The organism is Pseudoalteromonas sp. SR41-4, assembly GCF_014163985.1.
Taxonomy (GTDB): domain Bacteria; phylum Pseudomonadota; class Gammaproteobacteria; order Enterobacterales; family Alteromonadaceae; genus Pseudoalteromonas; species Pseudoalteromonas rhizosphaerae.
Map to the genome: position 1 here is coordinate 1 of NZ_JACJEI010000001.1, position 57,671 is coordinate 57,671.

At 41.3% G+C, this 57,671-nt stretch carries 39 protein-coding genes and 1 pseudogene; 18 read left to right on the plus strand and 22 right to left on the minus strand.

Annotated features, from left to right (window positions below):
• Nucleotides 1–699 precede the first annotated feature (699 nt).
• From H5180_RS00005 to H5180_RS00020, 4 genes are all read right to left on the minus strand, one after another.
• Nucleotides 700–1,575, minus strand: a complete 876-nt coding sequence (locus tag H5180_RS00005; protein WP_182757384.1) for an SMP-30/gluconolactonase/LRE family protein — start codon at nucleotides 1,573–1,575, stop codon at nucleotides 700–702.
• A 39-nt stretch (nucleotides 1,576–1,614) separates the two neighbouring features.
• Complete coding sequence (locus H5180_RS00010; protein ID WP_145234128.1) at nucleotides 1,615–2,322, minus strand: sulfite exporter TauE/SafE family protein; 708 nt, start codon at nucleotides 2,320–2,322, stop codon at nucleotides 1,615–1,617.
• 99 nt (nucleotides 2,323–2,421) lie between these two features.
• Nucleotides 2,422–3,201 (minus strand): SDR family NAD(P)-dependent oxidoreductase, encoded by a 780-nt coding sequence (locus H5180_RS00015; protein WP_145234130.1) that lies wholly within the window; start codon nucleotides 3,199–3,201, stop codon nucleotides 2,422–2,424.
• 41 nt (nucleotides 3,202–3,242) lie between these two features.
• On the minus strand, nucleotides 3,243–3,974 hold the full coding sequence (locus H5180_RS00020; RefSeq protein WP_145234132.1) for a FadR/GntR family transcriptional regulator: 732 nt from the start codon (nucleotides 3,972–3,974) through the stop codon (nucleotides 3,243–3,245).
• A 247-nt stretch (nucleotides 3,975–4,221) separates the two neighbouring features.
• Here H5180_RS00020 and H5180_RS00025 point away from each other — a divergent pair, with 247 nt between their 5' ends.
• Together H5180_RS00025 and H5180_RS00030 are read left to right on the plus strand one after the other, a co-directional pair.
• Nucleotides 4,222–5,850, plus strand: coding sequence for a sodium:solute symporter (locus H5180_RS00025; protein WP_145234135.1), 1,629 nt, complete (start codon nucleotides 4,222–4,224; stop codon nucleotides 5,848–5,850).
• Nucleotides 5,851–5,974: 124 nt separating this feature from the next.
• Nucleotides 5,975–9,229, plus strand: a complete 3,255-nt coding sequence (locus H5180_RS00030; RefSeq protein ID WP_259399502.1) for a glycoside hydrolase family 88 protein — start codon at nucleotides 5,975–5,977, stop codon at nucleotides 9,227–9,229.
• Nucleotides 9,230–9,287: 58 nt separating this feature from the next.
• On the opposite strand, the gene H5180_RS00035 is transcribed toward H5180_RS00030, so the two are convergent.
• Nucleotides 9,288–10,316, minus strand: a complete 1,029-nt coding sequence (locus H5180_RS00035) for a family 43 glycosylhydrolase (protein WP_145234137.1) — start codon at nucleotides 10,314–10,316, stop codon at nucleotides 9,288–9,290.
• Between the two features lie 102 nt (nucleotides 10,317–10,418).
• On the opposite strand from H5180_RS00035, the gene H5180_RS00040 reads away from it, so the two are divergent.
• A complete protein-coding gene (locus H5180_RS00040; RefSeq protein ID WP_149980056.1) occupies nucleotides 10,419–11,429 on the plus strand; it encodes an arabinan endo-1,5-alpha-L-arabinosidase in 1,011 nt (336 codons plus the stop codon).
• 96 nt (nucleotides 11,430–11,525) lie between these two features.
• On the opposite strand, the gene H5180_RS00045 is transcribed toward H5180_RS00040, so the two are convergent.
• The 6 genes from H5180_RS00045 to H5180_RS00070 all read right to left on the minus strand — a co-directional run bounded on the left by H5180_RS00045 (nucleotide 11,526) and on the right by H5180_RS00070 (nucleotide 23,163).
• Complete coding sequence (locus H5180_RS00045) at nucleotides 11,526–11,960, minus strand: FKBP-type peptidyl-prolyl cis-trans isomerase (protein WP_182757385.1); 435 nt, start codon at nucleotides 11,958–11,960, stop codon at nucleotides 11,526–11,528.
• Nucleotides 11,961–11,970: 10 nt separating this feature from the next.
• Nucleotides 11,971–14,421 (minus strand): glycoside hydrolase family 127 protein, encoded by a 2,451-nt coding sequence (locus H5180_RS00050; protein ID WP_182757386.1) that lies wholly within the window; start codon nucleotides 14,419–14,421, stop codon nucleotides 11,971–11,973.
• Between the two features lie 22 nt (nucleotides 14,422–14,443).
• Nucleotides 14,444–15,388 carry a glycoside hydrolase family 43 protein gene (locus tag H5180_RS00055; RefSeq protein ID WP_033103079.1) on the minus strand — a complete coding sequence of 315 codons (945 nt, stop codon included), beginning with the start codon at nucleotides 15,386–15,388 and terminating at the stop codon, nucleotides 14,444–14,446.
• A 14-nt stretch (nucleotides 15,389–15,402) separates the two neighbouring features.
• Nucleotides 15,403–16,740: an MFS transporter gene (locus H5180_RS00060; RefSeq protein ID WP_145234145.1), complete on the minus strand. Its 1,338-nt coding sequence runs from the start codon at nucleotides 16,738–16,740 to the stop codon at nucleotides 15,403–15,405.
• A 248-nt stretch (nucleotides 16,741–16,988) separates the two neighbouring features.
• Nucleotides 16,989–19,796 (minus strand): TonB-dependent receptor, encoded by a 2,808-nt coding sequence (locus H5180_RS00065; protein WP_182757387.1) that lies wholly within the window; start codon nucleotides 19,794–19,796, stop codon nucleotides 16,989–16,991.
• 529 nt (nucleotides 19,797–20,325) lie between these two features.
• A complete protein-coding gene (locus H5180_RS00070; protein WP_145234150.1) occupies nucleotides 20,326–23,163 on the minus strand; it encodes a TonB-dependent receptor in 2,838 nt (945 codons plus the stop codon).
• A gap of 565 nt (nucleotides 23,164–23,728) precedes the next feature.
• Between H5180_RS00070 and H5180_RS00075 the strand changes: the two genes are divergently transcribed.
• From H5180_RS00075 to H5180_RS00095, 6 genes are all read left to right on the plus strand, one after another.
• Nucleotides 23,729–24,691 (plus strand): glycoside hydrolase family 43 protein, encoded by a 963-nt coding sequence (locus H5180_RS00075; RefSeq protein ID WP_145234152.1) that lies wholly within the window; start codon nucleotides 23,729–23,731, stop codon nucleotides 24,689–24,691.
• A 325-nt stretch (nucleotides 24,692–25,016) separates the two neighbouring features.
• A complete protein-coding gene (locus tag H5180_RS00080) occupies nucleotides 25,017–28,442 on the plus strand; it encodes a LamG-like jellyroll fold domain-containing protein (RefSeq protein ID WP_182757388.1) in 3,426 nt (1,141 codons plus the stop codon).
• A 147-nt stretch (nucleotides 28,443–28,589) separates the two neighbouring features.
• Nucleotides 28,590–29,117: a chlorophyllase/cutinase-like alpha/beta fold protein gene (locus tag H5180_RS23465; RefSeq protein ID WP_259399503.1), complete on the plus strand. Its 528-nt coding sequence runs from the start codon at nucleotides 28,590–28,592 to the stop codon at nucleotides 29,115–29,117.
• The gene (locus H5180_RS23470; protein ID WP_259399504.1) at nucleotides 29,110–29,457 is read left to right on the plus strand and encodes a hypothetical protein; all 348 of its coding nucleotides are present in this window, start codon (nucleotides 29,110–29,112) and stop codon (nucleotides 29,455–29,457) included. Before H5180_RS23465 ends, H5180_RS23470 begins: the two co-directional genes overlap by 8 nt.
• Nucleotides 29,458–29,468: 11 nt before the next feature.
• Complete coding sequence (locus tag H5180_RS00090) at nucleotides 29,469–31,061, plus strand: carboxylesterase/lipase family protein (protein WP_182757389.1); 1,593 nt, start codon at nucleotides 29,469–29,471, stop codon at nucleotides 31,059–31,061.
• A 114-nt stretch (nucleotides 31,062–31,175) separates the two neighbouring features.
• Nucleotides 31,176–31,595, plus strand: coding sequence for a hypothetical protein (locus H5180_RS00095; RefSeq protein ID WP_246175461.1), 420 nt, complete (start codon nucleotides 31,176–31,178; stop codon nucleotides 31,593–31,595).
• Nucleotides 31,596–31,884: 289 nt separating this feature from the next.
• Here H5180_RS00095 and H5180_RS00100 read toward each other — a convergent pair whose 3' ends face one another.
• The 8 genes from H5180_RS00100 to H5180_RS00135 all read right to left on the minus strand — a co-directional run bounded on the left by H5180_RS00100 (nucleotide 31,885) and on the right by H5180_RS00135 (nucleotide 42,817).
• The gene (locus H5180_RS00100) at nucleotides 31,885–32,652 is read right to left on the minus strand and encodes an ABC transporter substrate-binding protein (protein ID WP_182717785.1); all 768 of its coding nucleotides are present in this window, start codon (nucleotides 32,650–32,652) and stop codon (nucleotides 31,885–31,887) included.
• Nucleotides 32,653–33,067: 415 nt separating this feature from the next.
• A complete protein-coding gene (locus H5180_RS00105) occupies nucleotides 33,068–35,038 on the minus strand; it encodes an RICIN domain-containing protein (protein WP_182757390.1) in 1,971 nt (656 codons plus the stop codon).
• Nucleotides 35,010–36,977: a glycoside hydrolase family 97 protein gene (locus H5180_RS00110; RefSeq protein WP_182757391.1), complete on the minus strand. Its 1,968-nt coding sequence runs from the start codon at nucleotides 36,975–36,977 to the stop codon at nucleotides 35,010–35,012. Before H5180_RS00110 ends, H5180_RS00105 begins: the two co-directional genes overlap by 29 nt.
• On the minus strand, nucleotides 36,977–38,044 hold the full coding sequence (locus H5180_RS00115) for an aldose epimerase family protein (RefSeq protein ID WP_259399505.1): 1,068 nt from the start codon (nucleotides 38,042–38,044) through the stop codon (nucleotides 36,977–36,979). Before H5180_RS00115 ends, H5180_RS00110 begins: the two co-directional genes overlap by 1 nt.
• 216 nt (nucleotides 38,045–38,260) lie before the next feature.
• Nucleotides 38,261–38,851, minus strand: a complete 591-nt coding sequence (locus H5180_RS00120) for an HAD family phosphatase (protein ID WP_182757393.1) — start codon at nucleotides 38,849–38,851, stop codon at nucleotides 38,261–38,263.
• A gap of 93 nt (nucleotides 38,852–38,944) precedes the next feature.
• Nucleotides 38,945–40,444, minus strand: coding sequence for an L-arabinose isomerase (gene araA, locus H5180_RS00125; protein WP_182757394.1), 1,500 nt, complete (start codon nucleotides 40,442–40,444; stop codon nucleotides 38,945–38,947).
• Between the two features lie 22 nt (nucleotides 40,445–40,466).
• Nucleotides 40,467–41,168, minus strand: a complete 702-nt coding sequence (locus H5180_RS00130; RefSeq protein ID WP_182757395.1) for an L-ribulose-5-phosphate 4-epimerase — start codon at nucleotides 41,166–41,168, stop codon at nucleotides 40,467–40,469.
• Complete coding sequence (locus H5180_RS00135) at nucleotides 41,165–42,817, minus strand: ribulokinase (RefSeq protein ID WP_145234171.1); 1,653 nt, start codon at nucleotides 42,815–42,817, stop codon at nucleotides 41,165–41,167. Before H5180_RS00135 ends, H5180_RS00130 begins: the two co-directional genes overlap by 4 nt.
• Nucleotides 42,818–43,055: 238 nt before the next feature.
• On the opposite strand from H5180_RS00135, the gene tal reads away from it, so the two are divergent.
• A complete protein-coding gene (tal, locus tag H5180_RS00140) occupies nucleotides 43,056–44,009 on the plus strand; it encodes a transaldolase (protein ID WP_182757396.1) in 954 nt (317 codons plus the stop codon).
• Between the two features lie 107 nt (nucleotides 44,010–44,116).
• Here tal and tkt read toward each other — a convergent pair whose 3' ends face one another.
• Both tkt and cas6f read right to left on the minus strand, forming a co-directional pair.
• Entirely contained in the window at nucleotides 44,117–46,117 is a 2,001-nt protein-coding gene (gene tkt, locus H5180_RS00145) for a transketolase (RefSeq protein WP_182757397.1), read from the minus strand.
• Nucleotides 46,118–47,503: 1,386 nt separating this feature from the next.
• Nucleotides 47,504–47,650: pseudogene (gene cas6f, locus H5180_RS00150) on the minus strand (type I-F CRISPR-associated endoribonuclease Cas6/Csy4); the annotation flags it as partial.
• A gap of 397 nt (nucleotides 47,651–48,047) precedes the next feature.
• Between cas6f and H5180_RS00155 the strand changes: the two are divergent.
• From H5180_RS00155 to H5180_RS00190, 8 genes are all read left to right on the plus strand, one after another.
• Entirely contained in the window at nucleotides 48,048–49,001 is a 954-nt protein-coding gene (locus H5180_RS00155; protein ID WP_145234179.1) for a slipin family protein, read from the plus strand.
• An 18-nt stretch (nucleotides 49,002–49,019) separates the two neighbouring features.
• Nucleotides 49,020–49,472: an NfeD family protein gene (locus tag H5180_RS00160; protein ID WP_182757398.1), complete on the plus strand. Its 453-nt coding sequence runs from the start codon at nucleotides 49,020–49,022 to the stop codon at nucleotides 49,470–49,472.
• Between the two features lie 317 nt (nucleotides 49,473–49,789).
• Entirely contained in the window at nucleotides 49,790–50,464 is a 675-nt protein-coding gene (locus tag H5180_RS00165) for an ABC transporter ATP-binding protein (protein WP_145234184.1), read from the plus strand.
• Nucleotides 50,458–51,429: an efflux RND transporter periplasmic adaptor subunit gene (locus tag H5180_RS00170; protein WP_182757399.1), complete on the plus strand. Its 972-nt coding sequence runs from the start codon at nucleotides 50,458–50,460 to the stop codon at nucleotides 51,427–51,429. Before H5180_RS00165 ends, H5180_RS00170 begins: the two co-directional genes overlap by 7 nt.
• Nucleotides 51,419–52,579 (plus strand): efflux RND transporter periplasmic adaptor subunit, encoded by a 1,161-nt coding sequence (locus tag H5180_RS00175; protein ID WP_182757400.1) that lies wholly within the window; start codon nucleotides 51,419–51,421, stop codon nucleotides 52,577–52,579. Before H5180_RS00170 ends, H5180_RS00175 begins: the two co-directional genes overlap by 11 nt.
• Nucleotides 52,576–53,772, plus strand: coding sequence for an efflux RND transporter periplasmic adaptor subunit (locus H5180_RS00180; protein WP_182757401.1), 1,197 nt, complete (start codon nucleotides 52,576–52,578; stop codon nucleotides 53,770–53,772). The genes H5180_RS00175 and H5180_RS00180 overlap by 4 nt, the downstream gene beginning before the upstream one ends.
• On the plus strand, nucleotides 53,772–55,007 hold the full coding sequence (locus H5180_RS00185) for an ABC transporter permease (RefSeq protein ID WP_145234192.1): 1,236 nt from the start codon (nucleotides 53,772–53,774) through the stop codon (nucleotides 55,005–55,007). Before H5180_RS00180 ends, H5180_RS00185 begins: the two co-directional genes overlap by 1 nt.
• 29 nt (nucleotides 55,008–55,036) lie before the next feature.
• Complete coding sequence (locus tag H5180_RS00190; RefSeq protein ID WP_259399506.1) at nucleotides 55,037–55,882, plus strand: patatin family protein; 846 nt, start codon at nucleotides 55,037–55,039, stop codon at nucleotides 55,880–55,882.
• A gap of 156 nt (nucleotides 55,883–56,038) precedes the next feature.
• On the opposite strand, the gene H5180_RS00195 is transcribed toward H5180_RS00190, so the two are convergent.
• Nucleotides 56,039–57,664 (minus strand): methyl-accepting chemotaxis protein, encoded by a 1,626-nt coding sequence (locus H5180_RS00195; protein ID WP_182757403.1) that lies wholly within the window; start codon nucleotides 57,662–57,664, stop codon nucleotides 56,039–56,041.
• Nucleotides 57,665–57,671 lie beyond the last annotated feature (7 nt).

The window sequence follows — 57,671 nt, forward strand, 5'->3', positions numbered from 1 at the left end:
GGCACAAGGGCGCGAAAACATCAAAGTGGCCGAGGTAGCGCCTCATTAGAGCCCGTATATAAGCACGCAATCACATCATTTTAATGTAAAAAGGCTTGTGCAATAGGAGGAGTCCATATAAGCGAGTTTACCTCGCGACAAATCAAAGTGAACTTAATTTCAGATAAACCGCGCTGTTAACAATCCGTCCATGGAGCTTGGTTACATCGGTCATTGCCTAAATGGATTTAGGTACTTAGATTTTGTCGGGAACAAAAATCGGCCATGACCTTACTTCCTCAGGCTGCACTCTTTACTAGATATGTCGTTTACTTTAGGCTTCCTGCCCTTCGCCATAAAGGTCTGCTTCGCAGTTCAAAAATATTCCCGATATTTTTGTCGGTCCATCGTCACCTAAGCTGTAAGCTGCCTGCGTTGCAGTGAACAATAGAATATCAGCAAAAAAATTTTAAACGGACAGTTAGATTAAATAAGGTAACTTATCTTATAAAACATGACATATTGTACCCACTGTTTGTATACCATATTTTTAAAGTTCAAAATAAAGGCTTAAGCAAGGTATCGTGTCTGGTTCATTCAAAGCTAAATCGTTGTAGTTATACTCCTCTGAACGGCTTGTTGTAGGTCAAAAATTAAACATTCTTTCGAGTGCGGCCTCTAATGACAAGTGCACACATCGTTTATTTGCGATCTACTTAATTACAGTTGTGCTGGGCTTTCTGCGATCCCTTTGACGTTTGCCGTTAAAATAAATACGGCGCCGCTGTAGGGGTATTGTTTTAGTATCTCAGGTTCTAGGCCAGTACGGGCGGAGGTAACGGCGACGGTTGTTAGATCATCGCCAAAAAAAGTGAGGCTGGTGATCCTAGGTGCGGGAAGTCGATAAAAATGCACGATAGTGCCATTTTCACAAAAACGATAAAGGCCGTGGCCATTCCAAGACGCGACCCACAAGTGATTGTCGTTATCGACTGTCATGCCATCGGGAAAGCCCATTGTCTCGTCAAATTTTACAAATACTCGCTTATTGCTAAGCTCACCTTGCTCATTTAAATCAAATTGATAAATAGTGCGGGTGGATGATTCTGTTGAATATAAAATACGGCCGTTTTTACTTATTGCAGGGCCATTACTGATCACATAATTGCTATCAACAATGATTGGCGTTTGTTGCTGACCAAAGCGATACAACGCCCCAGTATTGTGTTGTTCATGTTTATCCATAGTGCCGAAAAACACATGCCCGTTGCGGTCGGTTTTGGCATCATTTAAACGGTTATTTACTGCAAGAGTAGCCAGTGGATACAACTCACTAGGTTGGAACGTGTTGTTATCAAGGTAATAAATGCCGCGCTCAAAACCTGCGATTAAACGCTGTTCGGTGGTTTCCATTATCCAACAAATAGCCTGCTCCATCGGGTAACGGCACACTGTTTGTTGCTGGCAATCAAAACGGTAAAGTAGTTTGTCTAAAATATCGACCCAAAATAAACACTTTAGCGATGCGCTGTAATATGGCCCTTCGCCAAGTAAACATTGGCAAGGAATGATCATTTTAATCGAGTTAATCGCCATTATTTACCTTAAAACAGCATGTGAGTTTATTGCGCTATTTTAACGTTGAAAGAAAATCAGTGCCAGCCCTGAAAAAGTCGCCACAATAATAATTAAAATACGCGTGGCTTGTTCATTAATTGTATTATTTAACAAGTATGAAAGCCCCCAACCAATTAAAATGGCGGGTAAGCATTCAATAAATAACAGTAAGTCATTAGAGTCTGCGGTGCCCGTAAGCAGCAGCGCAGTGATCCCAAATAAATTAATAAACACGAAGAAAATACTTAAGTTAGCTTTGATTTTATCTTTATTTTGCGCTTGATAAAGTAGTCCCATCGGAGCGCCGCCTGCGGATGTGGTAGTACCAATAAAACCGGATGCTAGTGATGCCAGTACATTAGAGATAAAGGTAAGCTTAGGCGACCAACCTGTAAGTGATAACGCAACTGCAATTAGTAAACAACAACCGAGTAAAATACGATACTGATGGGGATCAACATGCAACATTACCGCTGCAGCAATTAACACTCCTACGGCGCCACCAAAAATTGAATAGCCGGTTTGCTTTAGATCTATTGCGCCACGGTGCTTTATGGCAAGAATTGAGGTGAGTAATAAAGCATTTAAAATCATTGGCCCTGGCACTAACTCTGGCATAAGCCAGTATAAAATAGGTGCGCACAATAAGCCAAGACCAAACCCAATCACGCATTGTAAGCATGCGCCTATTATTAATATAAAATAAACTAATACGATATCGGGCAACGCGTTTCTACCTTATTTAACTAGGTTTGACTAATTTACAGACAAGAATATCCTAATATTATAATATCATTGGCGTTAGGTAAATTTTTTTATTGAGTTTTAAGTCCAACCTGCATCAACAACAAGTGATTGTGCGGTCATCATTTTACTGTCGTCTGCGGCTAAAAATAATGCGGCATTGACAATATCATCCGCCTGTAATGTTTCATTTATACATTGATTATGTCTAACATTTTCAATCATATCTGGAGTTAACCAATGCGTTATTTGCCGTTCGGTCATCACCCAGCCAGGCACTAAGGTGTTAATACGAATATTATCTTTACCATAAGTCGCAGCTAATGAGCGGGTTAGTCCTTCAATTCCTGCTTTGGCGGTCGTATAAGCTGGCATGCCCGTTTGCTTAATACGCCAACTCACTGAGCCCATATTGATAATGCTACCACCACCAATTCGCTGCATTTGCGGAGCTACGGCTTGCGCCGAAAAAAAGCATGGCCGTAGATTAACGGCTAACTTATCATCCCAATATTCAACACTCATGGTATCGGCAACGTGGCGAGTATCGTCAGCCGCATTATTGATCAATACGCTGATCTCACCTTGTGTTTTGCCCGTTGTTTCAATAGCGGCTTTTAATTGTTCAATGTCACGAAGATCACAGTAAATATACTGCGGATCAAAGCGATACTGGCCAGCTAACTGGCTACACAATTGCTCACCTTGCTGTTTGGCAATATCAATAAAAGTTACTTTTGCATGCTGCTGACAAAAGCGCTTTACCATGACTTCACCGATCCCTGTTGCACCGCCGGTAATAAAAACACTTTTACCAGCGAGACTTGGATAACTTGTTGTGTGTGATGTTGAGACTGGCATGATTTCCTTAAGTATTAAGATAATTCATTAACAAAACATGGTTATTTCGATTCGTTTTGTGACTCTTTTTCAGCTATTTCTTTTTCAATAAATGACATAGCTTCGTCAATCATATACGTCATCATGTTTTTAGCGCGCTCAGGCTCACCATTTAAAATTGCTTGATACACTTTAAAGTGTTCATCCGCAATGGCTTTTTTATTACCTTTCGCGGGTGTTGTATGCTGAATACTAACGTTAAGAGCAGTACAAATAAAATCACGCAATTGAAAGAAAAAACGATTACCGCTGGCAAACAAAATTGCGGTATGAAAAGCTAAATCACTTTCATGGATTTCGCCATCGGAGGCATCAGCCGCCGCTTGCATTTTTTCAACTGCAATCGCAATCTCTGCAATTGCGCCTTTATCAGCACGTCTTGCTGCAAGTGCCGCTGCTTGCGGTTCAATAGCTAAGCGTACTTGTAAAAATTCTTTTAACACATATAAGGTCGGGCTACTATCGAGCAACCATTTTAATACGCTGGTGTCGTATAAATTCCATGTGTTTGCTGGTTCAACGCGGATGCCTTGGCGTGGGCGCGATGAAATAAGCCCTTTGGCAGCAAGCATTTTTACTGCTTCACGAATAGCAGTACGACTAATGCCATACTCTTCACATAATTTTGCTTCAGTAGGTAAACCCGTTTCAGCAGTGTAATGACCATTAATAATGGCTTTACCTAACTCATTGGTTACCTGTTGCGACAAATTTAAATTTTCAATACGTGCCATAAACAGTTCCTTTAAAAATACTTATTCTATGATACTACTATAACCTTACCGCGTCATCAGGCAAATCTTTGACAATGCTACTGTAAATACTTTTTTCCGCTGTTTGAACTGTGTAATTTCTGAAAACATAAAAATTTAAAGCATTACTAATTTTTAACAAATCTCTTTCATTCACCTCATTTATATTATAATATTTTTATACACACAAATAATCCGGATTGATCTCCGGGCTTAGATGGAATTAAAGATGATCGAATTAAGTACACTCGACTGGCTAGTGTTAGCGGGATTTTTTGTTTTGTTATTAGCCGTTGTCGTCGTCTCGATGAGACAAAAAGAAGAAGATACTACAGATTATTTTTTAGCTGGGCGTAATGCGAGTTGGTTAGTTATTGGTGCGTCAATTTTTGCCTCGAATATTGGCTCAGAACACCTCGTTGGTTTATCTGGTGCAGGTGCACAATCAGGCATGGCATTAGCCCACTGGGAAATGCAATCTTGGATTATTTTATTACTTGGTTGGGTGTTTGTGCCTTTTTACTGGAGCAGTAAAGTATATACCATGCCGGAGTTTTTAGAGCGTCGCTATAATTCAAAATCACGCACTTTTTTATCGGTTATTTCCTTGATCAGTTATGTACTGACTAAAGTAGCAGTGACTGTTTATGCTGGCGGCATCGCTTTTAAGACTATTTTAGGAATTGAAAGCATTTGGGGCATTGATTTCTTCTGGATCTCAGCCATTGCTTTAGTGGTGATCACCGGTATCTATACTGTACTCGGGGGTATGAAAGCCATCATGTGGACCTCTGTTTTACAAACGCCAGTACTTATTATTGGCTCTGTGGTGATCTTAGTTGTCGGTTTGGATAAAGTCGGCGGGTGGTCTGAAGTTGAACGCATAAACGATATGAACATGCATTTAATTCGCAGTGCCTCAGATACCGAGTTTCCGTGGCCGGGGATCGTATTTGGTTCATTTATCATTGGTTTTTGGTACTGGTGTACAGACCAATATATTGTACAACGGGTACTGTCGGCGAAAGGCATTAAAGAAGCTCGTCGCGGTACTATGTTTGCAGGTTACTTAAAGCTATTGCCTATTTTTATCTTTTTAGTACCGGGCATGATTGCCTATGCACTAAAAGTTAAAGGCATTATTAGTTATGACAGTGCGGACCAAGCGTTTCCTACATTGGTTGCCGAGTTACTCCCATCCGGCGTCAAAGGCATCGTAATTGGTGGCCTCGTTGCAGCATTAATGAGCTCGTTAGCGTCGTTATTTAACTCATCAGCGACGTTATTTACTATCGATTTCTATAAAAAATTCAAACCCGAATCGAGCGAAAAGCATCTGCTAAAAGTTGGCCGCTTAGCAACCGTTGCAATTGTTATTTTAGGCTTACTGTGGATCCCTATTATGAGCTTAATTGCTGATGTACTTTATGAGTATTTACAAAGCGTTCAATCGTTAATAGCTCCAGGTATTGCCGCCGTGTTCTTGCTAGGTATATGCAGTAAACGTTTTACTCCTGATGCTGGTTTTATCGGTTTAGTGTCTGGGTTTGTGTTAGGTATGATCAGATTAGTACTATTGCCTTTCAAAGATGCTATCAGCGGTACACCGCTTGCGTGGATCACCGACATGAATTGGCTTTACTACTGTATTTTACTGTTTGTAGTGGTGGTAGTGATAATGATTGTGGTGAGTTTTTTCACTAAACCCGCCAGTGAAGAGCAGCTTAAAGGCTTAACCTTCTCAAGTATCGGCAAAGATACTTTAAAAGAAGTGGCTGCCGGATTAGATAAGTGGGATTACATTCATACTGCGGGGATCATCGGTATCACTGCGTTTATTTACTACCGCTTCTGGTAAAACTTAATTAGTTGTTCCCACGTTTATAGGGAGTGTTATCACTCCCTTTTTTGCACACAGATAAAGACACTCATTAATCAGGCTATCTAGCTTCCTCTCGTGTTGTTAGCCTCAGTGCCAATTAATGAACAATCATAAAGAGGTGATGATGAACACTCTGCTTAAAATTGCATCTATAAGTTCTCTAGTATTACTCAGTAGCTGCTCCTCAATAATTCCCCAAAAAAGTGTAGAAGCACGCTTTGTTCCTGAGCGTATGGACGACTTTGCGTTTGAAAATGATAAGGTTGCCTTTCGCGTTTATGGGCCTGCTTTAACAGACTCTGCTGAAAACAACGGTACTGACTGCTGGCTTAAACGGGTTGATTACCCAATTATTAATAAATGGTATAAAGGAGAACGAGAAGGTATCTCTTATCATGAAGATCATGGTGAAGGTTACGACCCTTATCATGTTGGTAATTCATTAGGCTGTGGCTCAATGGCCCTATGGGATGAAAATGCCGATAAAAGCGACAGACTGATACAGCCCAATGTGTATACTGATTATTCAATAATAGAAAAAACCGCTGATAAAGTCGTTTTTGAGCTCACTTACCAGTATAACGATAAAGACATCACCGAGAAAAAACGCTACACACTTGAAAAAGGTAGCCAATTTTATAAAGTACACAGCCAATTTACGCACAATGGTCAACCCATTCAACTTAAAGTTGCTGTGGGTGTCACTACCCATGATGGTAAAGCACAAGCACATGTCAACTCTGAAGGTGATGCAATAACAACGTGGGAAACCATTGACGGTAGCCAAGTGGGTACATCTGTACTATTACCTAAATTTACCCACACTCATTATATTTTACAACAAAGTGATAAGAAAGATCGTTCGCATGCACTGCTTGTTGCGCAAACGAATAAAGCGGGTGAAATTACCTATTATGCTGGTTTTGCTTGGTCAAAAGCGGGTGACATAACAACCTTCAAACAATGGCAAGATTATGCGAGTAACTATTTAGCCAAAGATAAAAACAAACAAGTAACCGCAGAATCTGTAAAGTCATTAACGAAAAAAGTAGCAGACTGGCAAATTGCACATTTTGACGAAGAAGGTAAATACCGCGCGCTGCCACGCAAACCACCACAGTGGATGAATCGCGAGCAATATCATGATTTAGAGTGGCATCATGGTGCCCTTTACGCGGGTATGAACGAATGGCGTAAAATTGCTGATGATGATAAATATACAAACTTTTTAATGGAAATTGGTCAGCGAAATGGCTGGAAACTTCACCAGCGCCCTTATCACGCCGATGATCAAACGGTAGGTCAATTTTATCTGTCTTTATACGAAGACTTCCACCAACCAGAAATGCTTGAACCAACACGTAAGCAATTTGATTGGATTTTGGCTCACCCAAAAACCGGCACACTTGATTGGCTTGCCGAAAATACTCATGCCCATGATCGTTGGGGCTGGTGTGATGCATTATTTATGGCACCGCCTGTATGGGCACGTTTAGCTAAAATTACCGGCGAAGAAAAATACTTAGACTTTATGGATCAAGAGTACCACGCCACGTATGACCTATTGTGGAGTGAGAAAGATCAGCTATTTTGGCGTGATTCTAGTTTCTTTGATAAACACGAAAAAAATGGCGAAGACGTTTTTTGGGCTCGTGGCAATGGCTGGGTATTTGGTGGATTAGCTTTGATGATACCTGACTTACCAGTTACTTGGGAAAAGCGCGATTTTTACATTAATTTGTATAAAAAAATGGCGGCACGTTTAATTGAAATCCAACGTGAAGATGGCACATGGTCAATGGGATTATTAGGTGGAACCGAAGGTTACCCAATAAAAGAAACCAGCGGTACGTCGTTTTATGCATATGGTATTGCATGGGGTATCAACCAAGGTTACTTAGATAAAGTCACTTACCGTCCAGCGTTAATGAAAGCATGGCAAGCGCTGCAAAATTCAGTCACCGCTGAAGGCATGCTCGCCTTCGTACAGCCTGTAGGCGCAGCTCCTGGAGATTCATTTCCAGATTACACTGAAGTGTATGGTGTTGGAGCATTTTTAGCAGCCGGTAGTGAAGTGTATAAACTACTTGAAGATGAAAAACCAAAAAAACACGTCGCTCACAATACAATTCAAACGTTAATGCATAATGCAGGGTGGTGTTGGTTTCAAGATCCCCGCGCCATTATCCAAAACGGTAAATTAATTATCGGTAGCGTTGCTGGCAATGGTGTGGGTGACGCTGCGGTAGGTGTCTACGACCTTGATAAAAAGCAACTACTCGGTCGTACCACATTAAAAACTGAATTTGACCATGATGATCATAACTCACCGGTTTTTTATGCGCGTCCTGATGGCAGTGTATTAACCGTTTACGCACGTCATAATAGTGAAAAAGCACATTACTACCGTATTTCAAATTCTGACAATTTTTTAAATTGGGGCGAAGAGAAAACGATACAAAGTCCTGCCAACGTAACCTACATGAACTTATATGACTTATCCGATGAAGGAACACTTTATAACCTTTATCGCGGTATTGATTGGAATCCAACGTATGTTACATCAAAAGACGATGGTGCTACCTGGAGCGATGAACATGTTCATCTCATTCAAAATGAAGTCCCAGGCGTACAAAGACCGTATGCACGCTATGCAGGGAATGGCAAAGACACCATAGGTTTGTCATTTACTGACGCTCATCCGCGTGATTTTGGTAACAGCATTTATTATTCTGAGTTTCGAGATGGTAATTTCTATAACGTGGATGGCACATTGATTAAAAACCTGAAAAAGGAAGGTCCGCTAAAACCCTCCGAAGCAGAGAAATTATTTCAAGGTGGCGGCGGAACCTTCCGCGGTGTTGATTTAAGTGTTGAAAAAAGCGCTTGGACCAGCTCAGTAGCATTTGATGATAAAGGCTATCCACACGTTGCTTATACTTATTATTTAAATAATCAAGATCAGCGCTATCGTATTGCATCTTGGGATGGCAAAAAATGGCATGACCGTGAAGTTGCGTTTGCAGGAAGCCGTTTATATGACCGTGAAGCCAGCTATACAGGCTTAATCACTGTGGATCCTAGCGACCCTTCTCACGTGGTTATTTCAAGTAATGTAAATCCTACGACAGGTGAGTCTTTATCAATGCCGCATCAAATATTTAGCGCACACATTGGGCTTGATGATGATACTAAAAGTATTCAGTGGCAGCAGTTAACACATGATAAGCACAATGAAAATTTACGCCCTATGATAGTCAACTCTGATCAACATAAAGTGATTATGTGGTTACAAGGGCAATATAATAGTTGGACAGACTATTATTTAGATGCTGTAGGGATTATTGTTGAGTAATCAGCCCTAATTCATTAAAAAGGAGCCACAGGCTCCTTTTTTATTATCAGCTCTATAATTAGTCCGGAAACTCTGGCGAAAGAATAGGAAATCCTTGGTCATCCCACTTTATTATACGCGCTCGCGCATGGCGATTTGGATCTGTTAACGGTGTTCCTTTAAGCTCTTTATAATCACGGCTGTGGTAAATTAATAAGTCTGTAACACCGTCCTCTGCTTTTACAAAACTATTGTGACCTGGACCAAAGCGCCCTACTTTTTCGTTACTTGCAAAAATTGGCTGTGGCTTTTTATGCCAGCTTGCGGGGTCGAGTAAATCAGCATCTGCATCGGCCCATAACAAGCCCATTGCATATCGATCATCGGTGGCACTGGCAGAATACGTAAGTAGCACTTTCCCCTCACGGATCATCACTGCAGCTCCTTCATTCACCTTATAGCCTTGTATTTCCCAATCAAGTGTTGGCTCTGAAATATTCACTATTGGCTCTTTTATCGATGTTGGTGAATCCATTTGTGCAATCCACAATGCGGAGTTATACGTTGCGGGTTGGTTTTGCTGTGCCCACACTAAATAACGCTTACCTTTATGGCTAAATGTTGTAGCGTCCAACGAAAAACTATCAAGGTGGGTTTTTAACTGACCCATTTCTTGCCACTGCCCGTTCATCGGGTTTTCACTGTCATTTTTGAGTACATACATGCGGATACTAAACGGCTTTTCTACATCACCCGCTGCAAAATGAATATACCAACTGCCATCAACTTTATGTAGCTCTGGTGCCCAAATATTGGTACTCATTGGACCTTTTTCATTTTTATGCCAAATCACTTTTGGTTCAGCTAACTTCAAGTCATTAAGTCTACAAGCTTGACGTAATTCAATTTCGTCAAACTTAGGGGATGTACCAATAAAGGTATAACAACCGGTTTTTTCATCGCGGACCAACCAAGGATCAGCGCGTTGCAAAACAATCGGGTTATCAATTGGCATTAATGTTGGGCTATTATTTGCCTCTGCAACACTGTAAAAGCATGACATACTAAGTACGCTTATAATTGCAGTGGCAATCAGATTCTTGGCCATGGTATTTCCTATTTTTATAGTTTAATTTCCATTGTTAATATTGTATTACATATATTATAGTAGCTGATAAGTTTAATGATTAAAATAAAAAGGTAGGCAACTATGAAACACGCAAAAAAGTTCGCTCATACATGTAAACTGCTCGGTGCAAGCACATTACTTTGTTTAGCAAGTAATACCATGGCTAAACAAGTTGAAGTACACGACCCTGTAATGACCAAAGAAGGCGATACCTATTACGTCTTTAGCACGGGTATGGGGATCACGTATTACGAATCCAAAGACATGAAAAATTGGCAGCTTACCGGGCGCGTATTTAAAGACGAGCCGAGCTGGGCAAAACGAGTTGCCAGTGACTTTGGTGGCCACCTTTGGGCGCCGGATGTATACCAAAAAGATGGCAAGTTTTACCTTTATTATTCTGTGTCTGCGTTTGGTAAAAACACCTCGGCGATCGGTGTAACGGTTAACGAAACTCTAGATCCTAAATCACCAGATTATAAATGGATAGATCACGGTATAGTTATACAGTCTGTGCCTGAGCGTGATAACTGGAATGCCATAGATCCAGCGATTGTTGAAGATGACAATGGTACACCATGGATGAGCTTTGGTTCGTTTTGGGGCGGTCTTAAATTAGTGAAACTTGACGATGATATGGTACGTTTGGCACAACCACAAGAATGGCATAGCATTTCAGCACGCCCTAACACTGAACACGGACCTGTAGAAGCACCATATATCTTTAAAAAGAATGGCTATTACTACCTATTTGTGTCGTTTGATAAATGCTGCCAAGGTTTAGACAGCACTTACAATGTCCGTGTAGGGCGCAGTAAAAACGTAGAAGGCCCATACCTTGATAAAGAAGGCCGTGACTTAAATAATGGCGGTGGTTCGCTGGTGATCGAAGGTAATAAAGACTGGGTAGCGCTTGGTCATAATGCCGCTTATACCTTTGACGGAAAAGATTACTTAGTACTTCATGCTTACGAAACGGCTGATAACGGTTTACAAAAATTACGTATTCTACCGATGACTTGGGACGATAACTGGCCAGTAGTTGATAGCAAAGATCTAAACAAGCGCACCACTAAGCTGATTGAGAAGTAACACTTAAGAACAGCCACTAAAAACCTGCATTTTTTGCAGGTTTTTTGTTTTGATATATCGCATTCTCAATACAAAAATTACTGCTCTAGCTCACGATTACTCTTTAAAATCAATGAGTTTAATATCCATAAAAATAAGCTGCTCACTGCTTATCGCTAAAGATTCATTCAGTGCCACACTGTAAATATCGTAGGCAAGATGCGGTAAAATCAAAAGTTCATAACGGCTGCCTTTAGGCATCAGCATGAGTGCTTCTTGCAAACCTTCAATTGCTTCTGCTATCTCATACTCAGCCACTTGCTCGATTTGCCGCGTATCATAAAGCACATGCCCTGTTGCAGTCATCACGCGTTGCTGCACCTTAACAGTAGCATCCCATGAAGGTGGTTCGCCACTTCCCAGTTCAATAATTCGATACATTAAACCCGAGCCGGTTACATGCACACCAGGCTGTGTTATGTATTGCTCTGCGAGCGGGTAGCGCCGAACACTCACTTTAGAATGCACATCGTCATAATGCTGTAAACTCATACTCGTCCTACTAGTTATTATTGATTAAACGAATACCGTAAATACCACCAGCAACCGATCCTTTTATTGCACTAAAGCGCAGTGTTAATGAGCTAGCTTTTTTCATTTCATCAGTTAATGGATAATCAATACTGTAAAATTCTGCACCGGTTTGCTTAGCAGGTAAGCTAACTTTTGCCAGCACCTCACCATTAATTGTGATAGTAAACTTACGTCCAACATCTGCAGTAAAGTAACGGATACGCAGTGCAACTGCCTGCTGCTCTGAGTTAGTTAGCTTATATTCAAACCAACCTGTTGCATCACGCCAATGATGGCCGTTATTAACACCTGCACGGGTATTTTCACCTTTAAAGTCATGCTCAACTTCAGGCTGTTGCTCGCCCGGTGTAATTTGGTCAACGGTCAATAATCGTAATTGCTCTTTTGCTTGTTCAGCCGCTTTTGAATCTTTAACAAATTGAGTAAATTCGGCTTCACTTTGCTGCGGCCAGTAAACTTGATAGCGACTATCATGAAGCCTAAAAAACGGAATTAACTGAGTTGTTTGTGTGCTCCCTATCCCCTGCTGAGCAATGGCGACATTTTTATCTGTGGTAAATGCAAGTTCTGCGCTAGGGGCTCGCTTTAAATCAGCAATAAACTGCTCGGGTTCACTGAGCATGATAGGCAGTGCTTCGGGTGGACAGGTAGGCCCTGCTGCAATATGACCCATGCGACTGTCATCAGCAACAAAGTTTAAATGCTCATTTTTAAACGCTTGTACTTTGGTTGCCATTACCACAGGACCATACAATACCGCATAGTAATCTTGGTCATCAGGCAACTGCTCTGTGTACAGTTTTGGCGCTAAAGAAAAAGTTAATTTATCGCCATCATGCCAGTCATGTTTTATTGCGTAATACCCCTGCTCTGCAGTGGCATTTATTGCTTTGCCATTAAGCTTAAACTGCAATTCATCAGTAACCCAACTTGGTTTACGAATATGCAGCTGCGCTGATGAGTTATGTTTTTTATCTAATGTGTTAATCACTAAGGTTATATTATTAGCATCCGGAAAATGGCTTTGTTGAGTTACTTTTAAGTCCTGTTGCTGCCAATCAAGGGTACTTGGAATAAATAGATTTACCCATAAGTTATCGTCATTTTTACTGTAGATCAGCTCACCGTATTTACTATGATTTTCGATACCCGAACCGACACAACACCACATTGAATCTTGTACCGATGAATACATACGATAGTGCCCAGGACGCATTGGCGTAAAGTACACAAGCCCACCGTGCTCAGGATGTTGCGACGATAAAATATGGTTATAGGTTGCGCGCTCGTAGTATTCTAAATAGCGAGTGTCCGCGGTTTTCAGAAACAGCAGCTTGCTGAGTTTCATCATGTTGTACGTGTTACAGGTTTCAGGGCCTTCAACGTCTTCAACCATCGCGGTAAAATCTTTTTTGTCGTGAAAATGCTCACGCACACTGTTACCACCAATGGCCACTGAGCGCTCTTTAGTCACTGTTTGCCAAAAATAATCTGCGCCTTGTTGCCACGCTTTATCATCAGTGGCCTCAGCGACCTTCAACATACCAATAATTTTTGGAATTTGGGTATTAGCATGTAAGCCAGTTAGCTTATCTTGTTTTTTTAACAGCGGATCGACAATGCTATTTTGAGTAAACTGTTGAGCTAATTTGAGATAACGCTTATCGCCACTGATCGTCGCCATATCGGCAAATACCGCATTTAAACCGCCATATTCTGAATACAGCATCTGTTGAATCTGCTGCTCGCTTAACTTAGAGGTTAAGTTTAAAAACCATTCGCCTAAATCAAACAGCATGGTTTTTGCTTGTTCACTGCCTGCAATCAAGTAAGCATCACGCAAGCCATGGAAAATTTTGTCTATGTTATAAAGCGGCACCCAACGATCATTTAAACTAAATAAATCGGCTTTAATATTGCCATCATGGATTTGTTGCCACATCGCTTGACCATTTGGTATGCCTCCTAAATAACCGTCATTAACCTGTTGTGCGCGTTGTAGCTCATTTAACATGTAATCTAAACGGCGCTTTAGTTCTTCATCGCCAGTTGCAGCCCACGCAAGGCTTAACGCCGATAAATAATGACCGCCAATGTGACCATCAAGCCCCGAGTCTTCCCAATTACCATAAGATGACGCTTTGGGCTCGATACCAGCTTCACGTAAGTAAGGGGCTAATAATTGATCTGGGTGCAATGCCAATAAATAACGAACGTTAGTTTGCTGGGCATGTAAAAATGGGCTTGCACTTAAGCTAACTTGCTCAAGTGCAAAAAGTTGTTGTGGTGTGCGCTGTGTATGATGCGTATTAACAGTTTTATCATCTGCATTAGGGTGTTCGCTGCAAGCCGATAACAACATTACCGCAAGTGAAAAACTAATAACGTGTGGTAATTTTTTTACTGCTAAAACAAACATACACAGAGTCCTTTTGTTATTTTTATTGTTCGCCAGGCTTACCAAAAACAGGCATACCGTTATCATCCCAATTTAGTGATTTTGTGAAGGTATGACGATCTGGGTTCCACAGTGGATCACCTTCAATTTCAGTATATTGACGACAGTGATAAACCAGCACGTCGTTACCATTTTCATCTTGCGTAAAACTGTTATGCCCGGGGCCAAACATCGACTTAGGCTCGTTACTACGAAATACCGGCTCTTGCACTTTAGTCCAGCTATTTATATCTAATAAATCACTATCTAGGTCCGCATATAGCAAGCCCATAGCATAGTTTTCATCGGTGGCACTGGCTGAATACGTTAAGAATATTTTACCGTTACGTTTAAGTACGTTAGGGCCTTCATTCACCCAAAAACCAATTATTTCCCAATCAAGTTCAGGGATGGTTAAACGGGTGATTTCGCCAGTGATCTCTGTTGGTGATGACATTTTTGCCAAGTACAGATTTGAGTTACCTTTTACACCCGGTTCTTTTTGTGCCCAGCAATAATAAAGCTCATCATTATGATAAAAAGTCGTGGCATCTAAACAAAAAGTATCCCATGGGGTTTCAATTTGACCGCAAAACTGCCACTCTCCTTCAATCGGATCCGCATCTTTACAGCTAATTGCATACATACGATGCTGAAATAAATCGTGCTTAATTTCACGACTCGGTGCTGCGGCAAAATAAACATACCAAGCGCCATCATTAAAATGGATCTCAGGAGCCCAAATAAGCTCAGAATATGGACCTGTTTGTGGCTTCATCCAGACCATTTTTGGCGTTGCAGTTGCAAGCCCTTCTAGGGTTTTTGCACGGCGCAGTTCAATGCCATCATAGGCAGGCACTGACGCGGTAAAGTAATAATAACCATCTGTGTGCTTATGAATATATGGATCAGCACGTTGTGGGATCAAAGGTTTAGGTAAAGTTGACATAAATGCTCCTAAAATTATTCTGGTAACCGCTGGTTTTTAACCATATCGGTATAATAGTTATCGGTAATTTTGTATTTAAATAGCACAAAGCCCAAAATGGCATGAAACACACCAGGAATTATGGTCAGCATTAATGCTAATCCAGTCATGGTAAATTGACTTTGTTCAATATTTGGCTGGTAATCAAAAAAAGCTAACAGTAAACCACCGGCAAGACCCGCTAAACCACCACCGGCTTTTTGGCAAAATGAAATCCCGCCAAATGACAAACCTGATGCCCTAACACCGTCTTTAATTTCGCCATAGTCAACCGCTTCTGCAATCGCGGACCAAAACACCGGTGCATGCAAATCAACCACGAAAGATAAAATGATATACAACACAAAGGCCAACCAGATGTCACCAGGTTGCACTGCAAAAAACATTATCAGCGAAATAAACAACACTGCGATTTGTGACCATCTAAATAGTTTTAACTTACAATAACGTTGGGTGATCCACGTACTTGCCACCATAGATACTATTGATGCTGCGATACCGGCACTGGTAAAAGTACCCGCCAGATCAGGAGCACCTAAATAGTACTTAGCGTAGTACATAGCCACACTGCCACGAATTGCATAACCTAAAGTACCTAGCACACATGCGGCGCATAGCAGCAACCATTGATCGTTTTTAATCAGCACTTTAAATTGGGTCAGTATACTTTCGGTTTGTGGTTCATGAGTAATACGTTCACGAGTAGTAAAAAAACAAAACAGAAACAATGCTACACCGCAGGTAGACACTAAAATCATTGCCAGTTTATAACCATGAGCGATATCGCCACCGCCCCACATTGACGCAAGTAAAGGTACTGAAAATACAATAATAACATTGGCTATTTTGGCAAAAAACATCCGAAAACCATTCGCTGATAAACGTTCTTTAGGATCTGCGGTTAATACGCCAATGTACGAAATATAAGGAATTGCTACACCGGTAAACATCAAGGTGGCAAATAAATAAGTAAGGTAAGCCCACACCAACTTCATATTGTAATCAAAATCTGGCGTGGTAAATAGCAGGACGATTGAAATACCATAGGGCACAGATAAAAATAAGAACCAATGGCGGAACTGCCCCCAGCGAGTTTTTACTTTATCGGTAATCACGCCCATTAATGGGTCAGTAAACGCATCAACAAAACGTGCAACTAAAAATAAAATACCCATATCAACAGGGTCGAGGCCATAAATGTCGGTGTAGAAAAACGACATAAAATAAAATAATGCAGCAACCATAACGTTTACTGCCATATCACCGGCACCAAAACCGACTTTTTCTACCACTGATAACTTTTGATTTTCCATACAACTACCTGATTTTTAAAATACGTTGTACCTTAATACGCCATATTTAAAAGAATAAAGGTCACCTATTCTTTGTTTTATCACACTGGTGACCATTGTATTGCTTATTATTGTAAATTTAATGATAACCTAATTAATAGTATTATCATACTATTTGTAACGCAACCATTTTCGGTTAGACAAAGGTCATATAATAGAAAATAGAAAAGCCTCGGACGATCCGAGGCTTTTATTTGATATAACTGTGATTAGAAAGAGTAACGTACACCTAATGCAAATGTGCGACTATATAGTGCACTATTTGAATTATGTGTCGTTGGATACTCATAATAACTTTGATACGTTTCTTGCGTTAAGTTAGTACCATCAAATGTAACCATCAGATCTTCTGTAACATCGTAGCTTACCTGAAAATCTAAACTCTGTTCTGGGCTACGGTAGATACCCAGTGGGTTAGCAAATTGTGCGGCCTCATAGCTATTTAAGAAATCATCACGCCATAAATAGGCCAAACGCATATCAAAGTCTTCTCGTTCATAGATTAAAACAGTTGAGTACGATGACTTAGACACACCAAACATATCACGCGAATCTGTACCAACTAACTCACCTACATCGTTATACTTCGGTAAATCTTGTTTTGAATCAAGTAAAGTAGCACTGGCTTGAATACCTGCCCCCATTAACCAATCAGGCAAATTGTCAGGGAAATATACAAGACCAAGTTCTAAGCCATCTAATGTACCATTTGACGAATTATTTGGTTGAGTAAGAATGTAATCCTCAGGCTCAGTCGCATCTGGGCCTTGATATTGAATGATACGGTTAGAGCCATAGACAAATCCTTCTATATCGCGCTTAAACAATGTGCCATACAGCGAGCTTGCTTCAGCAAAATACCACTCTAAAGTTAAATCATAATTCTTCGATTCAACGGGTTTTATGCTTGGATTCCCACCATTTGCAGTACCATAACCAATATCTGTGACATCTTCAGTATAATAAATAAACGAGTTTAGCTGTGAAAACTCAGGACGACGAATAGTCTGAGTATAAGCGGCACGAGCAAGTAAATCTTCGCTCAAATGATAACGTACAACAAAGCTAGGTAACCAAGCCGATGAACTATTTTCTGCCGAACTAACAGCGGTAGGATTTTGATCAATGTCGAAAAAGGTCATATCAATCTTAGCATCTTCGTAACGAAGGCCAACTTGACCATCTATATCGCGTCCAAACAATGTTCCTGAAAAGTTACCTTGAATGTAAGCTGCATACGCTTTTTCATCAACATCGAATGTTTTTTCTAACTCCAAACTTTCTGGCTTTATACCATATAGTTCGCGGAAATAGCCTCGATTCGCCTGAATGTAATGCCCACTTGGGGCAACCCACGATGATGGCCAATTAGCTTTGCCATCAAAAAAACCTTCATTTACAGAAGCTAAACCTTCGTCAATTGATGAGAAAGACTGTCCAAGTATGTCTACATCAAATCTGGATTCACGTGATGCTTCTGAAGCGCCTTTACTATCGTATTTAATACCAAAACCTATTTCATCAAAGCCAAAACGGTCTACAAACAGTTCACCATCTAGCGTGAAGGTAAGTGAATCACCTTTGCGATTGCCACCATTGTCATACAGTTGAGCAATATTCCATTGCGAGGTATCGGTTAAATCAGCTTCATTCGCTGTGGTATCTGGATTATCAACATACTCTAAACTCGGCATCCCATCTTTATCGTTGAAATCTACATTTAAACCATAAGCAACGCGCTCACTGCGCATTGCTAAAAACTCAGTTTCAAACTGACTATCTTGATAATAAATTTCAGACGACAAATTAAAGTTATCATTGATAGTCCATTCACCACCTAATGCAAACACGTAGCTGTCGGTTTTACTTACATTCAAATCACCGCTATTAAAACCGTATGGTGCATCAACATAACGTTCTTTAATAATGTTAGTACCGTCAAAGGTCGTCGGTGGATTTTGCGTATCAACATTGCCCCACCAATCTACGAAGGTAAAGCTTAGCGAATTGAATGACTCATTACGGTAGCCATTGTAAAAGGCTTCAAAGGTATATTGTGAATCGCTGTTAGGGCGCCATTGCAATGAAAGATTGGCAGCTGGGCGTTCACGCTTACCAGTTAAGTCATTAGAAAAAACGGCATCGCGTGACAAGTAATATTCAGTTGGCACACCATTGATATTCAATGTCGAACCCGATTGATATGGTAGGCCGTTTTCAAGACCAGGTTCCCATATTGGGCTTTCACTTACATTACCATTGCTTGGGAAAATACGCTCAAACGGTGCAAATCCTGCTGCCGGGTTAAGGGTCATAAATGGCACCATTGCACCTGCAGCCATATTTTGGTCGCGGTAATTAGTCTCTGCGTATGAAAGGTTGATCAACGCACCAAACTCCCCCATACCAGATTCCCAGCGATTACTCGCTAGTGCAGATAAAATTGGATCAACCTCTTCTGCTTGGTCTTGGTAAACACCGCGAGCAGAAACAACCACTTTTGAGCCATCGAAGTTAAATGGGCGCTGGGTTTTGATGTCAATTTGACCGGCAATACCACTACCTACTTGTGAAGCGGAACGCGTTTTGAATACATCAACACTTTCCAATAAAGCTGCCGGAATATCAGCAAGCGCTACATTACGACCAGAAGCTGTAAATACTTGTCGACCATTGACTGTTGTTGTTACGTCCGTTAAACCACGGATAGATACCGTGTTTACTTCACCAGCACCACGGTCAGTAACCTGTATACCGGTTACCCGTTGCAGCGCTTCTACAACGTTATTATCAGGGAACTTACCGATATCTTCAGCTACAATTGCATCAACTACTTGGAATGACTGTCGTTTAATGTTCAGGCCTTTATTTAAGCTACCACGAATACCAGAAATCTGAATAACTTCAATGTCGTCTTTCTCAGCATTTGCTGATGTATTATCTTCTTGCTGTGCATATGCAAACTGGCATGACACTGCCATTAAAATTGCGCTAGCTATGTGTGTTTTTTTGAACATGAGTGGTGTTCTCCATTTGTTTTTCCCCCAGAAGGCTAATTACCCTCTGCTCCCCCTTATGTACAAAGCTTGTTGTCAGAGCCTGTATTAAGGTTGTCTTTTATTATGTTAATTATTTGCTGCCTGACATTGATAATATTGTATGATTAATTAGCAGTCAACTTATAACGCTAAATAAATGTTAATTGAAAAAATCGAAATACAGGCTTTAAAGTTGTGAAGAATAGAAAATAAAACAATAAATAACATAATCTTAGTTATTTTATTATGGAAAGGATTAAGAGCTTAACTATATTTTTGCAACAATTAAATGAATTTATTTTATTTAACATGGCAAATAAAGATACTATATTACAATTTAGCCAAGGCAACTTATTGCTCTGTACAACAAGTTCATTTTGATAATCATCATAAAACCCAGTTAAAAATTAACATTTTAGGTACTGCTAGGTAAGAGGTGCCGTTGGATAAAAAAAGTCCCAGACAGGCTGGGACTTTTTGGGCTTATACTTTTGGGCTTATATAAATATTAGAAAGTGTAACGTGCACCAATTGCAAATGTACGAGAGTAGATACCGTTGCTAAAGTTAAATAGGTTATCGTTACCTTCACCGTAATAGCTTTGATACACATCATCTAAGATGTTTGTTGCATCAAATGTCACCACAAAATCATCCGTCACGTCATAACTAAATTGAAAGTCTAAACTTTGCTCAGGACGGCTCCAAAATTGTAGCGGGTTCGCAAAAATAGCCGCTTCGTTACCGGTATAGAACTCTGAACGCCATACGTACGATAAACGCATATCAAACGAATCTCGCTCATAAATACCCACAATACTGTATGACTGATCCGACACACCGGCCATGCTTGACTCAACATAACCACTAATAGTTCCATCATCATTATATTCTGGTAATTGTTGAGATGAATCTAGCGCAGTAAAACTTGCTTGTACACCAACTCCGTCAAGCATCTCCGGTAAATTATCTGGGAAATATACTAAACCAAGCTCTAAACCAGATAATTCACCTTCACTGGCATTCACAGGCGCACTTAATGCAAAGGGAATAACCTCTCCATCTGACGCTCTAGGTCGCATTACAATTTTACGCCCAGGGACAATCCGGCTATCTATGTCACGTAAAAAGTACGTTGCATATAAAGAGCTCGAATCTGCAAAATACCACTCAAGTGACACATCATAGTTTGTAGACTCCTCAGGTTGTAATTGCGGATTCCCCCCCACCCCAGTACCGTTTTTAGTCCCATCAGTTAATGGTTCAGTCCAGTATTGCAAGGCATTTAAATCTGTGAAATTAGGCATACGTAAGGTATTAGTATATGCAAAACGCCCTATCACATCATCGGTTATATTCCAGTTTAGAACTAAGCTTGGCAGTAATTTACTGACATCTGCGCTCGCAGAGCTTGACTCAAACACATTGGTATTTAGCCCTGTTTCAGCAGTAAAATCCATTTCTTGCTCATAGCTCACATAGCGAACACCAAACTCCCCGCTGATATTTTCAGTTAAGAAAAAGTTTGTTGTGGCATATAGCGCATACGAGTTTTCTTCGATATCAAAGGTCTTATATACATCTTCTGCTTCTAGATCATACACGCTGCGAACTGCACCAGCGTTATCTAGCATATAGCCACCATCTGCGGTGATAAAGCTATTAAATGTATCTGCACGGCCATCAAAGTAGTCATCAACTTGGAATACTATTCCAGAGCCATCGCCTGCTGCACCAGCTGCACCAAGTTGTTGGATCAGGCTTTCAACACTTGTACTATTTCCGATCCCACCTTCATTTGTTCGAGTGAATTCTTCAGCGGTGCGTTTTTCGTAACGACCACCAAATTTAATTTTATCGAAAAAGTTACCACCTACTAGATACTCAGCATCAAAGGTAAATGTTGTTGAGTCGCCGCGATTCCCGCCTCCATTATCATAGGCTGTTCCCGCATTCCAGTTTTGTATTGCAGCCATATCGGCTTCATTTACAGCTGTATTAGGATCATCCCAAAATGCGATACCTGGAACACCATCATTGTCATTAAAATCAACATCTAAACCAGTTGCAACACGGTCAAAGCGCATTGCAAAAAAGTCTGTTTCATACTCACTTTCTTGATAAACGACCTCAGTGTTAATAGTTAAATAATCACTGGCTTGCCACTGTGCACCAAGTGCGTATAAATAGCTGTCTGTTTTACCATAAGAGAAATCGCCACTTTGGAAACCACCCACAGCAATTGCTTGCTTTTCTTTTACAACGTTAGTGCCATCAAATACAACAGGCGTTTCGATGAAGCCGTTACCGTTTTCGAACGTATTAGAGAACCACATGGCATTTTGCGATTCATTTTCATAACCGGTGTAAAAGCCTTCAGCGGTAATTTCTAGGGTATCAACCGGCGCCCATTGAAGTGAAATTGAAGCAGCAGGGCGTTTACGCAAACCAGTAAAAGACGTACCAAATATCGCATCACGGGCAATTAAATACTCGGTTGGTTCACCCTCAACATTCAATGTAGAGCCCGGAGCATAGGGTAAACCATTTTCTAGACCTATTTGCCAAACTTTATTACCTTGCGAATCATATTCAGGAATACGTGAATAGGGTGAATACATTGCTTGCGGTTTATTGGTAAAAAATGGAAACGCTGCACCCGCTGTTATTGTATCATCTCGATAATGGGTCTCAGAGTACGACACATTAAACAGTGCACCAAACTCACCCCCACCATCAAGTTCCCAGCGGTTGCTTAATAATGCGCTCACATTTGGGTCAACTTTATCAGGTTGATCGGAGTAAATACCACGTGCAGCTAAAACAACTTTTTTGCCGTCAAAATTAAAAGGACGATTAGTTTTAATGTCGATTGAACCGGCAATACCACGCTCTACCTGATCAGCTGAACGTGTTTTATAAACGGTAACACCCGATAATAAGCTTGCTGGGATATCTTGTAGCGCTACATCACGCCCTGCACCAGTAAAAATATCACGACCATTTACAGTGGTATGCACATCCGACAAACCACGAATAGATACTTGGCTCACTTCACCCGCACCACGGCCAGTAGTTTGCACCCCAGTTACCCGTTGCAATGCTTCTACTACGTTGTTATCGGGGAACTTACCAATATCTTCAGCAATAATAGCGTCAACGATTTGCACGCTAGCACGTTTTTCATCTAACGCTTTATTTAAACTGCCGCGAATACCTGTAACCTGAATAACCTCGATTTCATCAACGCTTTCTTCAGGAGTATTAATTGCTTCTTGTTGTGCATAGGCAAATTGACAAGTGAATGCCAACACTATCGCACTTGCTATGTGTGTTCTTTTAAACATTAGCGGTGTTCTCCAAGTTATAGTTATATCGGCGGGCTGAACTATTCCATTTAGCTACCGAAGAGTGACCACTGCATTGTCCAGAGATGTTGTCAAAACAGTACACGGGGATCTACATATTATTTTGTTAATAGATTAGCGCCCGAACTTTGATCATATTGTATGACTAATCAGCGGTCAACTCTAAAATCCAAATTAAAACAATCCGTAAAGAATATATTAAAGTTCTCTCCCAATTAAACCTTACCGGTTTGCTTGCATACGTCCTAAAAATTAAAATAAACAATAAAATACAACAGTATAAACAATTAAAAAAGCGAAACATCTACATAGTAGTAGGCTGTCGAGTTACAAAAAATAAGTAACCAGATATTTACCTTCGCAATTTTGCTGCTAAGATAATAAAAAATACAACATTACAATATTACAATATAGAATTGTTTTTCACTGTATGTTTACTTTTTTGTACCAATTAAGCTCATTTTCGTACTTTATAATACAATTTGAGTCTGTGACCGTGAAGAGCGTATATTGAATTACAATCATTAATCACAAAGGACACCTAATGAACAATAAATTAACAGCCTTTGCACTGCCGTTACTGCTATCTAGCACTATGGCCGCTGCACAAAACCCATTATTTACCGATGTGTTTACTGCAGATCCTGCCGCATTGGTGCACAAAGATACGGTTTACCTGTATACCGGCCACGATGAAGCCCCCAATAACGATGTATTTTTTGAAATGCATGACTGGCTTGCCTTTTCATCAACCGATATGGTGAATTGGAAAAAGCACGGCCCAATTATGAAAGCCACTGACTTTAAATGGGCGAAAGGTGAAGCTTGGGCTTCTCATATGATTGAACGAGACGGTACTTTCTACTTTTTTACTACCGTTCGCCATGATGATACTAAACCAGGTTTTGCAATTGGGGTTGCCACCTCAAAATCCCCTACTGGCCCATTTAAAGATGCCATCGGTCATGCACTAGTAACCGATGATATGACCAAACATACACCTAATGACTGGGATGATATTGATCCGGCTATCTATGTAGAAGAAAACGGTGATACATACATGTTTTTTGGTAACTTAGTGCCTAAATATGTAAAACTAAGTGATGACTTACTCAGCTTGGATGGTGAAATTAAAACCATTGATTTACCAAACTTTACTGAAGCACTGTGGGTACATAAGAAAGAAGAATACTATTACGTATCTTATGCGTGTGAATTCCCTGAAAAGATCTGTTATGCGATGAGTAAAAGTATCCATGGGCCTTGGCAGTACCAAGGTATCCTCAATGAGATTGCCGGTAACAGCGAAACCAATCACCAATCAATTATCGAATTTAAAGGTAAAAGTTACTTTATTTACCATACCGGTGCAGTACCACCAAAAGACGGCAAACCAAGTGGCGGACGCTTTCGTCGCTCTGTTGCGATTGAACCACTGCTCTACAATGATGATGGCACCTTGCAGCGTATCATCATGACCACTGAAGGATTGAGTAAAGGTAAATAACTCAGTCAATAAATGGGCTCTTATTGCAGAGCCCTCATTACTATGATTTATCTTCCCCTACCTGCTAGACACATCTAGTGTTCCCATTAAAACAGCGAAAAAGCAGCACAAACCATTGCTTGATAATAATTAAAACACCGCGGTAATCATTGTAAACAAAGCACTTTTAATTTACATGTTAATTACTTTTGCAAAAGTATTTGCACATCTTAAATAGTACTATAAAATTACAATACTACGTATTTACTACTTTACGTTAGGTGTACAGCAATTTTATCGACAACATTAAATAACAAAAATCCCCGTTATAAGAGGACACACAAAAATGAAACTAACCAGATTAGCAATGGTGATCACCTGCGCTTTAGCTGTTACAGCATGCTCTGAAGAAGGCACTAAGCTTGAGTCATCACCAGCAGTTGCCCAGCCACAAAGTGCAAAACCAACCGTCAGTGATAGCGTTGAGTACAACGAAGAAGGTAATGTAGCGGTAACTTATGTTGGCGTACATGATCCTTCCGTAATTGAAACTGACGGTACTTATTACATTTTTGGTTCACATTTAGCGGTAGCAAAATCAACTGATTTATTAAATTGGGAAATGATTTCAAGTCTTTCCGCTAATGAAGCCGTGAATGAAAGCCCGCTTTTTGACTTTAATTACACTAGCGAAATCGCCGAAGGTATTGAGTGGACTGATGGATTTACCGGTAACTGGGCTGCTGATGTGGTGAAAGCACCCAATGGTAAGTTTTGGTTTTACTATAACCATTGCGCCCAAGATAACCCTGACACACCTGACGTTGTTGATGAAGTATGCTGGAACCGCTCGTACTTAGGCCTTGCCGAAGCTGATTCTGTAGAAGGTCCATATAAAAACAAAGGTGTATTCTTACGCAGTGGCTATCGCAATGACGAAGAATTTGCGCAGTATCCCCTAGATAATGGCCAAACAACGTGGAATGGTGCGGTTGACCCGAATGCCATTGACCCTGCCGCCTTTTATGATAAAGACGGCCAATTATGGATGGTTTATGGTTCATATTCTGGCGGTATTTTTGTACTGGCAATGAATGAAGAAACCGGTATACCTGACGGTGAGCAAGGCTATGGTAAACACTTAGTGGGTGGTGACTTTAGAGCCATTGAAGGCGCATTTGCTATGTACAGCCCAGAAAGTGACTACTATTACTTGTTTTATTCAGTCGCGGGTTTTGATGTAAACGGTGGTTACAATATCCGTGTAGCACGTTCAAAAACACCAGATGGCCCATACTTAGATACCGCTGGCAACGATATTGCCACTGTAGGTGGTCTAGAAATTGGTGAAAAACTATTAGGTGGCTTTGAGTACACTCAAGAGCTAGGTGAAACGTCACCTGCTTGGGGTTATCAATCACCGGGCCATAATTCAGCACATTATGACGAAGCGACTGGCCGTCACTTATTGATTACCCACACGCGCTTCCCACAAACCTCGTCACCGTTTCCGACAGCGAGTGAAGCTCACCAAGTTCGCGTGCATGAGATGTTTATCAATTCGTTAGGTTGGCCTGTCACCTCACCACAACGTTTTGTACCACTAGAGGGTGATAATTTAGTGGTTGCTGAGCAATTGTACGGATACTACAAATTTATAAATCATGGTACTGATGTTAATACCAGTGCGGTGCGCTCAACTTACATAGCATTAAATGCTGATCACTCAGTGACCGGTGATGATACGGGTATTTGGTATATGGTTGATGATTCAAACGTCAAACTTGAGCTTGGATCTGGTACTTATTACGGTGTTGCTAAATGGCAATGGGATGATAGTAAGCAAGACTTAGTGGTCACCTTCTCTGCTGTATCACTTGAAAACGCCACGGTGTGGGGCAGTAAAATTGCTGAGATTGATGAAACCGCCAGTGTATTAGCAACCGTGAACGATGCGCTAAATATTAAGACTGAGCTGTCAATTGCTGATGAAGGTTATTCATTACCAACCAAAGGGAAAGCGGGTACGACTATTCGCTGGGAATCAAGTAATGAATATTACATTGATGCAAATGGCTCTGTATTTATTCCCACCCCTGATCGTGGCGATCAAGCAGTTACATTAACCGCTAGTATGTCACTTAACGGTGAAACCATCACTAAGAGCTTTAATGTTAATGTTAAAGCTCGTCCGGTATATAAAAATGCGATTGCACACTATAGCTTTGAAAACGGCTTAACAGATAATTTAAGCAACCTTGCTGATGCCGTCACCACAGATAATAACTTAGACAACACAGGTGCTGGCACTGCTGCCTATAGCGTGGGCCAAACAGGCCAAGCATTTAACTTTGATGGCTCAACCGGTGTGCGTTTACCGGATGACATTATCAATTCTGACAGCTACACCGTTTCATTTTGGTCAAAGCCTGACGTTGTAACTGGTTACAGCCCCGCATTTTTTGCAGCAGAAAACGCTGACCGTTGGATTAGCTATATTCCAGGTGGCGCACCTCACTTCACGACTAATACACTACTATGGAGCCGCTACCTTGTTGAGCCTGAAGTAGAGCAGTGGAATCAAATCGAAATGACTCAAGGCGCTACGGCTGGACAGTGGAGTCATGTTACTATCACTTATGCTAACGGCACAATGAAGTACTACTCTAATGGAGCACTTGTTGGTTCAATGCCACGCCCTGACATGTTTAGTAGTGATACGGCCAAGTTTGCACTGGGTGTAAACTTTGGCTGGGATGCACCATTCCAAGGTCAAGTAGATGAATTTATTGTCTATGATTACGCATTAAACAGCTTAGATATTAATGGTGCAGCGATTAACAATCTAACTGATCCAACTAAGTTTGAAACCTTCATTACTGATGCACTTGATTTAGGTGATACAACGGCTATCCGTGAAAGCTTTGAATTACCCCGTGTTGGACCGTTTGTGTCAGGTATTAGCTGGACATCGAATAATGAAGAGTTCTTGAAACCTGTTAATGGCACTGCCGTTGTTAATCAGCCAAGCGCCAATGTTGGCGATCAAGTTGTTACTTTAACAGCAACAATTAACTATAAAGACTTTACAGATACTAAAACTTTTGCAGTTACCATTAAATCACTTGCCCCTGCAGAATATAGCTTTGAAGGCGATTTAGCAGAGCTTAAAGATGCATACGCAAGTGCTAAACCAACTGGCGACCGTATTGATAACACCGGTGGTAACGCCACTTTTGTTGAAGGCATTAAAGGCCAAGCGTTATTCCTGCAAGGTTCAGGCGTGCGTTTACCAAATAATTTGATCACCACCAACGACTACTCGGTATCAATGTGGTTAAAACCTGAAACATTCTCAGATTACACCACCGCATTTTTTGCAGGGGCTAGTTCATCAACGTGGGTCAGCTTAGTACCCTCAATGGTTGATTCAAATACTACACGTCTATGGGCAAATGGTGGCGGTGCATTCTTTGATAATGGTGATTTAGGCATGCGCATCCCTGCTAAAGAGTGGACTCATGTTGCCTTCACGGTTGATGGCAGCAACGGTGATACGCTGAAAATGTACGTAAATGGTGAACTTAAAATTGAAGCTGGTGGCTTCCCTCGCGTATTCACTGTCGAAGGCGAAACCAATGAATTTGCGTTAGGTGTAAACTACTGGGATACACCGTATAACGGCGCGGTTGATGAGTTAAAAATATTTAACGGCGCAATCGATGCTGACGCAATCAAAGCACTCTACGATGCAGCTACTGCACCAGAGTAAGCTATTTAGGGTGAGCTGCCTTACCCAATAGTTTGTTGTCATAAAAAGCCAGACAAGAGTCTGGCTTTTTTTTAACTTTTTATTTTCAACATACACAACATCATATACAGTGATATTTATAATACAATATTAACTAAGGAAGGAGCTATGCAACGTCTTTTCATCACCTTAATATGCTTGATACCCTCACTATGCTTTGCGAAAACTGCTAACTATAAAGTGATAGACGAAGGTGGCAGTGGCCCATTTAGCGCCATTGCAGCCACTGAAACCTCGTTAAGTGACTATGTTATATACCGCCCGAAGCAGTTAAGCGCTGGGCAAAACCCGTCGCCAAAACTACCCGTTATGGTATTTGCTAACGGCGGCTGTATGGATACCTCCTATCCATTTGAGCATATGCTCTCTGACATTGCTTCGCACGGTTACTTAGTCATTGCTCTGGGCAAAATGCAAAACAGCCTTGATGACAGGCCCTTAAATAAGGCCAGTAATAGCATGATCCCTCACGCGATTGATTGGATCACAGCGCAATCTGCAAATCCATTAAGTGAATTTTACCAAAGCGCAAATCTTGAGAAAATCGCCATTGCAGGCCAGTCATGTGGCGGCGCGCAACTACTTGCCACTGGGGCAGATAAAAGAGTCTGCAGTTATTTAATGTTTAATGTTTAATTCAGGTATTGGTGATATGACCATGGCAAGCGCTGATGTTAAGTCACTGCAAAACTTGCATGCTCCTGTAATCTACCTTGTTGGTGGACCCACTGATATTGCCACTGACAATGCCAAGCTTGATTATCAACGCATAAGTCATGTGCCCGTGATCTTTGCTAATCATAAAACCGCGGGGCATTCAGGAACATTTGAACAGCCGTTTGGTGGTTCGTTCTCAAAGCTAGCTATTAAGTGGCTGGATTGGCAATTAAAAGATAAGCAAACCAATGCAACGCTATTTTTGCAGGGTAAAACAGCTGACTTTGTTAATTGGGATATAAAAGCAAAACAATTTTAAAAGGAATGATTATGAACACATCAACACTTAAGCGGCTTTTATGGGCTACATTTTTTACTGCAACAACGGCAACAGTGACCGCTGTCAACGCCGAGCCACTCATCCAAGTCACTGTGGCACAAGGTAAACTTCAAGGCACGGCAGAGCATAACTTAGCGGTATTTAAAGGTGTGCCGTTTGCTAAACCACCCGTGGGAGAATTACGTTGGAAAGCCCCGCAACCGGCTGAAAAATGGCAAGGTGTACGTAAAGCACAAGAGTATGCCCCTGCCCCAATACAAGCAGGCAACCCTGTATCTGGGATCAGTGAAGATAGCTTATATTTAAATATTTGGACGTCGGCAGAATCGAGCGTAGATAAACTCCCTGTATTAGTTTGGATTTACGGCGGTGGCTTTAGTTTTGGTAGCTCATCCGATCCTATTTTTGATGGTACTGAGCTTGCCAATAAAGGCGTGATAGTAGTGTCTATTGCTTATCGCGTTGGTCAATTAGGTTTTTTAGCCCATCCTGAACTTAATAAGGAAAGCCCAGTTGGCGTATCAGGTAATTATGGATTGCTCGACCAACTAGCCGCCTTAAAGTGGCTTAAACAAAACATTAGTGAGTTTGGTGGTGATGCAAATAATCTTACCATCGCTGGTGAATCTGCGGGCGGCATTTCGGTTAGCATGCTTGCCGCCTCACCGTTAGCTAAAGGGTTATTTAACAAAGTTATCTCGCAAAGTGGTGGTTCATTTGGTCCTACTCGCATAAAAAATTACCCTGGTGAAAACATGTCGACCCTAGAGCAGGCTCAAGCAGAAGGTTTCGACTATGTAAAACAGTTTGGCACAACCTCAATTGCACAGCTGCGTAAAATGAGCGCAGACACCTTTATACCAAAAGGTTGGTCGCTACCAGGTGGCTGGCCTATTGTTGACGACTATGTGATCAAGGGCGACCAATATAAGCTCTATCAGCAAGGCAAGTTTAATGATGTACCCGCTTTAATTGGTTATAACTCCGATGAAGGCGTCAGCTTTGTGTGGGACCCTGATGTTAATAATTTTGTTGATGGAGTAAAAACTCGTTTCGGTCAATTTGCGCCTAGCTTACTTGAAGCTTACCCTGTTGCAAAAAATAGCATCCCTCGCAGTGCTCGAAACCTAGTACGTGATGCCGCATTTGGTTGGCATACCTGGAGCTGGGCTAAATTACAAACTCAGTATGGTAAAGCCCCAGCATATCTTTATTACTTCGATCACCACCCTAAACGTACACCTGATGCCAAAGACGAAGATCATGGCTCTGGCCACGGTCATGAAATAGCCTATATGTTTAAAAACCTTAATAAAGCAGATCCGAATGTAACTAAAAATGATTTAAAAATGTCAGATATAATGGCAACCTACTGGACTAACTTTGCCAAAAATGGCAATCCAAATGACGATGCATTACCAAATTGGCCTGCTTTTAATAATGACAAACCCAGCACTATGTATTTTCAACAGCAACCAAAAGTCGGCCCAGTGCCCGACAAACAAGCGCTAGAAACACTTGATCAGTATTTTAAATGGCGCCGCACACCAGCCGGTGAAAAGTGGGCTAACCAAGTTCGCTAGTCTGCAGCTATCCAAATAAAAGCCAAATTAATATTTGGCTTTTATTTACATGTCTCCCCTTTAGTAACGCCTCTTTCAGCCGATAAGTATGATTAAATCACATTATAAAGAGCCATGATGCAGATACATAAACCACTGGGACAGCCAATTGCGTCACCATCAGAGTCTACGGTAAAAAGTAACGATACTACTGGCTATCGTTTATCAGAAAAAGAGTTAGACAATATATCAGGCCGGGAAACTAAAGAGAAAGCAGAAAAAGAGGCCAGTTCAGATATGCCCGATCATATCGCTAAAATGATCGAACAGCTGAAAAAAATCAAAGAGCAGGTTGAACAACAAAAAGAGCAACTCGAAAAGTTAAAAGCGCTAGATAACCAGCAAGATGAAGCTGTTAAAGCACAAGTCGAAGCGCAAACTAATATGATTGTATCAATGCAAGCTCAAATGGGTTCGTTAGTTCAAACCATCGCTGAAGCGATGAAAGAAGCTGGTATTACCGACACAGGTGCACTTGTCAGTGCCATGGTGTGATCAACTGAAATCGCGATTAGTTGTTACTATTGTAGTACTGCTCATATTCTATTATTAGCAATCGTGTTTTTAGCTATACTTAAATAAGCGCAATATCAACAATTAGGCATAATTATGAGTTATAAAAACTGGCCAATCGCTAGGCAGATTGGTGCACTCGTATTTCCTTGCTACAGCAATTTTTACTGACAAAAGTAAATCGGCCATTAAAATGCCTTCTGCTACCAGGCGCAATTAGCTTTGCAATTTAATCACCAAAATAATTAGTGATTGTTTAATCGATAGATTTTTAGTTAAAGGAACCGCTTTTTATTTGTAGATACTTTTCGATAGTTTTATCTTTCTTATCTGATGCAAGCACTTCATCTAAAGATTTCTGAATTTTTGTTATCATTTCATCTGATGTTTTTTTATTAGCTATCATGTAATAGCCACCTTCGTTCGACAGTAAATAGGCTTTTTCAATTGCTGACTGATCATAGCCCAGCGTTTTCATTTGATAGGCTAAATCTAATGGATCTCCAGGGATCAGATCTGTCCTTTTTTTAAATAAAGCTTTTAATATTTGTTCTGAATTAACAGTAACATAGTAGTCTATATTTTCTTGAAAGTGATTACGTTTAAGGAATTGCTCAACTGAACCGCCCATCAGCACACTAGTTTTATATTGTTTGATATCTGCGATTTTGTTGATCTGTATATCAGATCGGGAATTTAATTTATACAGATATACCTCTCTGGTGTGCAAAGGGCCAATCCATTTATACATATTTTCGAGCTCAGGAATGCGAGCTACTGTAAAAAGCAAAGTGTTAGGAGTTTGTTGGACAGTGTATAAAGCGCGTTTAAAAGGATAAACTAACAGTTTGTATTTGATGTTCGCTTTTTGCAGCGCGGCTTCTACTAACTCTGTGCTAATACCAACTAGCTTACCACCTTTGTTAAAATTATAAGGTGGCCAGTCGTTCAACAAAATTGTAAGTTCAGGCTCTGGATCCTGAGCATTTGCATTTATATTTGACAATAAACTCAATAATAAAATCATTCTTAATATCATGAGGCTTCCTATTCCTGTGCCTGCTTCTATCTATAAAAAGCGCTATTTTTTAAGTTTATTTTATAATTATCTTTGGCTTTACCTTACATATTAGCAGCCTACGCTAACATTACACTTGGTTCACTGTATCTTACAATTATGGACAATCAAATTGTACCTTTGCTGCGTCACCTTACACTAATTAAATTAGCGACAACAGCTTAAAATACAACCACCTTTTATATTGAGCGAATCGCTTAACTTTGGCAGTTTGTTAAAAAATACTAAATGTACAGGCCGCGAGAGCACTTTATTAATGATGGCAATAACACGACTATTCAAATGTAAGTTCATAAAATTAAAACGCACGCTACATACACATAAAAAAGCCACTATCGAAACAGTGGCTTGGTGAGAGTCGAACGCTTATTTACATTTACTTTGGTTCTCGTAAATGGAAAATTTGGCACTTGTTACCTAAATCAGGTTGTTGTGCAAAATTAGTTTTATCTGCAAGGCCACAATCACTTAAACCCAGTGCTTGCTTTGTATAACGGTTGATCAACATCACCCCGCCACCTTCAACAGGGGTTATACGCCATTGTGCTGTTTTAGTTTCGCACGAAGCCATTTCAACGTTAGCGCCAGGCACTAAAGCATTGTTTGCCACAGCAGCGCAATAATCGCTATCTAGGTCTTGTTTTAGAGCAACGTAGCCTGTGTCTGTTGGCGCAAAGAACCATTGCTGGGCATCGCTGTGAGTAAACGCTTGTTGCTCAACATTAGTACCCGCTTTAACAGCTCCTGCAACGCTCAATGCTTTACCACTTTGTTGGCTCATTACCGCGACACTACCTACAGGCTGTAACTGCCAATCAGCACATGCAGTATCTTTACCTTGTTGTAAAACCGCTTGATTTTGCGCGGCTGAACACCCTGCTACGGCTAATGGTTTTTCAGTGTAACGGTTAGTAATAGTGACATTACCATCAGTGCTTGGTGCTACTTTCCATTGCTGACAGAAGTTATTACGCCACGCTGCAGATTGTATTTTCGCATTATCAGCATCACTGCAATTAGCCAGCTCTAAAAACTTGCTGTCTTCACGGTTCGCTAAACGTACAAAACCATCAGTAGTGGCATCAATCACCCATTGCCCATTAGTGCTTGCACATTGACGTTGCACAGCACGCGCATCTTGAGGATCGGCTGCAATGTCTAAGCATAAACCACTGGTCGCATTAACTAAGTTATAACGCTGACCTTGCACACGAGTTACAAGCGGGCCGTATTCACCTGATGGTGGAGCCACTTCAACACCCGGTGTTACTGGTTTTGCAAAGTTTGGTGTGCCATTATCATGCCAAGTAAATTTTTGCGCACGCAAAGAACGTGTGGCACTACAACCATGCTCTACTGAGTCATTGCCGTGATATACCAGCCAATCTTCACTGCCATCTGGCGAAGTGAAGAAACCATTGTGACCAGGGCCAAATACTTCATCAGTACGTTCAAATACCGGCTCGTCAAACTTCTTCCAGCTGTTTGCATCTAGCGGATCATCACCCACCAACTCTAACATACCTAACTTATAATCTGGCGTGTTACAAAAGCTTGCTGAGTAAGTCATAAAAGTGCGACCGTTATGCTGTAAAATCTCAGCGCCTTCGGTAACTTTACGGCCACTGATCTCCCAATCGAGTTCAGGACGTGTGATCAACGTGTGCGGTGAATTCTTTTTCAATGTCCACGGGTTTTCCATTTCAGCAATAATGTTTAACTGTTGATCTCCTTGCCACTGTGAGTAGATCACATACAGTTTGTCTTTATAGTTTAGGTAGTTACCATCGATATTCCATACATCAGGCATGAGTGCGCCTTTGTATTCATACGGACCCATTGGGTCGTCACCGGCACTTTCTAATACATTAAGATGTTGGTTATCTAAAGTACCATCAGTCCCTGCTGTATACATCATGTACCAACGGTAGCCGTCAGGGCCTTTAACACGATGAAATTCAAACGCCCAAAAGTTACAACAACGCGCAGGATCGGTCGCTGACCATACATTTACTGGGGTTGCATCGGCAAGTCCTGCTAAAGTAGGTGATTTACGCATCACCAATTCAGATGTCCATGTTGTCGTCGTTAGGTAATAGTTACCATCCCAGTACTCAAGCCATGGATCGGCACCATTAGGAAATAATGGATTAGTGAATACGCCATCATCTTGCGTGGGCGCTTTTGCGCTCGCGATTGGTGCTGCATCTTGTGTTTGTTGTGTGTCTGCGCGGGTTGTAGATTCACACCCTGTAAGTGAGCTTAATGACAAAGCGAATAAACCTACAAGGCCTGTTGCTTTAGCAGTACGCTTTAATTTAGTGCGCAAGTGATGTTGTGCATTCATTGTTGTTATCACCCTTAGTTATTATAACAAACCCGCTATTGGGGTTTAATTTTATAGAAAACAGTTTTGAGTTGAGCTGTTGCGCCTCAACCTGTGTTAATTTTTTACCTGCGCTAAGTAGCTGGGCTGAACTGAAGTTACTAAAGCTTAAGTCAATATCTAACGTAATAGCTTTATCCTGCGCATTAATACCTGCAACATACCAGTTGCAGCGAGAACGTCTCGCCATCACCACATGCTTACCTGGGCTGCCTTGCAAGAGCCTTGTTTCATCCCACAGAGTAGGCAGCGATTTCAAATAAGCTTTTACTGGTTCTGAAACTTTCGTCATTTGCTCAGGCGTTGTCACTAAGTGCTGTACCCCAGATGTAAATAAAATCGGCAGCGCGAGCTCAAAGGCATTATTGGTTTTGCGTTCAATATTAGGAATATCACCAAGTACCATAGGTGTAAAATCCATTGGATCAAACACGTTCCGAGTAAACACTAAGGTCGCTGCATGCTGCGCTTCTTTATCGGCAAATGCTTGAAAAAAGCTTATCATCTCAAAGCCTTTTACTGCTTCGGAGGTCATTAGATTAGGATAAGTTCGCTGCAAGCCCCTTGGCAAAGTGGTGCCATGAAAATTGACCATTAACTGATGTGCTGCTGCGTCTTTCAGCATAGCTTCGTAATAGGCCATCACAGATGAACCATCACCCGGGAAGAAGTCGACTTTAATGCCTTTAATTCCCATAGCTTGAAGTTTTGCAAAATGTTTAATGCGATCAGCACGCGTTAGTAATGCACTTTTAGGAGAATAAACCGTGTTATTCCACGCGCCTGATGAGTTATACCAAACCCATAAATCAACATTTTTTTGCTTAGCATAGGCTGCCAACTGCTGCATTTTCTCCCAGCCTATTTTTTGATCCCAATCCGCATCAATCAATACATATTGCCAGTGCATATCTGCTGCATAATCAATGAACTGTTTTTGCACAGGAAAGGTTGTAAAGTCATCCTTTAATAACCCCCAACTCCAAGCAGCAATCCCCGGTTTAACAAAATCAGTGTTAGTTAGCTGGTTTGGTCGGGCTAAGTCAGTCCCTAAAGTAGACTCAGTAACCGTTTGCAACGTGCCAATTACCAATAAACGCCAAGGCGATAACAGCGGCAGTGTATGCTCTGGTAAATAGCCACCATTAGAAGTAACTTCACGCTGATCAGGAAAACGAACCTTAAACTGCCCTTGGCTATTATTGGTTAAATTAGTACCACTGTAATAGTCTTCACCACCAGCTTCTGAGATTAAAATATACTGATCTTGGTGCTTAAATAATGCCGGATACACCCAGCCATTATTGGTTATTGCAGGGGTCGTTAATGCTGTCGCTTGTAAATATTCTTCTTCATAAGAAGGGTTAGTGTTCATCCAGCCAGATTGCGCTTGCGCTTTAGGCTGTAACCACGCAACGGTTTCACTTGGAAAGTTAAAACCCGTTTGTTCACTCATAACGACCCGCGTATCCGAGGACTCCCCATCTAACTCGTAGCGAAAAGCAACCCCATCGTTGCTCACTTGAAAGCGAACATTCAATGTTTCGTGTTGCTGATTAGTCACACTAACAACCGTACTGTTAGCCTGGTAATCAACAAACTGTTGCTTACCAGTAAAAAGCTGGTAGCTGTCATTTACTGTGGGCTGTTTTAAAACTGCGGCTAAGCTCAATCGCTTAGTAAAGTCGGTATTATTAAGCGTGATACCTAATAAAGAAGGCTCAATGACCTTATCGCTACCTGACTGTACTTGATAACTTAGCTGCCCTTGCTCATCTAAATCAACCAATAAAGTTAACTGCTGATCCGGGCTGCGAATGGTCGCAACCTCAGTCGCTTGCGCCGCAGTTGTTATCACTAAGGCTGCAAACAGCAGCCCTATTTGATTAACAACGTGCATTACTTAGTACCAAACTCATACACGATACGAGTTGAGTAAACCTCACCAGGGAGCAGTGTTGTGCTTGGGAATGTTGGCTGATTAGGCGCGTCTGGGAAGTGCTGTGGCTCTAAACAAAAACCACTTCTTAATTTATGCACTAAACCCGAGGCTTGTTTACTGCTGCCATCTAAAAAGTTGCCTGAGTAAAACTGTACCGCTGGCTCTTCTGTATACACAGTCAAGGTACGCCCTGAGCTTGGTTCATACACATTAGCGGCTTCAATCAAATCATGATTAGGCTTGTTTTTAAGCACAAAGTTATGGTCATAACCTTTGCCAAGCTTGAGCTGCTCATCATCGATATTAATGTCTTTGCCAATCGCTTTTGGATTTCTAAAATCAAACGGCGTACCCGCCACTTGCATCAACTCACCCGTTGGGATCAAACCGCCATCCACAGGGGTGATTGCGTTTGAGTTGATTTGCATTTGATGATCAAGAATATCGCCCTTACCCGCTAAGTTAAAATAGCTGTGCTGGGTCATATTGATGATGGTTGGCTTATTTGTTTTTGCCACAAACTGCATATCAAGGGTATTTTTGTTGGTCAATGTATAGGTGACTTGTGTGGTCAGCTCTCCAGGATAACCTTGGTCACCATCAGGGCTCACTAAACTAAGTGTAACACCCGCACTGTTTTCTGTACTAAATGGAGCCATGGTCCAGACTTTTTTATCGAAGCCCTGCACACCACCGTGTAAATGGTTAGCACCATCGTTAGTTGCTAGCTGATAGTCAGTGCCGTTTAAGCTAAATTTACCATTAGCAATACGGTTACCAAATCTGCCAATGATCGCGCCAAAGTAAGTGGTTGCATTAGTGTAATCTTCTAAATTATCCATACCTAAAACAATATTACCCATGTTGCCATTGCTGTCTGGCGTTTCGATACGGGTAATAATGCCGCCATAATTGATCACATCAACGCTCACGCCATTACTATTGGTTAGGGTAACTTGGTTGATCGGAGTTTGGTCTGCCAGCTTGCCATAAGCGTGCAGTAATGCAGAAGGTGAATTGGTCATATTGTCTCCTTGGTGAGCACACGCGGGGGTTAAAGCAATCCCAAAGGACACTGCTATTGCAAAGATACCGCGAGATAATTTTTTAATCGATGTTGACGACTGATGAACCGCTGTTAGGCGCTGAGTTACACATTGCAATGACATGACAATAACCTTATTATAATTGTATTTATACTTTTATAATACAATACAGTGATCGATTGCAAATTTATTCGCCTAACTTTTTAGTTGTATTTTGCCGTCTTTGACTAAAATGCAGTCCATACCACCAGCCTGAGCTGCTTGATAGCCTATTTGCGTGTCTTCAAACACCACACAATTTTGTGGTTGAATGTTTATTTGTTTGGCTACGCTTAAAAAAGTTTCTGGGTGTGGTTTACCGTGGCGAACATCACTGGCAGTAACTAATGCGTCTATTTTATCGATTAACCCTGTTTGAGTTAGATGCTCAATGGCATGCGCACGGTCCGCGCCAGTACCTACCCCAATAGGCATTTTGCCATGGTAATAGTTTAATACATCGACTGTCTCAGTAATGATTTCTGGCTGATGGTTTAAGCCTAACCAAAATTGGTGTTTTTGCTTGGCAACTTCATCAGGATCATGACTAAGTCCATATTTTTCATTGAGAATATCAACGGTTGCAAGCGTTGGCACGCCACCTAAACCATACATGTAGTCGTAGTCAAACGGATAGCCAAAAGCTTGGCAGGTCAGCTCCCACGCTTGCAAATGTGCGCCCATCGAATCGATTAGCGTACCATCCATATCAAAAATAATGCCTTGGTATTTTGTTAGACTTAGCATTGTTACTCCTAAAATTAAAAGCCCACAATAGCATAAGCCAGCGCTAGGCTGGCTTATGAAAACAACATATTATTGTCTACTTGCGCTATAAAATTATAAGCCGCGCTTTAGCATGTAATACGCTGCATTATGGCGTAGTTCTGTTTTGAAACCACGGATGCTGGTATCAGCATCGATGATCATGGTTTCAACGCCAGCCATTTCAGCAAAATCAACAATCATATCTGTAGTGACCGCTTGGCTGTATGCAGTGTGGTGTGCACCACCAGCATGGATCCACGCAGCAGACGCTACTGAAAGGTTTGGCTTTGGTTCCCACAATGCTGACGCCACTGGTAAGTGTGGTAATTCAGCCGGTGGTGTTACCGTGTCTACTTCGTTAATTAAGATGCGGAAACGGTTACCCATATCAATTGGTGAAACGTTAATTGCCGCACCAGCTTTAGCAGTAAACAATAAACGACCTACATCACATTTCACCCCAATTGTATGAGTGTGAACTTCTAGACGCGGTTTTTTCGCTGCAATTGATGGACACACTTCTAACATGTGAGCACCCAATACTTGGTCAGTATCACCCATGTTATAGGTGTAGTCTTCCATGAATGAACAACCGCCTTCACGGCCTTCACCCATTACTTTCATGATGCGAACCATAGCAGCTGTTTTCCAGTCGCCCTCGCCACCATAGCCGTAACCTTTCGCCATTAAGCGCTGCGTTGCAAGGCCCGGTAAACCTGATAAACCTGATAAATCTTCAAAACAGTTAGTGAATGCTTTAAAGCCACCTTTTTCTAAAAAGCGCTCCATACCAAGCTCTAAACGTGCTTCGTTGCGTAGCATCGATACTTTGTAATCATCTTGCAGCGTTTCATCGCTAATCACATAGTCAGTTTTGTATACTTCAAGCTGGGCATCTACTTCGGCATCAGTGACGGTATCAACAACTTTAACTAGCTCCGCTACGCCAAAGGCATGTACTTCATAACCAAACGTGATTTGTGCTGATACTTTGTTACCTTCAGTAACCGCAACTTGACGCATGTTATCGCCAAAACGTGCCACTTTAAGTGTTTGGCTTTCAGCCCAACCTTTAGCAGCGCGACACCAATCATCAATTTGCTTTTGTACGTCAGCGCGTTGCCAATGACCTGCAACCACTTTACGCTCTTTACGCATCACTGTGCCGATAAAACCAAATTCACGGTCACCGTGGGCACTTTGGTGGGTATTCATGTAGTTCATATCAATATCAGCCCACGGTAGCGCGGCATTGAATTGCGTATGAAGGTGTAACCATGGTTTACGTAACTCGTTTAATCCAGCAATCCACATTTTCGCAGGTGAGAACGTATGCATCCATAATACTAAACCCACACAGTTAGGATCGGTGTTGGCTGCTTGGCACACGGCATGAATTTCTTCAGGCGTTTTCACCGTTGGCTTACACACTAAGTTAACTGGTAAATTAGCTTCGCTATTTAAACCAGCCACAATTGCAGCGCTATTATCTGCAACGGTATTTAACACTTTTGGGCCATATAAATGTTGTGACCCAGTTACAAACCAAACTTCTTTCATTGACGACGGCATATATAAATTCCTCTTGTACTTGTTAGCCACGGTTACTTTGGCCGTAGTAGGCATCTTTACCGTGTTTTCTTAAATAATGTTTATCCATCACAGACTTCTTAAGTGCACCGGCATTTTGATCTAAGGTGCGAGTTAAGTAAGCCATGCGAGCAATTTCTTCTAGCAGCGCCGCGTGATACACAGATTGCGCTGCATCTTTACCCCACGTAAACGGTGCGTGCCCTGCCACAATCACCATAGGTGCTGCTTTTGGGTCGCGGTCTTTATAAGCATCAGTAATTTGAATACCGGTCTCAAGCTCATAATCGCCATTTACTTGCGCATCGGTTAGTTCACGGGTGCAGGTAATGTCACCGTGCACATAATCAGCATGAGTCGTACCAAAGCAAGGAATGCTCTGCTTTGCTTGTGCCCATGCAGTGGCATACGTTGAATGCGTATGGGTAACGCCACCGATCTCATTAAAATGACGATATAAGTGAATATGGGTTTTGGTGTCTGAAGATGGGCGCATGCTGCCCTCAACAATGTTGTTTTCTAAATCAACAATCACCATGTCTTCTGCTTTCATTTGGTCATACGATACACCACTTGGTTTAATCGCAATCACGCCTTTGTCGCGGTCGATTTGCGATACATTACCAAAGGTATAAATCACCAAACCACGACGTTGTAATTCCATATTTGCTTCGAATACTTCGCGCTTTAATTCTGTGTAGCTCATGCTTTTGCTCCATCAACATACTGTGCTAACGCTTGATAGTTAGCATAGAGTTCGTTATAAACCGCAACCCGCTCTGGGTTAGGTAAATACTGATGACATACAGCAGAAGCCATAACTTGCTGAGCATCCGCCACTGTTGCAAATTCACCCGCTGCCACAGCAGCCATAATTGCAGCACCAAGCGCACAGCTTTGCTCGCTTTCAAGTACGTCAATTGGGCAATTCCATACATCAGCACAGGTTTGCATTACGTAATCTGATTTTTTTGAAATGCCGCCAATTACCACTACTGAATCAATCGGTACGCCTTCATTTTGAAAGCGTTCAGTGATCGCACGAGCGCCAAAGGCCGTCGCCTCAACTAATGCTTTAAAGAACTGCGGCGCGTCAGTGCCCATTTTCATGCCCGTCATGGCCATTGCTACGCTTTGATCTGCATCAGGTGTGCGACGACCGTTGACCCAGTCAAGTGCTGTTACATCAGTATTTTTAACCGGTAACGCACTGGCAGCTTTTGATAAATCAACTAAAATTGAGTCTTCAATTTTATTGATCAAGCTTTGTTCAACGTCGTTTAAATTTGCTAACTGGCGAGTTGGCCACAGCATTAGGTTTTTAAACCATGCGTATAAATCGCCAAACGCAGATTGCCCCGCTTCAAGGCCAATCATGCCTGGGATCACTGAGCCATCTACTTGACCACAGATACCTTTAACACAGGTATCGCCAAGTTGCTGTTTTGAAGTAACAGTAATATCACAAGTTGAAGTACCCATTACTTTAGTTAAAACACCTGGACGCACATTGGCAGCAACTGCCCCCATGTGACAGTCAAACGCACCGTAACCTACAACTACATTCTGTGATAAACCAAGTTTATCAGCCCATTGCGCTGTTAATTTACCAGCGACTTGGTCACTTGGTTGGGTTGCTGCATTAAGCGTATCAACCACACCATCTAATAATGGGTCAATATTGCTGAAGAAACTATTCGGTGGGAAACCACCCCATTGCTCATTCCACATTTGTTTGTGGCCCGTTGCACAGCGTCCCAGTGTTAATACTTCTGGGTGAGTGGTGCCACACATCAATGCCGTCATCCAATCACAATGCTCAACCCACGAGTAAGTTGCCGCTTTTACAGCCGCATCATCTCTAAAAATATGTAATGCTTTAGCCCAGTACCATTCTGATGAATAGATGCCGCCCATGTGTGAAAGATAATTAACCTCGTTATTGGTCGCGGCTTTGGTGATCTCATTCGCTTCTTTAATCGACGTATGGTCTTTCCAAAGAATGAACATCGCATTAGGGTTTTCAGCAAATTCTTCAGTCAGCGCTAAAGGCGTACCTTGGTTATTAATCGCCACTGGCGTTGAGCCTGTGGTATCAAAGCTCATACCTATTACTTTATCCGCAGTTCCCGCAGGTACTTGTTGCCATAGACCATTGACGACCTCAATCAAGCTGTCGATGTAGTCTTGTGGATGCTGGCGAAATTGATCTTTACTTGGATCGCAATATAAACCTTGCGCCCAACGCGGATAATTCACTAAATGGCTAGCCAGCTCTTTACCTGTGGTTACATCAACAAGCAGTGCTCTTACTGAATCAGAGCCATAATCTAAGCCCAATGTATAACGAGACATAAATACCTTTCACTAATTGGATACTAACAATGTTAGTCATTACCGTTATTTGTATGATAATATCAATAATGACGGGTTGTAAAGGTATTATAAAAATATTATTAACAGATTTATTCTGAAATATTCGTGACACCTGTGCCCTTTAAACTAATGTTTTGCACTAATAAAGGGCTTAAACCATGTCATAAGCAATGCTAAAAGCCGTTAATTTATTTTGTATGATGAAAATAGGATGTCTATGTCTAGCCAATTAGAACAATTAAAAACCATGACCACTGTGGTTGCTGATACAGGTGATTTTGAAGCGATCGATCAATATAAGCCGCAAGATGCCACTACCAATCCATCGTTATTGCTCAATGCGATTAAAATTGAAAAATACCGCCCACTGGCTGTTGAAGCCGTTGCTTGGGCTAAGCAACAAACAAGTGACAATGCACAGGTGATCAGCAAAGCTGCTGACAAACTGTCGGTACTAATTGGTGCAAATTTAATGGCTCAAGTGCCAGGGTTAGTGTCTACCGAAGTAGATGCGCGCTTATCGTTTGACACTCAAGCAACTATTGATAAAGCCCTTGAGCTTGTTGCGCTCTATAAAGAGCAAGATATTGATACCTCGCGCGTACTGATCAAAGTGGCGTCTACATGGGAAGGTATTCAAGCAGCAAAAGTACTCGAGCAACAAGGTATTCGCTGTAACCTAACGTTGGTGTTTGCATTTGCTCAAGCTCGTGCGTGTGCTGAAGCAGGTGCTTATTTAATCTCGCCTTTTGTTGGTCGTATTCTTGATTGGTATAAAGCAAACCAAACTGATAGCGATTTTAGCGGCGCTAATGATCCAGGCGTACAGTCTGTTGCACATATTTATAACTTCTTCAAAAAGCACGATTATAAAACCATCGTTATGGGTGCAAGCTTTAGAAACATCAGCGAAATCCAATTACTGGCAGGTTGTGATAGATTAACTATCAGCCCAGGGCTGCTATCAGAACTTGCCGCAACAGATGCCCCATTAGCGCGTCAACTAGCTCCTACCACTGAAACAGTTGCCCCGCCAACGCCTATGACTGAGCAAGCATTTCGCTGGGAAATGAATCAAGATGCCATGGCTACAGAAAAACTAAGCCAAGGTATTCGCCAATTTGCAATTGACCAAGAAAAACTAGAAGCCATTCTAGCTGAGCTGATCTAAGCTTCAGTCGTTATATAAAATCAATTCTGCAAATAAAAAAGCCCGCTGATTTAATTAAATCAGCGGGCTTTTTGTTCAGGTAAATTTTTAACCCAAGTTCAAAACAATTAAGCGTCTAGTAACGCATTAGCCTTAGCAACAAGGTTACTCACAGTAAAGCCAAAGTATTCAAGTAGAACTGGTCCTGGCGCTGACTCACCAAAGGTAGTCATACCTAGTACATCGCCATCTTGGCCAACATATTTATACCAAAAATCGCTATGCGCAGCTTCTACCGCAATTTTAGCAATACCAACAGGTAATACACTCTGGCGATAGGCTTTATCTTGCAAGTCAAACTGATTGGTACATGGCATAGATACAACACGAACCTGTTTACCCTGTGCGGTTAGAGCAGCTGCTGCATTTACCGCTAACTCAACTTCAGAACCAGTAGCAATAATGATCAGCTCAGGTGTGTGCTCGCTATCAACTAAGATATAGCCACCTTTAGCAACATTCGCTAGTTGCTCTTTAGTGCGCGGCATTGCTTTAGTGCCTTGGCGGCTAAAGATCAATGCACTTGGGCCAGCTTCTTTGATTAAAGCCTGACTCCATGCAACCGCTGTTTCAACTTCATCACATGGGCGCCAAGTCGACATATTTGGCGTCATACGCAAATTAGCAGTTTGTTCAATTGGCTGATGGGTCGGGCCATCTTCACCTTGACCAATTGAATCATGGGTATACACAAAAATACTGTGTGCTTTCATTAATGCCGCCATACGCACAGCATTACGCGCGTATTCCATAAACATTAAGAAAGTTGCACCAAATGGGATAAAGCCGCCATGCAGCGCAATACCATTCATTATCGCGCTCATGCCAAACTCGCGTACGCCATAAAATACATAGTTACCGGCAGCATCATCTTGCAAGCCTTTCGCGTCAGGCCATAAAGTTAAGTTGGAACCGGCTAAATCAGCGGAGCCTCCCATAAGTTCAGGCAAATGCTCAGCAAAGAAGGTAATGGCATTTTGTGATGATTTACGGGTTGCGATGTTTTGCATATCTTCTTGGCACTTGGCAATGTACTGATCAGCAATTTCTGCAAAGTTGCTCGGTAATGATTTAGCCGTTACACGGCGGTTAAATTCTTTACTCAGCTCTGGGTGTGCTTTGCTGTAAGCGGCAAAGGTTTGTTGCCATGCGCTTTCTAAATCTTGGCCTTTGGCTTGGCCATTCCACTCATTGTATACATCTTGAGGAATTTCAAACGCTGGATGTGGCCAATTTAGTTGCTCACGAACCGCTGCAATTTCATCATTACCCAGTGGTGAACCGTGACAATCATGACTACCCGATTTATTGGGCGAACCAAAACCAATCACCGTTTTACAACAGATAAGCGTTGGCTGATCTGGGTTAGCTTGCGCAGCTTCAATAGCACTGGCAATCGCGGCCATATCGTGACCATCAACGCCACTAATAACCTGCCAACCGTATGATTCAAAGCGTTTTGGGGTATCGTCAGTAAACCAGCCTTCTACTTCGCCATCAATTGAGATGCCATTGTCATCCCAAAAAGCGATGAGTTTACCTAACTTTAATGTACCTGCTAATGAACATGCTTCATGAGAGATACCTTCCATCAAACAACCATCACCTAAAAAGCAGTAAGTGAAGTGATCTACAATATCAAAGTGTGGTTTATTAAATTGTCCAGCTAAGGTTTTTTCAGCAATTGCCATACCAACAGCATTGGCAATACCAGCACCAAGTGGCCCTGTAGTTGTTTCAACCCCCGGTGTATAACCATACTCTGGGTGACCCGGCGTTTTAGAATGCAGTTGGCGAAACTGTTTAATGTCTTCAATACTGACATCATAACCACTTAAATGTAGTAATGCGTACTGCAACATAGAGCCATGGCCGTTTGACAACACAAAACGGTCGCGGTTAGGCCAATCAGGATTTAATGGATTGTGGCGGTGAAAGTTTTGCCAAAGAACAGCAGCAATATCGGCCATCCCCATTGGTGCACCTGGGTGACCTGAATTAGCTTTTTGAACGGCATCGACAGCAAGCATGCGAATTGCATTTGCAGATTGAGAACTGGGAAGAGTCATCTGTTACTATTTCCTGTTAATATTATATTATAAATAATATCTCAAAATGTAATATAAATAGCAATCAGAAATCGCCCGAACTCGCTAAAAACAGCTAATCAGGCTTCCAATATGCAGAGCGCCTAGGGTCTGTGCACCTTTGCGGATTAATATTTGTTCAAACTAGGGGCAATTTAATCGCGGCGCGAGGTTTGTAACCTAGTGGGCTAAGTAAAAGCCGAGCAACAAAGAGTTAATTGCCCCTGGGCAGAACCCTTCGGGCAGCGCCTGTTTGGCATTGATGCTGCGTTATCGCCTATTTATGGGGAATAACCACACCACATAGGCTCTGCCTTGCCTAAATACCAAACAGACTGCTGCAAATTCAACCTTGAAAGGTCAACAGACCCTAGTCATTTACCTAGAACTTAACGATTTTTTGCACAAAAAACAGACAATGAGGGTAAATGAGAAACCATGAAATAATTTGTAGCTCATGCTTAGCACGTTAAGCATATCGTCGCCGTAACATCAGTGGTGTGGCTTGTAGAAGAGCGCTTTAGCGCCGAATAGTGATCAAAAAAATCGTTTCACTGCCTCGCCACCTAAGCTGCCTGTGTCGTAGGCGCTAAGCTTGCTGGCGCACAAATATACAACACCATTTTCAATATTATCAATCGTAGGCGCTAAGCTTGCTGGCGCACAAATATACAACACCATTTTCAATATTATCCACCGTAGGCGCTAAGCTTGCTGGGGCACAAATATACAACACTATTTTCAATATTATCCACCGTAGGCGCTAAGCTTGCTGGCGCGACAATACACAATACTTCAAATTAACATCGGCGTTTGAATCCGTCCATGGAGCTTGGTCACATCGGTCATTGCCTAAATGGATTTAGGTGCTTAGATTTTGTCGGGAACAAAAATCTGCCATGACCTCACTTCTTCGCGCTGCACTCTTTATTAGATATGTCGTTTCGGTCCCTCGTCACCTAAGCTGCCTGTGCGGCAGTGAACGTGATAATGGCGCAGAGCTGCAAATTATGAAATTTCTAAACTGCCTGTGCGGCAGTGAACCAGATGATTTTTATAAAGGATCATTGCTATGATTTCTAAGCTGCCTGTGCGGCAGTGAACTGTTGTTAAATTAACATCGGCGTTTGAATCCGTCCATGGAGCTTGGTCACATCGGTCATCCATGACCTCACTTCTTCGCGCTGCGAAACTTCGTTTCGGTCACTCATCACCTAAGCTGCCTGTGCGGCAGTAAACTATAGAATATCAGCATAAAAATAAGTTACAACAAGCCATTAGGTTAAATATTACTATTTTACCTTATCAAAAACGATATGTTATAACCCATTGTTTTTATGGAAAATTTTAAAGAGAAAAAATAAAGGGTTAAAACCAAGGTATCGTGGCAACTTTACTTAATCCATAAGAATCAAACTTACCATCAATAGGTTTATCTTTTAAATCACTAAACGCAAAGAATTTGCGATGCACTTGTTCTGTTGAACCGCTGAACAAATCTAGATAAGGATTATCAGCAGCACAAAGTACATATTTACATTGTTTGAAAAAATGTGTACGTTGTTTTGGGCTAAACGTGGCGCGGGTTTTATCATTACATAGAGGTGAGTTTAACCATCTAAGGTATTCACTTTGAGTTTGCTAATCTTAAATTAACTGAGATGCTCACAAACAGACTTCCTTTTCTGCCTGAACGATTTGCCTTAAATCAAAAATTAAACATGCTTTCTGTGTGCATCTTCAAAAAACATGACCATAATATGCAATCGTAATTAACTTACCCACATACTTTGTCACGATTTTTCACTAGCTGGGCTTACAGCTCAATGGTAATGTAGGGTTAGTCACGTTTATAAGTATATAAATTAAATATGTGACACGCCATATTGGCCACTATTAAAGGAGAGTATCTATGGACCCGATCACGCAAGTTCTCAACATGTTATTCACTGTTGAGGCGTTTTTACTCATTTTTGTTTTAGTACTGCTAAAAAGCAGTGTTAAATTTGTGCCACAAAACCGTGCGTGGCTCATTGAACGTTTTGGTAAGTATCAATCAACTAAAGAAGCAGGCCTAAACTTTATTGTGCCGTTTGTTGATCGTATTGCCGCTGATCGTAGCTTAAAAGAGCAAGCTCAAGATGTGCCGTCGCAATCTGCCATTACCAAAGATAATATTTCATTGATTGTTGATGGTGTATTGTATTTCCGTGTTATGGACCCATACAAAGCCACTTATGGTGTTGATGATTATGTGTTTGCCGTTACGCAATTATCGCAAACAACGATGCGTTCAGAGCTTGGTAAAATGGAGCTGGATAAAACCTTTGAAGAACGTGATGTACTAAATACTAATATTGTTGCGGCAATTAACCAAGCCGCAGATCCTTGGGGTATTCAAGTATTACGTTATGAAATTAAAGATATTGTGCCACCGCAATCAGTAATGGAAGCGATGGAAGCCCAAATGAAAGCGGAACGTGTTAAACGTGCACAAATTTTAGAATCAGAAGGTGATCGTCAAGCTAATATCAATGTCGCTGAAGGTAAAAAACAAGCGCAGGTACTAGCCGCTGAGGCAGAAAAAGCCGAGCAAATCCTGCGTGCTGAAGGTGAAGCTAAAGCCATTATTGCGGTAGCCGAAGCACAAGCTGATGCACTACGTAAAGTAGGTGAAGCAGCTGATACTGAGCAAGGTCAAAAAGCCATTCAATTAGACCTCGCCTCAAAAGCAATTGCCGCGAAACAAGCCATTGCTAAGGAATCGTCAGTTGTTTTATTACCCGATAATGGCACCGATGCCAGCTCTATGGTAGCGCAAGCGATGTCGATTATTAATACCTTAAATACCAAACAAAAAGGTTAAGCTGTAAAGGAGCAAACTATGGAGTTCATTACCAATAATTTAGCCCAAACACTGATGATCTTAGGTGTACTGGCACTGATAATTGAAGTGGCAGTGCTGGGAATGTCGACCTTTATATTGTTGTTTTTGGGTATATCATTATTTGCAACTGGATTAATGATGAACTTCGCGCTGTTAGAAGACTCATTAACCACCGCACTTTGGAGTAACACCTTGATCACCGCCGCATGCGCTGTTTTACTATGGAAACCGCTAAAACGCATGCAAGATAATGTTGATAATAAAGAAGTGACAAGTGACTTTGCAGAGCTTGATTTTGTGCTCACTAGCGATGTTGATGAGTTAGGTGTTAGTACCTACTCGTATTCCGGAGTGAGCTGGAAACTAAAAAGCCAGCAACCACTAAGTGCTGGCACCCATGTAAAAGTGGTAAAAAAAGAAGTCGGTGTTATGTGGGTTGCAGCAATTTAACCTAGATGTGGGTATAACACTCTGAATATGCTGTATGATTTTACCATAAAGCCAGCCAAGTAGTTTTTTATCGAATTACTTGGCTTTTTTGTAACAAAAAATATTCGCTAAACCCGCACAACTCTTAGCTAAAACGCAATAAATGAAATATAAAACCACGCAATTGTTAACTGATGATGATTTAATTAGCCTTTAAATGTTAAAACAATTAAAGGCTGCAAATAGACGTATATTTAACTACTAGATTTGGACTTGTGTCTCGCTATAAAACTCGCTAGTTTAACCAATCAGATAATAATAAAAACAAAAGTAACTGTATGATCAGGGTCGAAAATCTTTGCCGTACTTATGGTGCAGGCGAAACGCAAGTCATTGCATTAAGTAATGTTTCATTACATATTAAAGAAGGTGAGTTTGTCGCCGTGATGGGCGCTTCCGGTTCAGGGAAGTCGACTTTAATGAATATCCTTGGGTGTCTCGATACACCAACCTCAGGCAGTTATTTGCTCTCTGGTGAAAGTATTAAAGAAATAGATGACGAAAGTTTGTCAGCTATCCGCAATAAAAAAATTGGCTTTATATTTCAAACCTTTCACTTATTAACTCGCCTTAGTGCTCAAGAAAATGTGGCTTTGCCACTGCGTTATACTGACACCCCAAAACAGCAAGCCAGTGAGCGCGCTATGGCGATGCTGGATAAGGTTGGCTTACAAAATCGCGCACACCATAAACCATTTGAAATGTCCGGTGGTCAGCGGCAACGAGTTGCTATTGCCAGAGCACTAGTAAATGAGCCAAAAGTCATTTTTGCTGATGAACCAACGGGTAACCTCGATAGTAAAACGTCTCATGAAATTATGCAGTTGCTTTGCTCACTCCACCAACAAGGACATACTTTGGTCATGGTAACCCATGAAGAAGATATTGCTGCTTATGCTAAGCGAATTATTCGGATGAAAGATGGCATAGTCATAGAGGATAGCGGATGTTAAAAAGTCAATGTTTCAAAGCCTGTTTAGGATTATTACTTTACAGCTTAGCTTTCTCAAGCAATGCGCAAAGTTTGTTACTCAGCGGTGAGCTAAAAGCCAGCGATAAGCAAATTTTTTATGCTCCAAAATCAGACAATTGGCGAGTACAAGTGCAATGGATGATGAAAGAAGGCGAAATAGCGCAACAAGATGATGTTGTTGTGGTGTTTGATAGCGGCTCAATTGCCACTGAAATTGAACAAGATGAAGTAAGTTTGGAGGCCGCCGAAGAAGAGCTGCTTAGGATCACCACTAGCAATCAAGAAAAACAAATAGAAGCTGAGTTTAACTTTAAGCGCACTGAGCTTTTACTAGCGCGTGCCCGTATTGATGCTGCTATTCCACACGCTAACTTAAGTACCTATGATTATCAAAAAAATCAGCTCGAACTTGAAAAAGCCCTGATCAATAAACAAAAATCATCCGAAGAACTCAGCCAAGTTAAAACTGAAAATACCGTTGCGCGCAATAAGCAGCTACTGACTATTGAACAACTAAAAACAGACCTTGCATACAATAAAACGCAACTGGCAAGTATGAGCATTAAGGCACAGCGTACAGGGCCCGTTTTATATGCAAACCACCCGTGGAATGGCGAAAAAGCATTTGTTGGTATGACAGCCCAACCAGGCTGGAAAATTGTCGAAATACCGGCCATGAGTGAACTCTACATTGAAGCCTGGGTACACGAAATTGATTATCAACATTTACAACTTGGCCAACAAGCGCAATTGTTATTTGACGCCTATTTACAACAGCCGCTCAATGCGACTTTAAGCGAAATTTCAACTCAGCCAGAAGAACGCCTTCAGTGGGGCAAAGATGCCTACTTTAGAACTCGCTTTAACTTTAACGCTCAGAATTTAAAACTGTTACCGGGCATGAGTGCAAAATTAACAATCGGAGAAGACTCTGATGAATCATAACGTTTTATGCATAATATTGAGTATGTTGCTATTAACTGCATGTAATGACGATGAGCAACAACATTATCTAGTGAAAAAGAGTGATATTGCTATCACGGTTAATGCCAATGGCGAACTAGAGTCATCAACCAGTGCGATCATTGCCCCGCCGTCAGTTGCCCGTATGTGGCAATACCAAATTAAGACTATGCTAGCGGAGAACACCCAAGTTAAAAAAGGCCAAGTGGTGGTATCGTTTGACGACAAACAAGTTCGCGATAAGCTAATCGACAAACAATCTTCATTAGAGCGAGCAAAAAAACAACTCGAAAATGCGCAAAATAAAGAGCTTATCAAAGAGCAAGAACTGACCCTCAGCGTTGCCGAAATGAAAATGAACTACGATAAAGCTAAACGCAAAGCAGAGATTGTTGATCAATCTCGTTCTGAAGTTGAACGTAAAAAGTCACAAATTGATTTTACTATTGCAAACAACGATCTAACGCTTGCTAAAAGTAAGCAAACGTTTCAGCAACAGAGCAAAGAACTAAACTTAAAAATGGTGCAAAGCAAAGTTGCACGGCTGCAAAGTGAGGTAGACGGGTATTTACAAGATATTGAACGTCTTAAGGTAAAAGCCCCAATTGATGGGCTGGTAATTTATAAAACCAATTATGAAGGTGAAAAGTCATCCATTGGTGAAAGTGTGCAATTTGGTCAGCCTGTTATTGAGCTTGCTGTACTTAAAAATATGCAAGTAAAAGCACAAATCGATGAACCCGACAGCGGTAAAATTGCCCCAGGGCAAACCGTTAAAATAACCATTGATGGCAGTAGCGAACTAGTTGTGTCAGGGAAAATAAAGAGTTTGGGTCGTGTATTTAGAGAAAAGTCATATCAAGATAAGCGTCGGATTGTGGATGCCATTGTTAGTATTGATAATATTGACACCAGTGTTATTCGCCCAGGACTTACTGCGCGCTTAGAGATCACCACCGCTCGCCTACCTCAAGTATTAAGTATTCCTTTAACCAGTTTGCAATATGATCAACAAGGTCCCTATGTTACAACCACTGAAAATAACAAACAATTTATAGAGATAAGTCACTTTACCGATAATCTCGCCGTAGTTAAAAGCGGCCTACAACTAGGCGACGAGGTAAAATTATGAAAACGAGCTTTGCACTTAGCTTAATCGTTACGGCTTTATTTATCAGCGGTTGTTCAGAAGAACATGAAATTCAAAACGCGCTCACTTATACGGTTAGTGAACACAGTTTTAAAACTGAGGTTGAAGCCAAAGGGCATTTGATAGCAGCAAATGAAACCCTAATTGTTGCGCCAGCATCAAGCCGTGGGCCACAAACTTTAGCGTGGTTAATGCCAGAATATAGCCAAGTTAAAAAAGGTCAGGTCATTGCTCGTTTTGATGGCGAACAAATGCGTCGGCAAAGCCAAAAGAACACCAACCAAGCGGCTTTAGCTGCGCAAGATTTAGCACAAAAATCAGGAGAAATAGATAAAGATAAGACTATTTTAGAGCACGATATTGTATTGGTTAATGAAGAAAAGCAATTTGCCGAAGATTACTCAATTGAAGATGAACGCATTCGCTCTAAATTAGATATTTTAGAGTCACAACAAAATGTTGAGTTTTTAAATGCAAAACATAACTACTACGACTGGCAAACTGGCCGTTTTGAGCAAAGTGCCACCGGAGAGTTGATGTTATTAAAAATGAAAGAAGACCAATACAAACAAAAATTAGCAACGTTGAACACTAACCTATCATTGCTTGAGATCATCGCCCCTCACGATGGCTTATTAACCCATAGTACTAATTGGCGCGGCGAAAAACCGCGAGCGGGTGAATCCTTATGGCCTGGTCAAAAAATAGCAGCACTGCCTGATGTTAGCCAAATGCAGTTGATGTTATATGTGTCTGAACGTGAAGCAATCGATTTATCCGTAGGTCAGTCACTTACATTCAAACTTATTGCATTGCCTGAGCAGCAATTTAGCGGCGAGTTAATCGCGGTATCGCCGTTTCCTAAATCAATAAAACGCGGCGATCCACAAAAATTTTACGAGCTAAAAGCAACGATAAATCAGCAAAATAACGCTTTACACCCGGGTTTAAAACTCAATGCGACTATTTTAGTGACACCGCAAAGTGAGCGTTTAGTGGTACCCAAACAAAGTGTTTTTACCGAACAAAATGCGCATTATGTTTATGTTGAAGAAGCTGGCGAATTTGTCAAAAAGACCGTTTTATTAGGCAAACATAACCTTAGTCATGTAGAGATCCTCGCAGGTTTAGCTGCTAATGATGTGATCTCACTCATTGATATAAAGGACATCTGATGAAATATTTAACTTTATTTATCGACACCGCCTTAGAGCTTGCACAGCATAAGTTACGTACTTTACTGACTTTATTAGGGATGATATTTGGTGTCGGTGCCGTCATTGCTATGCTCAATATTGGTGAAGGTGCTGAACGTGAAGCCATGAAAATGATTGACTCTATGGGGTTATATAATTTGATTGTTAATGGCAAAGAGTTCGATGAAAAAGAACTCAAAGAGCAACGTAAGCACTCGGCCGGTTTAAGCCTGCGTGATGCCCAAGTTGCCCACGACTCGCTGCCTTTTGTTACCGATTTTGCCGCACAAAAAACCATCGAGACGTATCATATTTTTAGCCAATACAATAACAGCGACGCCAATGCCGTAGGTGTAAGCGCTAATTATTTTCAGCTGTCACATTTTCAACTATTTGCTGGGCGTATATTAAATAAAAACGATCAACAACGGTTTGCTCAAGTGGCAATGCTTGGCGCAAATACTGCCAAGCAACTATTTCCGTTAGGTGACGCACTCGGTCAACAAATAAAAATTAACCACTTATGGTTTAAAGTAGTCGGTATTTTACAAGCGCCTTATTTAAAGAAAAAAGAATTTCAAGGAGTCAAACTTGGTAACGAACAAAACCAAGTATTTATTCCACTTAGTACTGCATTACACCGCTTTGAAAGTGGCTTACTTGATAGTGAAGTCAGCAGCTTGAAACTAGCCATTGATAAATCGGTTGATCCAATTGTTGCCGCACAAGCACTGGAACATTTACTGCAAAATCGCCACAGTGATATTGATGATTTTGAATTAGTTATTCCTGCCGCGTTATTAGCCCAGCAAAAACAAACCCAGCAAATATTTAATATTGTGATGTCCTGCGTGGCAGGCATTTCACTCTTGGTTGGCGGTATCGGTATTATGAATATCATGTTGGCGACGGTGCTTGAACGCACTAAAGAAATTGGCTTACTGCGTGCTATTGGTGCAACACAAAAAGACATTCGGATACAATTTATTGCCGAGAGCTTTACCATTTCTATTTTAGGTGGCTTACTGGGTGTGGTATTTGGTATTGGCTTGTCTGAAATTATCTCTATGTATTCGCAGTGGGCGGTATCGTGGTCAATGACCGCCATCGTGCTATCGTTTAGTATTTGTGCGTTAGTCGGCCTTATTTTTGGTGTATACCCCGCGATCAAAGCGTCACAGCTTGATCCTATTGAAGCACTGCAAAGTGATTAACTCGAATGTTAGTAGTTAAAGGAGAAAATTTGGTGAGCAACAACAAACACACCCTTGTTGTAGAAGGTGGTGCAATGCGCGGCATATTTGCCACCGGCGTACTTGATGCGTTCTTAGGGGCACAACACCAACCATTTAATCGCTGCTTTGGTGTTTCTGCTGGGGCAACGAATATTGCGGCTTATTTATGCCAACAAGCTAAACGTAATCATAAAGTGATCACTGATTATTCATGCCGACCCGAGTTTATTAATTTAGCGCGCTTTATCCGTGGTGGGCATTTATTTGACTTAGATTGGTTATGGCAAACCACCATGGCTGATATTCGTTTAGATCTTGGCACATTTGCAACACAGAACTGTGAATTTTATATTGTCGCTACCGATATAGACACAGCATCAGCGCAGTATTTAAAAGCGACAGCAGAGCAAATGGAGCAGCAGTTAAAAGCCTCCTGTGCGATTCCTATTGCTTATCGAGATTACCCAGTCATAGATGGTATTGCCATGACCGATGGCGGTGTGGCTGATTCAATTCCGATCCGAAAAGCCTATCAAATGGGGGCTGAAGAAATCACGGTAGTTTTATCACAACCACTTGGATATCGTAAAAAAACCAGTAAGGCCCCATGGTTTACACGCCGCATTTATAAAAACCACCCGGCACTTGCCAGTGCATCTTTAGCTCGTGCTGATAACTATAATGCCAGTATTGCGTTTATTCATAATCCACCTGCAGACTGTAAAATAAATATCATCGCACCACCTGCTGACTTTAACGTTGGCCGCACCACTAAAAACTATCAAAAGCTCAGCGATGGTTACCAAATGGGGATTGTAGCTGCACAGCAACATTTGCAAAGCATACAGCTATAGAACAATGATTTTATTTATAAAAAAGTGTGTGGCAGCTTATTGTTTTTGCTGATGTTGTCACAAAACTGCGCGAACCAAACCTTGTGAAAACGAATAAATTTAGACTGTACCTTGTCATTCGTACTCTATTAATAACAAGGTACAATCATTACAGTGTTATATTTTAAACTCATTTACTTGTTGTTGTAACATACTTGCGAGTAACGCCAACTCCTGTGATGCTTGTGCGTTTTGCTGTGAACTTTCACTCACTGATGCAATACTAGAACTAAACTCGTTGATGTTACTACTTAATTCATTGGCCACCATTTTTTGCTCTTCAGTGGCTGTTGACACTTGCGTGTTCATATCGGCAATTTCGGTTACCTCTTGATTTATTTCAGTTAAAACTTGTGATGAATATTCTGCATGATCAACACTTTCTTGTGCACTACTTTCAGCGTTGCCCATAGCAACAACAGCTTGTTGAGCCATACCTTGTAGCTTGCTGATCATTTCATTAATGCTCGCTGTGGCTTTTTGGGTATTATGAGCAAGCTGCCTTACTTCATCGGCAACAACAGCAAAACCACGACCAGAATCCCCTGCTCTTGCGGCTTCAATCGCAGCATTTAAAGCTAGTAAGTTAGTTTGCTCTGCAACGCCTTGGATCATCATTACAACCTGATTTATATCATTTGTTTGTGTATTAAGATCGTTTATTAATTGTGTATTTGTATTTACTAACTTAGATAACGTTTGGATTGAGCTAATATTATCAGCAACGGCTTGCTGCCCTTGTTGTGCTTTACTATCTGCATTAGTGGCTTTTTCTGATGTGGCCATCGCATTTTGTGCCACTTGTTCAATCGCACTACTCATTTGCGTAATGGCTGTCGCAATCATTGTAGACTGTTGCTCTTGCTCTGTGGCTGTTGAGGCCACTTGCTCACTAATTGAGTTCATTTCTTCTGCCGCAGAAGATAAAGTTAACGTCGCCCCAGATACATCGGTTACTAAAGTATGTATACGTGACAACATATTATTAAAGTTTCGCGCAGTATCTGCAATTTCATCTTCACCAAGTACATTGGCTCGTATTCGCAAGTCAGCATTATTTGCAATTTGCGTAATGGTATCGCGCAGCGCCATCAATGGATTTTGAATTGAACGATAAATAAAATAAGCAATGACTAACAGCAAAAAAATCAACAGTGCTACTGATAATTTCATCACTAGACTTACTAACGCAAAGTTTTCGTCGGCTTGTTTTTTAAAGTGATTCGCTTCGTTTAATTGCAGCTCTATTAAAGCTTGATAGCTCGCACTTAACGGATCGAATACATCATATAGATCAGTAACAAACTGCTGTTGAGAGAGTGACTGGAAATCCCCATTGCGTATTTTATTCAACAAATTTTTGAGGTGCGCTTGAACTGGCTTAAGTTTTTGTTCAACAGTATTTACTAAGCTTTTTTCTTCACTGGTTAAGTCTGTACTAAGGTAAGTATTCCATTCTTTATCGGCTGTATTTTGAGACTGCTGTACTGCCGCTAATAAATCATTTTGGCTTATAGTCCCAGCTCTAAATTTATGAAGTAAATCAACAATATTAACTGCGTAGTTATCTGACACTGTTTTTATCTGTTTCAATGGTACGACACGGTTTTCATATAAACTGTCAATTCCTTTGACTAACCCTCCCATAGTACTAATTGAAAATATGGCAGTAATCGTAAATATTACAACAGGTAAAAGAGCGAGTACGATTAAACGGGAACGGACCAAATAATTATTTAACATAGTATTC

What these genes read in the sequence shown, in the direction of transcription:
- H5180_RS00035 (WP_145234137.1), bottom strand. Translation starts at nt 10,316, where the DNA reads ATGGCCAAGAATCTGATTGCCACTGCAATTATAAGCGTACTTAGTATG.
- H5180_RS23465 (WP_259399503.1), top strand. Translation starts at nt 28,590, where the DNA reads ATGCAACGTCTTTTCATCACCTTAATATGCTTGATACCCTCACTATGC.
- H5180_RS00165 (WP_145234184.1), top strand. Translation starts at nt 49,790, where the DNA reads ATGATCAGGGTCGAAAATCTTTGCCGTACTTATGGTGCAGGCGAAACG.
- H5180_RS00090 (WP_182757389.1), top strand. Translation starts at nt 29,469, where the DNA reads ATGAACACATCAACACTTAAGCGGCTTTTATGGGCTACATTTTTTACT.
- tkt (WP_182757397.1), bottom strand. Translation starts at nt 46,117, where the DNA reads ATGACTCTTCCCAGTTCTCAATCTGCAAATGCAATTCGCATGCTTGCT.
- H5180_RS00055 (WP_033103079.1), bottom strand. Translation starts at nt 15,388, where the DNA reads ATGTCAACTTTACCTAAACCTTTGATCCCACAACGTGCTGATCCATAT.
- tal (WP_182757396.1), top strand. Translation starts at nt 43,056, where the DNA reads ATGTCTAGCCAATTAGAACAATTAAAAACCATGACCACTGTGGTTGCT.
- H5180_RS00180 (WP_182757401.1), top strand. Translation starts at nt 52,576, where the DNA reads ATGAAAACGAGCTTTGCACTTAGCTTAATCGTTACGGCTTTATTTATC.
- H5180_RS00040 (WP_149980056.1), top strand. Translation starts at nt 10,419, where the DNA reads ATGAAACACGCAAAAAAGTTCGCTCATACATGTAAACTGCTCGGTGCA.
- H5180_RS00130 (WP_182757395.1), bottom strand. Translation starts at nt 41,168, where the DNA reads ATGAGCTACACAGAATTAAAGCGCGAAGTATTCGAAGCAAATATGGAA.
- H5180_RS00020 (WP_145234132.1), bottom strand. Translation starts at nt 3,974, where the DNA reads ATGGCACGTATTGAAAATTTAAATTTGTCGCAACAGGTAACCAATGAG.
- H5180_RS00175 (WP_182757400.1), top strand. Translation starts at nt 51,419, where the DNA reads ATGAATCATAACGTTTTATGCATAATATTGAGTATGTTGCTATTAACT.
- H5180_RS00120 (WP_182757393.1), bottom strand. Translation starts at nt 38,851, where the DNA reads ATGCTAAGTCTAACAAAATACCAAGGCATTATTTTTGATATGGATGGT.
- H5180_RS00070 (WP_145234150.1), bottom strand. Translation starts at nt 23,163, where the DNA reads ATGTTTAAAAGAACACACATAGCAAGTGCGATAGTGTTGGCATTCACT.
- H5180_RS23470 (WP_259399504.1), top strand. Translation starts at nt 29,110, where the DNA reads ATGTTTAATTCAGGTATTGGTGATATGACCATGGCAAGCGCTGATGTT.
- H5180_RS00080 (WP_182757388.1), top strand. Translation starts at nt 25,017, where the DNA reads ATGAAACTAACCAGATTAGCAATGGTGATCACCTGCGCTTTAGCTGTT.
- H5180_RS00105 (WP_182757390.1), bottom strand. Translation starts at nt 35,038, where the DNA reads ATGAATGCACAACATCACTTGCGCACTAAATTAAAGCGTACTGCTAAA.
- araA (WP_182757394.1), bottom strand. Translation starts at nt 40,444, where the DNA reads ATGCCGTCGTCAATGAAAGAAGTTTGGTTTGTAACTGGGTCACAACAT.
- H5180_RS00005 (WP_182757384.1), bottom strand. Translation starts at nt 1,575, where the DNA reads ATGGCGATTAACTCGATTAAAATGATCATTCCTTGCCAATGTTTACTT.
- H5180_RS00155 (WP_145234179.1), top strand. Translation starts at nt 48,048, where the DNA reads ATGGACCCGATCACGCAAGTTCTCAACATGTTATTCACTGTTGAGGCG.
- H5180_RS00115 (WP_259399505.1), bottom strand. Translation starts at nt 38,044, where the DNA reads ATGACCAATTCACCTTCTGCATTACTGCACGCTTATGGCAAGCTGGCA.
- H5180_RS00075 (WP_145234152.1), top strand. Translation starts at nt 23,729, where the DNA reads ATGAACAATAAATTAACAGCCTTTGCACTGCCGTTACTGCTATCTAGC.
- H5180_RS00185 (WP_145234192.1), top strand. Translation starts at nt 53,772, where the DNA reads ATGAAATATTTAACTTTATTTATCGACACCGCCTTAGAGCTTGCACAG.
- H5180_RS00135 (WP_145234171.1), bottom strand. Translation starts at nt 42,817, where the DNA reads ATGTCTCGTTATACATTGGGCTTAGATTATGGCTCTGATTCAGTAAGA.
- H5180_RS00100 (WP_182717785.1), bottom strand. Translation starts at nt 32,652, where the DNA reads ATGATATTAAGAATGATTTTATTATTGAGTTTATTGTCAAATATAAAT.
- H5180_RS00045 (WP_182757385.1), bottom strand. Translation starts at nt 11,960, where the DNA reads ATGAGTTTACAGCATTATGACGATGTGCATTCTAAAGTGAGTGTTCGG.
- H5180_RS00160 (WP_182757398.1), top strand. Translation starts at nt 49,020, where the DNA reads ATGGAGTTCATTACCAATAATTTAGCCCAAACACTGATGATCTTAGGT.
- H5180_RS00110 (WP_182757391.1), bottom strand. Translation starts at nt 36,977, where the DNA reads ATGCACGTTGTTAATCAAATAGGGCTGCTGTTTGCAGCCTTAGTGATA.
- H5180_RS00050 (WP_182757386.1), bottom strand. Translation starts at nt 14,421, where the DNA reads ATGTTTGTTTTAGCAGTAAAAAAATTACCACACGTTATTAGTTTTTCA.
- H5180_RS00095 (WP_246175461.1), top strand. Translation starts at nt 31,176, where the DNA reads ATGATGCAGATACATAAACCACTGGGACAGCCAATTGCGTCACCATCA.
- H5180_RS00025 (WP_145234135.1), top strand. Translation starts at nt 4,222, where the DNA reads ATGATCGAATTAAGTACACTCGACTGGCTAGTGTTAGCGGGATTTTTT.
- H5180_RS00170 (WP_182757399.1), top strand. Translation starts at nt 50,458, where the DNA reads ATGTTAAAAAGTCAATGTTTCAAAGCCTGTTTAGGATTATTACTTTAC.
- H5180_RS00030 (WP_259399502.1), top strand. Translation starts at nt 5,975, where the DNA reads ATGAACAATCATAAAGAGGTGATGATGAACACTCTGCTTAAAATTGCA.
- H5180_RS00065 (WP_182757387.1), bottom strand. Translation starts at nt 19,796, where the DNA reads ATGTTCAAAAAAACACACATAGCTAGCGCAATTTTAATGGCAGTGTCA.
- H5180_RS00015 (WP_145234130.1), bottom strand. Translation starts at nt 3,201, where the DNA reads ATGCCAGTCTCAACATCACACACAACAAGTTATCCAAGTCTCGCTGGT.
- H5180_RS00060 (WP_145234145.1), bottom strand. Translation starts at nt 16,740, where the DNA reads ATGGAAAATCAAAAGTTATCAGTGGTAGAAAAAGTCGGTTTTGGTGCC.
- H5180_RS00195 (WP_182757403.1), bottom strand. Translation starts at nt 57,664, where the DNA reads ATGTTAAATAATTATTTGGTCCGTTCCCGTTTAATCGTACTCGCTCTT.